Genomic DNA, 55426 nt, shown 5'->3' on the forward strand with positions numbered 1-55426 from the left:
GAAGCCCATCGCCAGCGGCACCAGCATGACGCGCTTGCCCTTGAGCGCCTGTGCGTAGGCAGCAGGACCCGGATCGTCGGCGGCGAAGGTCGGTGCCACGAAGGCGGTAACGGCCAGTGCCGTGGCGGCGGCCATGAGTGTTCTGATCAGTTTCATGTCATATCCTCTGTTTCACTTGTTGCCGGCCGGTCGGCATGACCCGGCCGGGTACCCCTAAATGTCACCCTGCTGCGCGGTCTGTTCGTCGCGCGGATTGATGATGCCATCGACGATGATGGCGCCGAGCAGGATCGCCGCCTTGATCAGGTTCTGGTAGAGCAGCGGAATGTCGATGATGGTCATGGCGTTCGAAAGGATGCCGATCAGCGCGGCTCCGACCAGCACGTTGCGCACCCCGCCGCGCCCGCCGGAAAGACCGATGCCGCCAATCACCGCCACCAGCACGATGTCATAGAGCAGCGTCGAGTTGACGACGCGGGTGTTGATCGAATGCAGGCTGGCCGAGGTCAGCAACCCGGCGACCAGGGCGACGAGCGCCGAGACGACATAGCGCAGCACCAGCATCGGCCGCACCGGAATGCCGATGTTGCGCGCCGCCACCGGATTGTCGCCGGCGAAATAGATGTAGCGGCCCCATTTGGTGTAGCGCAGGAACAGGAAGAACAGGAAAGCCAGCCCGGCGAAGACGAAGACCTCGACCGGAATGTCGAGGAAACGCATGCCACCCAGCAGTTCGACCCAATGTCCCTGCGGCACCGGCACGGCATCCTGCGTGATCAATTGCGAGCGCACATAACCGAAAACGAAGGAGCCGGTGGCGAGCGTGACGAAGATCGCCGGCACGTCGGCATAGGCGACGAGAAAGCCGTTCAGCAGGCCGATGGCGAGCACGCCAGCCAGCACATAGGCGAGGGCCAACCCGTCTGGCGTTCCCGAATTCAGCAGTTGCAGATACCAGGCGACCGACATCGCCATGATCGCCACCGCCGACAGGTCGATACCCCGGCCGATGATGACGACCGCCATGCCGAGCGCCAGAATGCCCAACACCGACACCGAGCGCACGATGGCGACGAGATTGTTCGGGTCGATGAACCCCGGCAAGCCGATCGCGGCGGCAGCGAACAGCACCACCGCGATGGCAAAGACAATGCCTTCCTGATTCAGGCGCCTGAAACTCGGCCAGCCGATCGCGTTCATTGTCTCGCCCCGATGACAGCGCTGCCATCCCGAAAAAACGAAAGCTAATCGGCTCAGCACCAACTCGTCAAATGAATCCGCGTTCAGAACCGCGGCTGGCAGCGATAATTGTCGAGTGGACGCATTGATTGCCGAAACTGGCGCAATGCGCGGAAACTCAAGCATTTTTGGCAATTCGTTGCGCCGACGAAGTTGCCGGCGAAAGCTCCGCTCCAAGAGCAGAGCAAGAGGTGGAATTTCTGTCTGCGGCAGGCAGGAAAGACGCGGTCAATTCTCCGGCGAATGACCCGAAACCTCGCCACCCGCGGTCGGCGGCAGCGCCAGAAAACGAAACGAGGCGACGAGCCCGATCACGCCGATGATCAGGAAGGCGATTCGGAAATCGACGAGGTCGAGCGCCGGCCCGCTCCTGGCGATCTGCGACAGGTTGAGGATGGCTGCCGCCACCGCGACGCCGAACAGCATCGCCACTTGCTGCAGCATCGAGGACAGCGTCGCCGCCGAGCTGCGTTGTTGCGCGCCGATATCGGCGAAGGCCAGCGTGTTGAGCGCGGTGAACTGCATCGAGCGCGACAGGCCGGCGATCAGCATCAGCGCCACGACCAGCACTTGTGGCGTCTGCGGCGAGATCGCCGCGCAGGCCATGATCGCCAATGAGGCGATCACCCCGTTGATGACCAGCACCGAGCGGAAGCCGAAGCGCCGCAGCGTCGGCGTCGTCACCGCCTTCATGCCGAGATTGCCGAGAAAGTAGGCGAGGATCATCATGCCGGCATCGACCGGGCTCAAGCCGAAGCCGAGCTGGAACAGCAGCGGCAGCAGGAACGGCGTGGCGTTGATCGCCACCCGGAAAATGGTGCCGGCCGCAAGCGTCGAGATGGCGAAGGTCAACACCCCAAAGGCCGAGAGGTCGAGCAGCGGGTGCGGCGCGCGACGGAGATGCCGCACCGCCAGCCAGCCGACGAGGATCCCGGCGGCAAGCAGCGCCACAGTCGGCAAGATGCCGTCTTCCGGATGCGCAATGCGCTCGAGGCCGTAGAGCAATGCCGCGAGCCCGATCGACGTCAGCACAAACCCTGGCCAGTCGAGCGGCCTCGTCTCGGCTTCACGATCACCCGGAATGAAGCGGGCGACCAGCGCCAGTCCCGCCACTCCGAGCGGTATGTTGATGAAGAAATTCCAGTGCCAGGACAGATAAGTGGTGATGAAGCCGCCAAGCACCGGCCCGACCACTGGCGCGAACAATGCCGGCCATGTGATCAGCGCGGTGGCGTCGATCAGCTCGGACTTCGACGCGTTGCGCAGCACGAGGATGCGGCCAACCGGCGTCATCAATGCGCTGCCCAGGCCCTGCACGGCGCGTGCGGCAACGAACTCGGTCAGGTTCTGCGACACGCCGCAGACGATCGAAGCCAGCGTGAACAGGGCGATCGCGATGAGAAAAATGTTGCGCGCGCCAAAACGATCGGCGAGCCAGCCCGACAGCGGCACGAACACCGCCATGGTCAGCATGTAGACGGTGATGCCGATGCTCATCGCCACCGCCGGCACGCCGAAGGATTGGCCCATCTGCGGCAGTGAGGTCGAGATGATCGTCGAATCCAGCAGCTGCATGAAGAAGGCAACGGCGACGATCAGCGCCACGCGCCGCGCCTGGCGCGCCGGCGTTGTTACCGATGATTGGGGTGAGGCTTCGTTTTCGGGGATGGCCGTCATGCGCTGACTGTCCAAAGGGGATTTCCACCGGCAACCGCACAATTTGTCCGGCAAATCGATGACGCGCCGGTTTGAACAGCATTTGGGCGGCTTCGTCCAGACAATGCGCCAACAAACTTTCGTGTCGCCTCGCGGCCTGTTATGGGATGAATGGGCTGCCTGGGGACCGCGCACGCATGAAGCCTATCTACATCGATTACCTCAACGCCCTCGATATCGATGCCCTTGCCATGACCGATGCCGAGATCATCGACGCGGTGGAGGCTGGTCTGGTCGCCCAAGGCAACGGCCAGACGGTCATCGAACCGCGCGTCCATCTCGAGCCGGATCCGTCCTTCCATGGCCATTTCAACGTCTTGCGCGGCTACGTCGCGCCGCTCGACACCGCCGGCGTCAAGATCGTCGGCGACTATGTCGACAACTACCTGCATGGCCTTCCATCAGAATTCGGCATTCTCAATCTGTTCGATCCGCGCACCGGCACGCCGCGCGCAATTCTCGACGCTACCGTCATCACCGACATGCGCACCGGCGCCGTCACCGCCATCGGCGCCAGACATCTGGCCAGAAAAACATCCAAGGTCCTCGGCCATATCGGGGCGCGCGGCACCGCCTACTGGAACGTGCGCCTACTCGACCATCTCTTCGATTTCGACGAGATTCGCGTGCATTCGCGCCGGCCGGAAAGCCGCGACGATTTTGCCGCCAAACTGTCCGCCGATCTCGGCAAGAAGGTCATGGCGGTGGCCGACTGGAAGAGCTGCGTCGAAGGCGCCGACATAGTCGTCGAGGCATCGCGGCTGCCGGAACCGCAGCCGTTGCTGAAGACCGAATGGATCAAGCCGGGCGCGCTGGTGGTGCCCTATGGTACGATGAGCGCGGTGGAGCTATCCTTGACCGACATCATGCAGAAAATGGTCGTCGACGATTGGGGTCAGTGCAAGGGCGGCAAGTTCGGCTCGCTGCGCGCGCATGTCGAGACCGGACGGCTGAGCGAAAAGACGCTGCATGCCGAACTCGGCAAGATCGCCGCGGGGCTGAAACCGGGACGACAGAGCGACGACGAAACGATCCTGTTCTGGCATCGCGGCCTGTCGCTCTCCGACATTGCGCTGGGCAAAGCGATGCTGGCCAAGGCGCAGGCGCAAGGCATCGGCCAGAGGCTGCGCTTCGCATGAACGCGCTCGTCCTCTCAGGAGCTGGCATCAGCATCGAGGACGTCGCCAGCGTCGCCCGCGACGGCCGCAAGGTCGAGGTGGCGCCGGCCATCATCGAGAAACTCGACAAAGCGCGCAAAGTGCTCGACCAGGCCGCCGCTGCCGGCCAGCCGGTCTATGGGCTCAACACCGGGCTCGGCGCCAATCTCGAGACCTCGGTCAACGGCGACGCCGGCGCCTTCCAGCGCCAGCTTTTGGACGGGCGCAGCGGCGCGGTTGGCGACTCGCTGCCGCAGGAAATCGTGCGCGCGACGATGCTGGCCCGCGCGGCGATGCTCTCAGTCGGCGGTTCGGGCATTTCGGTCGGGGTTTTTACCGCGCTCGTCGAGGCGCTCAATGCCGGCGTCCATCCGGTGATGCCATCGCTAGGCTCGATCGGCGCCGGCGACCTGGTGCTGATGGCAGCGCTCGGCCGCATGCTGACCGGCGACGGTGAAGCCGACTATCAGGGCCGGCGTATGCCGTCGGCCAAGGCCATGATGTTGGCCCGCCTGACCCCGATCAGCCTGGCGCCCAAGGACGGGCTGTCGCTCATCAACGCTTCCGCCGTGTCCACCGGCAGCGGCGCGCTGGCGGTCGCCGACGCGCTGTCTGCCTTGATGCAACAGCAGCAGGCCGGCGCGCTGACCATGGAAGCCATCGGCGCCAACCAGACGATCCTCGATCCGCGCCTGCACGCGGCACGGCCGGCCGCCTGCCAGCAGGTGGCGGCGAAGGAGTTGCGCGAGTTGCTGGCGCGACACGAGCCGCCTGCGCCGACAACCCTACAGGACCCGCTGTCGATCCGCTGCATGCCCTCGATCCATGGCGCGTTGATCCATGCGATCGATCAGGCGAGACAAGCCGTCGAGATCGAGCTCAACGCCGCCGCCGACAACCCGCTGGTGATGGGCGACGACGAACTTGTTCTATCGACCGGCAATTTCCACACCGCCTCGCTGGCGCTGGCCTTCGAGACGCTCGGCCTGGCGATCGCTCAAACGGCTGCCGCCTGCGCCGCCCGCTTCATCCAGCTCACCGGCTCAGGCCGCAACGGCCTGCCCAAATATCTCTCCCCGGCCGGCGGCGCCTCGGCCGGTTTCGTGCCGCTGCAAAAGACGGTGACGGCGATCCTGGCCGCCATCCGCCACAAGGCCAATCCGGTGATGCTCGATTTCCTGCCCGTCTCCGAAGGCGTCGAGGACCACGCGACGCAAACCCTTCTCGCCATTTCGAAATGCGCCGAGATGATCGGGCTTTGGCGGCGGCTTGTTGCCCTGGAATTGATGGCCGCGGCGCAGGCGGTCGACGTGCGCGAAGGACTGGCGCTGGCGCCGGCTACCGGCGTGATCCATGCAGCGGTACGCGTGCTCGTCCTGCCGCTCAGGGAAGACCGGCCGCTCGGCATCGACGCCGAGACCCTCTACGCCACGCTCGCCAATGGCAGATGGCAGGCGTAGCCGGCCGCGCTTCCTTCAAGCCACGCCATCGACCTTGTTCAGGAACAGGCGAAGCTGCTGCGGGTCCATATGCACGACGTGCCTGTCTTCGGGATAGGCGAGGCTGTTGACGTCTGCGACATATTCCGAGAACGCGGCGATGCGCTCCGCCTGCAAGCGATCATATTCGGCGGCGAAATTGCGATAGACCTTGGAGTGACGAGGCATGTGACCACGGTTCTGGCCAAGAATGTCGTCGGCGAACAGATATTGCGCGTCGCAGCCGGTGCCCGCCCCCATCGACAGCATGATCAGCGACGTCCGCTCCGAGATCGCTTTCGCCACCTCGACCGGAACCACCTCGATCTCGGCGCCGATGGCGCCGGCGGCCTCATACTGCTTCACCGCCTCGAAGATCTGCATAGCGGTATCGGCGGTCTTGCCGACCGCCTTGAAGCCGCCCGTCCAGGTCGCACGGGAAGGAATGAGGCCGACATGGCCGATTACCGGTATGGCGTCATCGGCCAGCCGCTTGACGGTGGCAAAGCCGGCGCTGCAATAGACCGCGTCGGCACTCGCCTTGTAGAGCCGGAACGCCCAGCGGATAAAATCATCGGCGGTGCCGATCTCATAAAAATTCTCGCCCGGCATGGTGAACAGGCTGGGCGCCGCATCGCGATACTGCGGATTAAGCATCAGTTCCGGCGGCACCGAAACGATGTCGACCCCTGCCCGCTCGGCGGCCTCGGCCTCGTCCATCGTCATCACGCGCAGCATGGTCAACTGGCGCTTGCCCTTCATGGCACGCAAATCCGCCACCGTCGGTCTTTTCCGGCTCATCTAGGAAGTTCCCCTTGTTGCCTGCCACGGTAGGATAACCACTATACCGACCTCGACCTATCCCGCTTGTGCTATTCAGCAGCCGCCGACATATCGATCCCGTGGAAGTCGCGCTTTTCTTGCCAGCTGTCGTCATCATCGCCCCGGCAGCAGGCGTGCGGCACGCCGGAGCCGGCGCAGCCGAGAGGCCTCTGCTCAAGGATGTAGCGCATAGGCGCGCACGCCGGCCAAGGGCGATCACATTATTTCCCATCAGTATCGCAGATGGAAAGTGACGTCGCCACGACCTTCGGCACCTATCCGGCGATCAGCACCGTGCTCTCAGGCGACCAGCGCAACACCACGTCCTGCCCCTCAGCCAGCCTTTCAATGCCGGTGTTCTGGACGATGACCTTCAGCGTCTGTCCGGCCCGTTCGACGAAATAGGTGCTGTTGTTGCCGGCAAAGATGCGCTTGGAAACCTGGCCCTTGAGCATGTTGGCATTGACCGCATCCGGCGCCCCCGCATCGGTGGCGATGCGGATGCGTTCGGGCCGCACCGCGCAGCTAGCCTTGGCGCCGGCGGCGAGCCTTGCACCGGCGCCTGCAGCAATCGACGTGCCGTCGGCCAGGCGGATGCCGCTGCCGGTGGTGTCACCGCGAAAGATGTTGGCGTCGCCGAGGAAGGTGGCAGCGAACTCGCTCTTCGGGCTGTCGTAGATATCCTCGGGCGGCCCTTCCTGCACCAGCCTGCCGTCGCGCAAGATGCCGATGCGGTCGCTCATCGTCAGCGCCTCTTCCTGGTCGTGGGTGACGAAGATGGTGGTGATGCCGATCTCGCGCTGGATGCGCTTGAGCTCGATCTGCATGTCGACACGCAGCGCCTTGTCGAGTGCACCGAGCGGCTCGTCAAGCAAAAGCACACGCGGCTTGGTGACGATGGCCCGCGCCAGCGCGACGCGTTGCCGCTGGCCGCCCGACAGCTGGTGCGGCCGGCGGCCGCCGAGCTTGCCGAGCTGCACGAGGTCGAGCGCACGCTGCACTTCGCTGGCAATGACCGCCTTGGCCTCGCCGCGCACCGACAGGCCGAAGGCGACATTGTCGGCGACGCTCATATTGGGAAACAGCGCATAGTTCTGGAACACCATGCCGATCTGTCGCTTTTCGACCGGCACGCGTTCCACACTTTCACCGCCGATGGCGATGCGGCCGGTATCAGGGAAATCGAACCCGGCGATCTGTCTGAGCAGCGTGGTCTTGCCGCTGCCGGAGGGACCAAGCAGCGCATAAAAACCGCCATCGGCGAAATCGATGGAYACATCGTCCAGCGCCTTGTGCGCCCCAAAACTGCGCGAGACATTCGATACCTGGACGCCGGCCATTATTTCTCTCCGCCGAATTTGAAGAACCGCGCCGTGAGCAGCATCAGCGCCATCGACACGGCGATGATGATCGTCGAGACCGCGTTGATCTCGGGCGTAAAGCCTTTGCGGATCGCGGCGTAGATTTCGACCGGCAGCGTCGTCTCGCCCGGCGTCGACAGGAAGTAGGACACGACGAACTGGTCGAACGACACCGCAAAGGCGAACAGCCCGCCGGCGATGACGCCGGGCATGATCCACGGCAAGGTCACACGCCGTGTCACTTGCCACTGGTTGGCGCCGAGTGAGCGCGCCGCCTCTTCCAGCTCCGGCGCAAAGGTCTGCAGCCGGGCCGAGACGACGACGATGACATAGGGCAGCGCCAGCGCCACATGGCCGAGCAGGATCGCATGCGCGCCACGGCCGATGCCGACGCCGAAGAAGAAGATCAGCATCGCCGTGCCGGTGATCAGCCACGGAATGGCGATCGGCGGAAACAGCAGCGCCTGCAGGAGTTTCTTGCCGCGAAATTCATAGCGAAACAGCGCGAGCGACGCCGCCGAGCCGAGCACCGTGGAGATGATGGTGGTGATGACGGCGATCTCGACGCTGTTCCAGGTCGCGGCGATGATCTGGTCGTTCTGCCACAGCGAACTGTACCACTCCGTCGTCCACTCGAACGGCAATTGGTAGAAGGGCGAGACGTTGAACGACATCAGCGCCATGATGATGATCGGCAGATAGAGGAAGGCGAGCAGCAGTCCGATGTAGAGGCGGCCGAGTCCTTCGAGGATGCGGGTCGTCGCCATCACGCAGCCCTCTTCAGCACCGGCGAGGCCACGGCCAGGATGACCAGCACGACGGCCAGCAGGATGAAGGACAGTGCTGCCCCCAGCGGCCAGTTGAAGACGGCGACGAACTGGTCCTCGATGATCGTGCCGTAGAAGGTGCCGGTGCGTCCGCCAAGGATGCGCGGCTCCATGAATGAACCAACCACCGGCACGAAGATCAGTGCCGCGCCGGCGACCAGACCCGGCATCGACAGCGGGATGATGACCCGCTTCAGCACCTGCAGCCGCGAGGCGCCGAGCGAGCGTCCGGCCTCGATCAACGAGTCGTCGATGGCTTGCAGCGTGAGGTAGCAGGTCAGCACCATATAGGGCACATAGGAGTGCACCAGCCCGATGATGACGGCGGGGTAGGAATACATGAGGTCGATGTTGATCTTGAACGGCAGCACCGCGTTGAGCGCGGTGTCGAGAATGCCGCCTTCGCGCAGCACCATCGCCCAGGAGAAGATCCGCACCAGTCCATTCGACCAGAACGGCAGGATGACAAGCAGGAAGATCGCCTCGCGGCTGCGCCCCTTCAGCACCTTGGCCAGCACATAGGCGGCGGGGTAACCGATGACGACACACCACAAAGTCACCTCGAGCCCGAGCCTGAGCGAGGCCAAAAGCAGCGTCAGATACAGCCCTTGCGAGAAGAAGGCGGCGTAGTTGTCAAGCGTGAATGCCCACGCCTTGGCCGATAGCGGCAGCTCGGTCATGAACGAGAAGAAGACCATGGCCGACAGCGGCAGGAAGATCGCCACCGTCAGCCACAGATAGGCTGGGAGGAGCAAAGGCAGAGCCGATCTCAGCCCGCTACGCGATGCGACCGCGCCCTGTACTGCCATGATACCCTCCTCCCCAGGATTGAAGGACCAGCCGGCGCGAACCGCCGGCTGGTCCGGATGTGAGTTTTACTTCACGTCGACCTTCAGCTGCTGCCACAGCGCCAGATAGGCTTCGCGCTGGGCGTCGGTGACCGGCGCCTGGAACTGGATGCGCTTGGCGACCTCGGGATCACCCATGACCTTGCGGTTGAAGGCATCTTCCGGAAGTGCGGCGACCGCCTTGGTGTTGGCCGAGACCGGGGCGCCAACCTTGGTCACCCATTCGACATAGAATTTCGGGTCGATCATGTAATTGATGAAGGCTTCGGCGCCCGCAACGTTCTTGGAGCCGGCAGGAATGGAAAAGGCATCGAGCCAGGCGACGGCGCCTTCCTGTGGCACGACCAGCGAGACCGGCAGCTTGAAATGCGTCTTGGCGCGGTCGGCCGAGCCGCTCCAATAGGTGCCGATGTCGATCTGGTTGGAAGCCACCATCTGGTTCCAGTCGTTCTCCGAACTCCAGAAGGTCTTGATCTGCGGCATCAGCGAGGTCAGCTTCGTCTTGACCGCATCCATGTCCTTGATGTCGTTGATATTCTGACCGGTGGCGATGGCGCCGAACTGCACCGCTTCGACGGCGTCGTCGCGGATGACCACACGCCCCTTGTGGGCGGGGTCCCACATCTCGGCGATGGAGGTCGGCGGCTTGTCGAAGGACTTCTCGTTGATGGCAAGCGCGGTCAGGCCCCACACCCACGGCACGCCATAGACCTTGCCGTCATGGTCGAGCATCGGCGAGCCGGATTTGTCCGAGCTGATGTCGGCATAGTTCGGCAGCTTCGACACGTCGATCGGCTGGATCAGTTTTTCCGCCATCGCCTGGTCGTTGAAGGCAGCGTTGATCATGACGACGTCGTAGAGGCCCGGATTGGTCCGGATCTTGGTCAGCATTTCCTGTTCGGAATTGAAGAAGTCGTTGACGACCTTGTTGCCGGTCGCCTTTTCGAAAGCCGCGACGGCCCATGGCTCGTCGGTGCCGTAACCCTTCCAGTTGAGCACGTGCACTTCGTCGGCCCTGGCGGCAAACGCAAGGGCGGAGGTAAAGACGGCGGTCGCCGTCAAGAGAGCAGTCAGTTCAGGCATGCGCATGGTTTTGTTCCTCTCTTTGTTTGCCCGGTTCCGGGCTTTTTAGGCATTGGCCTCTTGGTTCCGGCCAGGCGCGCGCGCTGTGGCATGGCTCAGGAATGTCTGGATTTCTTGGTCGCTCGGCGCCGAAGAGCCGCCATGGCGGGTGACCGACAGGGCCGCCGCCGCGTTGGCGTAGCGCGCCGCCTCGAAGGGCGGCATGCCGCGCGACAGCGCGCTGACGAAGGCGCCGATATGGCTGTCGCCGGCGCCGTTGGTGTCGATGGCGGCGACCTTGAAGCCGGGAATGATTTGCGCGGTTCCGTTGGCCAGCCGCACAAAGCAGCCCCTGGCGCCGGCGCGGATGACGACGCCCGCTGCCCCAGGGCAATGGTCGGTCAGCAGCCTTGCCGCGAGCACCTCGACATCGCCTGTGCCGGCGATCTCGGCGGCTTCCGTGGTGTTGCAGCTCAGCCATGTCGTGCGGCCAAGCACCCGCGACAGGATGGGACGCGGAATGTCTGAAATGATCGGCGTCGGATCGAAGACGAAAGGAATGTTTCCCGGCAGCGCTTCGATCCAGTCGGTCAGCGCCTCGCGGCTTGCGGGATAGCTCAGCGTGTAGCCGGAGGTGAACACCCAATCATCAGGCACGACCGACACCGGTTGCATCATGTCGAGGCTGAGCACGCTCTCTGCACCTGGCCACGACACGAAGGTGCGTTCGGCATCGCTCGAGATCATGGCGACGCAATTGCCGCTGTCCATCAACGGCGATGGCGGCGTCAGCGTCTCGATGCGCTCGGAGGCGAAGGCGGCGCGCAAAAAGTCGCCGTTAGGCCCGCTGCCGAGTTGGCCACCGAAGACAACCGTCATACCGGTGCGGCTGGCCGCAACCATCATGTTGAAGCCCCCGCCGGCGACCTGGGCAAAGCTCGACGCCGTCTTTTCCATGCCGGGCGCCGGCAGAGCGTCGATACGGTAGACATAGTCGACCACCGCACTGCCGATATGGACGAGACGCCCGCTCATGCCGCAGCGTCCTTGCCGGTCTTCGCCAGCCGCGCCGCGACAAGATCGGCGGCAAGCAGGCGAACCTCCGATAGGTCGATGCCCCTAAGCTTGGCGATATGCTGTTGCGGCAGCTTGGAGAAACCTGTGCAGGCGCCGGCCATACCGGCCGCGATGGCGCCGATCGTGTCGGTGTCGCCGCCGAGATTGGCGCTGATGACCGCCGCTTGCCATGGATCGCCGCCTGATATCTCCAGCACCGCAAAGGCCGCCGGCACCGATTCCTGGCTGGCGACGCCGGTGCCGACGAGATCGACGATCAGCTTGATGCCGTCAGCGACGGATTTGCCGCGGACGAGGTCTCTGGCCCACGCAATGCGCGCGGCGATATCGCCGCCGGTGGTCCAGTGGCCGAGGGCCGCGCCGCGCTGCGCCGCCAGGACGGCTTGATCCGAAGCAGCGCGCCAGTCGCCACCGGCAGCGCCGCAGCTGACGGCGGCAGCAACGGCAGCCGCCGAGGCAATGGCGATCGAGGTGTTGTGCGTGGCACGGCAGGTTTCCGCCACCTTGGCGACCAGCGCGTCGAGCGGCGCCAGTGGCATCATGATGCCGACCGGCGCGATGCGCATGGCCGCACCATTGGTGTCGCCGCTGCGCCCCGCTTCCTCAGGCGGCACCCCGTCATTGATGGCGTCGATGGCGCGCTTGGTCGATGGTCCCAAAAGGTCGTAGCTGCCGCGCGCCTTGACGTCGCGCTCCCAGTCGAGCAGCGCGTTGACCCAGCGCCTGTGGTCGAATTGGTCGCCGGAGTCGACCAGGATGCGGCCGAGCAGCAGCGCCTGTTCGGTATCGTCGGTGATGGTTCCTGATGCCATGCCCTTTGACACCGGATGGTCGGCGTTCGGGGCGACGAAATCCTCGACATGACCGTAGAGTTCGGCGATGCGGGCCGGCGACAAAAGCTGCGTCGGCATGCCGAGCGCATCGCCGATCGCGCCACCGATCAGCGCGCCCATCGCCCGGTCGATCATTGCGGCGGAAGCTTTGTCCGACATCCTCAGAATTCCATATGCAGCGCGAAATGCGCCGGGTTGAGCAGGCTGGTGACATATTCGATCGGCCGCCCGTCGGCGGCACGCGTCAGCCGGCGGCCGCGCAGGAAAGGCGTGCCCAGCGGACAGGACAGGATGGCGGCGTCCTCGGCGTTCAGCATTTCGATCTCGACCCACTCCTCGCCATGGTCGGGCACGAGCCCGGCGTCGCGCAGCGTCTGGTGCAGGGACCCCTCGCGCAGGCCGCGCAGCGGTACATCTTCGAGCTCGGGCGACAGCGGCAGGCGGCTGCGCTCGATGGAGATGGCATGGCCGTCATCGGCGTTGGTGCGCACCCGATCGACGGCGATGAAGAACGGATTTTCAATGCCGAGCCGCGCCGCAAGATCGGCATCCTCGATGACCTCGAGCCGCAAGGTCCGGGTCTGGGCATTGGCGCCGGCATTGGCCAGTGCGCGCGACCAGCCGATGCTGTCGTCGACCGGCATGCCGTCGAAAGTGACGAAGGAGCCGATGCCGACCTTGGTGGTGATCAGCCCACGGCTCGACAGTTCCTCAAGACCTTTGCGGACGGTGTTGCGGCTGACGGAAAAGCGCTGGACGAGTTCATTCTCGCTCTGCAGGCGATCGCCGAAACCGAGCACGCCGGAGCGTATTTCCTGCTCGAGAACGGTCGCGATCTGTTCGGGCTTGCCCGCTCCGGGAGACAACAGAGCCGCACGACGCTTCATATTGATACCTGTTCAATATACCTGTTCAGTCCTGTTCAGTAACTGATGTGAACGGTGACGTCAATTGCGAGTTGCCGCGAAACGATCTGCGGTCTCTTACGCTGCCGTCGGTCGCTTCCCACATCCGGATAGAGCGCATGGACCAGGTCGCGGATCGCATCCTGTGCGAGATGCTTCTTCGATGATCGCGGTGGTCTATAAATTAAAGTTGACTCGAGATATCATGTTTTAATATGTGACCCGTCATGGCGGCATCGAGCCGGTTCGCCAACTTGCGCACCAGGCTCGATTTGGACTGGCAGGCAGGCTCGGAGGTTGAGCATGACGGAAGCATCGGCAAGCGGACTGACCTGCGAGGCGCGGCTGAACCTGCGTCATCTCCCGCACTACATCGACCGCATCAGCGACAGGCTGCAAAGCTTCGAAGCCGATGCGACGCAGGACGGCCAGCGGCTCGACTTCCGCTTCGCCTTTGGCGGCGCCTCCTTCGACATGGAGCGGCTGGTGATGCGCGCCAGTGCCGCCGACCGCGATGGCCTCGCCCGCATCAAGGACCTGCTCGCCACCGCGGTCGAAGTCTATGCCAAGGACGAAAACCCGGAGATCGTCTGGACCGGCGATCTCGCCGGCGAGACGCGCCTCGCGCAGTTTCGTGAGATGGTGGTGACCGATGTCACCGACCTCACCCCACATATGCGCCGCATCCGCCTCGCCGGCGAGGATCTCTCCCGTTTCGCCAAATTCGGCGGCATGCACATCCGCATACTGTTCCCGACCAGGCAGGTGCCAGATCCGCTCTGGCCGGTCCTCGGCGGCAATGGCTTGCCGGTCTGGTCGTCGGACGACAGGCGCCCGGTGGCGCGCGTCTACACCATCCGCAGGCTCGACGTGGACAAGGGTATTGTCGACGTCGATTTCCTCATCCATCCCGGCGACAGCGTCGGCTCGGCCTGGGCCGCGCAAGCTGCACCCGGCATGAAAATCGGCATTATGGGGCCGGTCGGCCGCCCGGTGCGGCAAGCCTCCTGGTATCTGATGGGCGCCGACGAAACCGGCCTGCCGGCGCTTGCCCGATTGCTGGAGACGCTGCCTGCCGAGACCAAAGGCGTTGCCTTCGTCGAGGTCGCCGATGATGGCGAACGACAGGAGATCGAAAACGCCACCGGCATCGAATTGCACTGGCTGGCGAGAAACGGCGTGCCGGCCGGCACCGATGAGAGACTGGCGCGCGCCGTTCAGTCGGTGGCATGGCCGCAGACCGGTTCGGCCTTCGGCTGGTTTGCGGCGGAAGGGGCCGCCGCAAAAATCGTTCGCGAATATTGGCGCGGCACGCTGGCTCTCGGTCGCGACGAAACACTGGCTGCCGCCTATTGGCGGCGCGGCGCCGCGGGATTGATGGCCAACTGATCTCGCTTCGTCAGACGAAGAAAAACTCCTCGATGCGCTGTTTCGCAGCGAGCAGTGCTGGCAATATTTTGCTCTCCATTTCCGCAACCGAGAACAGCGCCGACTGGGTCGAGACATTGATCGCCGCCACGGTTCGCCCGGTACGATCGGTGATCGGCACGGCAATCGAACGCAGGCCAAGTTCCAGCTCTTCATCGACGATGGCGAAACCATCCGCTTTCGCCTTGGCGATGGCTTCGGCAAGCGATCGCCTGTCGGTGATCGTCTTCGATGTGCGTCTGTCGATCTTTGCCTGGGCAAGGAATGCCTGCAGTTCGTCGGGCGCAAGGCCGGCAAGCAGGATCCGCCCCATCGAGGTGCAATGCGCTGGCAGCCTGGTGCCGACATCGAGCGACACGCTGAGGATGCGCCGGCCCGGCACGCGCGCGACATAGACGACATCCTCACCCGACAGCACCGCCGCATTGCAGGCCTCGTCGAATTGCCCGGCCACCTCGCGCAGGATCGGCGCTGCGAAGGTCCACAGCGAAGCGCCGCCGAGCCAGGTGCGCGCGACAGTCAGCAGGCGCGGCGACAATGAAAACAACCGCGCGGACTGCGTCGCATAACCGGTGGCCACCAGCGTCAGCAGGAACCGGCGCGCGCCGGCGCGCGTCAATCCCGCCTCCTCCGCCATTTCGGTCAGCGTCATGCCGGCGGGATGCCTGGCCAGTATCTCCATGACCGCAAGCCCGCGCTCGAGCGAACCGACATGGTCACGCGAAGCGCCTTCATCGTCCATGCCGCCTCCGCAGGATTGACTCGACATCAATGCTCGTCGTAAAAGTATCTCATATAAAACATATGTTCGCAATACGAACTTTTTGGATGCTGGAGTTCCTGCGATGGTCAAATTCCTGCCGCTCAGCCAGGCCGTGGCCGAGAACCTGCATGATGGCGATACGGTCGCATTCGAGGGCTTCACCCATCTGATCCCGACGGCGGCGGCGCATGAAGCGATCCGCCAGGGATTTCGCGACCTGACACTGATCCGCATGACCCCCGACCTGATCTACGACCAGATGATCGGCATGGGCATGGCGAAGAAGATCATCTTCTCCTATGTCGGCAATCCCGGCGTCGGCCTGTTGCGGCGCGCCCGCGATGCCATCGAGAACGGTTTTCCGCGCACCATCGAGATCGAGGAGCACAGCCATGCCGGCATGGCCAATGCCTATGAGGCAGGCGCGGCCGGCCTGCCCTGCGCCGTCTTCCGCGGCTATCGCGGCGCCGGCCTGGCGGCGGTCAACCCGAACATCAAATCAGTTACGTGCCCGTTCACCGGCGAAGAGCTTGCCGCAGTTCCCTCGATCCGTCCCGATGTCACGTTCATCCACGCGCAGAAGGCGGACAAGAAAGGCAATGTGCTGGTCGAGGGTATCATCGGCATCCAGAAGGAAGCCGTGCTGGCGGCCAAGCGCGCGGTGGTGACGGTGGAAGAAGTGGTCGACAATTTCGACGATCTGCACCCCAATTTGACCGTGCTGCCGCGCTGGACGATCGCAGCGATTTCAGTCGTGCCCGGCGGCTCGCACCCGTCCTACGCGCATGGCTACTACGCGCGTGACAATGCCGCCTATCTGGAATGGGACGACATCGCCGCCGACCGTGAAAAATTCCAGGCGTGGATGCAGGCGAACGTCATCGAGAAGGGCGCCGACGAGTTCGCGGCCAGGGTCGAGCATCTGAGGAAAGCGGCATGAGCGACAATCAAAACCCCATGGGCTTCACCTCCAACGAGATGATGACCATCGCCGCCAGCCGCGCACTCGGGAACGACGATGTCTGCTTCGTCGGCATCGGTGCGCCGTCCGCTGCCTGCAACGTCGCGCGGCTGACGCATGCGCCCGACATCACGCTGATCTACGAAAGCGGCACCATCGGCACTGCGCCGGACGTGCTGCCGCTGTCGATCGGCGACGGCGAACTCTGCGAAACCGCCATCACCACCGTCGCGGTGCCGGAGATGTTCCGCTACTGGCTGCAAGGCGGCCGCATCTCGATCGGCTTCCTCGGTGCTGCCCAGCTCGACAAGTTCGGCAACATCAACACCACGGTCATTGGCAATTATCTTCACCCGAAGACCCGGCTTCCCGGTGGCGGCGGTGCGCCGGAGATCGCGACGTCGTCGAAGGAAGTCTACATAACCATGGCGCAGACCAAGCGCGGCATGGTCGAGAAGATCGACTTCTTCACCTCCTTCGGCCATGGCGAGGGCGGCGACCATCGAAAACGTCTCGGCATCGATACCGCTGGGCCGACGCTGCTGATCACCGACCTCGCCATCTGGAAGCCGGATCCGGTGACCAAGGAATTCACCGTGGTGTCGCTGCATCCCGGTGTCTCGCGCCTTGAGGTGCAGGAGACCTGTGGCTGGATCGTAAAGTTCGCCGAGGCGCTTGACGAAACACCGGCGCCAAGCGAACTCGAACTGAAGACATTGCGCGACCTGCAGGCCCGCACCAAGGCGGCGCATGAGGGGACCGGAAAAGCAAAGGCTGCATGACATGGCCGAGGCCTATATCTGCGACTACATCCGCACGCCGATCGGTCGCTTCGGCGGCTCACTGTCATCGGTCCGCGCCGACGACCTCGGCGCGATCCCCCTGAGAGCTTTGGTCGAACGCAATCCCGGCATCGACTGGCAAGCGGTCGACGATGTCGTCTATGGCTGCGCCAACCAGGCCGGCGAGGACAACCGCAATGTGGCGCGCATGTCCCTGCTGCTGGCCGGGCTGCCCCAGGATATCTCCGGCTCGACCGTCAATCGCCTCTGCGGCTCCGGCATGGATGCCATCATCATCGCCGCCCGCGCCATCAAATCAGGCGAAGCCGAGCTGATGATCGCAGGCGGCGTCGAGTCGATGAGCCGCGCCCCCTTCGTCATGCCGAAAGCCGACACGGCGTTTTCGCGCAATGCAGAGATCTACGACACCACCATCGGCTGGCGTTTCGTCAATCCGCTGATGAAGAAGCAGTATGGCGTCGATTCCATGCCGGAGACCGGCGAGAACGTGGCGGAAGACTTCGCCGTCTCCCGTGCGGACCAGGATGCCTTTGCCGTGCGTAGCCAGGACAAGGCGGTCGCGGCACAAGCCAGTGGCCGGCTGGCGAAGGAGATCACCCCGGTGACGATCCCGCAGCGCAAGGGCGACGGGGTTGTTGTCTCGAAAGACGAGCACCCTCGCGCGGGCACGACGGTCGAGTCGCTGGCCAAACTGCCGACACCGTTCCGGCAAGGCGGTACGGTCACCGCCGGCAATGCCTCCGGCGTCAATGACGGCGCCGCGGCGCTGATCGTCGCCTCGGACGCGGCGGTGAAGAAATACAGCCTGACGCCGATCGCCCGCATCCTCGGCGGTGCAGCCGCCGGCGTCGCGCCGCGCATCATGGGCATCGGCCCGGCACCGGCGACGAAAAAACTGTGCGCCCGCCTCGGCCTGACGCCGCAACAGTTCGATATCGTCGAGCTCAACGAAGCCTTTGCCTCCCAGGGCATCGCGGTGCTGCGCCAACTCGGCATCGCCGAGGATGCCGGGCACGTCAACCCGAATGGCGGCGCCATCGCCCTCGGCCACCCGCTCGGCATGTCGGGCGCGCGCATCACCGGAACGGCGGCGCTGGAGCTGCGCGAAAGCAGCGCCAGATACGCGCTCGCCACCATGTGTATTGGCGTCGGCCAGGGCATCGCGATCGCCCTGGAACGGGTTTGACGGCGCTCGGAGGGTGTGTTGAGATTCAGGTCAGGCCGAGCCGAAAATGGCTGATACCGAGAACCGGAGCGGAGCGTACTTTTCGTACGTGAGCACCGGAAGCGCAGGTATCAGCCATTTGCAGGCCGGCATCACCTGAATATCGGCACAGCCTAGTAGGGCAGGCCGACATAGTTCTCCGCCAGCGCGGTCGCCGCCGCTTGCGAGTGCACGAGATAGTCGAGCTCGGCTTCCTGGATGCGCTGGCCGAAGTCGCCGGTGTCAGGGAAGCGGTGCAGCATCGTCGTCATCCACCAGGAAAAGCGCACCGCCTTCCACACCCGCGCCAGCGCCTTGCCAGAGTAGGCATCGAGTCCTGCTCGTGACTTCTCCCGATAGAATTCACCAAGCCCGGCAAAGAGATAGCGCACGTCGCTGGCAGCAAGGTTGAGGCCTTTGGCCCCGGTCGGCGGCACGATATGGGCGGCGTCGCCAACCAGGAACAGCCGGCCAAAACGCAGCGGCTCGGCAACGAAGGAGCGCAGCGGTGCGATCGATTTCTCGAAGGACGGTCCGGTGACCACCGCTGCCGCCGTCTGCGGCGGCAAGCGGCGACGCAGCTCGTCCCAGAAGCGGTCGTCCGACCACGCCTCGATATGGTCGTCGAGCGGACATTGTACATAGTAGCGGCTGCGGTGCGTCGACCGCATCGAGCAGAGCGCAAAGCCCCTGGTATGATTGGCGTAGACCAGTTCGTGATCGGCCGGCGGCACTTCGGCCAATACGCCCAGCCAGCCGAATGGATATTGCCGCTCGAACGTCTTCAGCGCGCCTTCCGGCACCGACTTGCGGCTGACGCCATGATAGCCGTCGCAGCCAGCGATGAAGTCGCAATCGACGCGATGGGTGACGCCGTCTTTTTCGTAGGTGGCGAAAGGTGCGTCGCCATCGAAATCATGGGGCGCGACGTTCGAAGCCTCATAGACTGTGACGAGTCCCGCCGCTTCCCGCTTGTCCATCAGATCATGCGTCACTTCGGTCTGGCCATAGACGGTGACGTGCTTGCCGCCGGTCAGCGCCGTCAGGTCGATGCGGTGCAGGCGGCCATCGAAGGCAAGTGAAATGCCGGCATGCGGGAGCCCTTCGGCGTGCAGCCTGGTTGCCGCGCCAGCCTGCTCAAGCAGCTCGACAGTGCCTTGTTCGAGCACGCCGGCGCGCACGCGGGCCAGCACATGCTCGCGGCTCGAACGTTCGAGGATGACGGTCTCGACGCCGATGCTGGCCAGCAGTTGCCCCAGCAGCAAGCCGGATGGTCCCGAACCGACGATGACAATTTGCGTGCGCATCAGTTTCCGAGGCTTTCGATCTGCGCGGCCAGTTCGGCGGCAAGCCTGAGCGAGGCCGCCGCCGCCACGACCATTTGCGGCAGAAGCAGCCATTCGAGCGTCCAGGCCGCGCCCGACCGCTCCTGCTCATGCACCAGCGCCTGATGCATGCCGGACAGCTGCGTAGCGTTGAAACGAACCAGCGCCACCAGCACCTCGGCCTTCACCGGGTTCTGCTTGTGCGGCATGGCCGACGAGCCGCCGCCGCCGGAAAGCTCGATCTCGGCGCCGCCTTGCGCCATCAGCGCAATGTCTTGCCCGAACTTGCCGAGACTGCCGGTCACCAGCGACAGCCAGCCGGCGAAGTCTGCCAGCGTATCGCGCTGGCTCTGCCATTGCGGCGCATCGCCAAGGCCGAGCCGGGTGGCGAGAACCGCGCGCACGGCTTGCCCCTTGTCACCAAGCTTTTCCAGCGTGCCTGCGGCCCCACCGAACTGCACCACCAGCAGGCGCCCAGACTGGTCTGACAATCTTTTTTGATGTCGCTGCAGCGGCGCCAGCCATGCCCTGACGCGATCCGAAACTCGAATAGGGATCGCCGGCTGCATGCGTGTCATTCCGGTCAGCGCCCTGCCCCCGAAACGCTCATCGAGCGCCGAAAGGCGCACGATGTTTTCGGTCAGAAGGAGACCGAGATGCTCGACCACAGACTTCAGCCGCAGCACCAGCGCCGTATCGATGGCATCCTGGCTGGTCGCGCCGAAATGAACGGAAGCGCCATGCGCTTTGCCGACAGCCATCCGGATCTGGCGCACCAGTTCCGGAACCATGACGCCGTCCTTCGCCACGCCGGCACGCAGCAAGGCCGTGTCGGGCCTGAACGAGGACAGCGCCACACCGATCGCGACCGCCGCGTCCTTGCCGATAACACCGCTTTCGGCTTCCGCTTCCGCCAGTGCCCGCTCGAACGCGAGCATCGCGGCGATTTCCGCTTCGACGGAAAAATGCCTGGAGGTTTCCTCGTCGCCGAGGAGGCTGGAAAGCAGCGGATGGTCGAAAGGCGATACGGTCATGTGGTCAGGTCAACTGTCGAAGAAGACCGTCTCCTTGTCGCCCTGGAGATGGACGTCGAAGACGTAGATGTTGCCCTGGCGCTCGGCGATCAGAGTCGGCACGCGAACGCGGTGCTCGATGCGCGCCAGGATCGGATCTTGCGCATTGGCTTCCGCCTCATCGGAAAAATACAGCCGCGTCTGCAGGCCGATGTTGATGCCGCGGGCGACGATCCACAGGCTGATATGCGGCGCCATCAGGCGCCCGTCCTGGTACGGCACGCGACCGGGCTTGATCGTTTCGAACTCGCACAGGCCCGTTTCCATGTCGGTCGGGCAGCGGCCCCAGCCGAAAAAGTTCGGATCGGCGGCACCGCGCAATTCGGCCGGCGAATTGTAGAGCCCGTCGGCATCGGCTTGCCAGATTTCGATCAGCGCGTCCCTGAGCGGCGTGCCGGTGCCGTCGAGCACCCGGATGCGCAGGCCGATCCGCTCGCCTCTGGTCTTCTCGTTGGCCATCGCACCACCGAGATCGCTGGCATAGACGCCGCCAATGCCGCAGAAATTCGGCGTCAGCCCGATATGCACATAAGGTCCGGCGGTCTGCGAAGGGCTTTCCTTCATCCGTCCGAGCGACTGCGTCATCAATTGCCCTCCGGCCGGTTTTCGAACAGCGAGGAGCGCCGCCCGCGCAGCACGATGTCGAACTTGTAGGCGCGTGCGTCCATCGGGATCGTCGCTTGCATGTCGAGCATGGCGATCAGCGCCTCGACAGCCGCTCTGTCGGCGATGCCGCGCACGATCGGGCATCTCCAGATCAGCGGGTCGCCCTCGAAATACATCTGGGTGATCAGCCGCTGCGCGAAGCCATGGCCGAACACCGAAAAATGGATGTGCGCCGGGCGCCAATCATTGGGGCCATTCGGCCAGGGATAGGGACCGGGCTTGACCGTGCGAAAGGCGTAGCTGCCGTCCTCGCCGGTAATGGTGCGGCCGCAGCCGCCGAAATTCGGATCGAGCGCCGCCAGATAGCCGTCCTTCTTGTGGCGGTAGCGACCGCCGGCATTGGCTTGCCAAAATTCGAGCAGCACGCCAGGAACGCCGATGCCGCGCTCGTCGAGCACGCGTCCGTAGACGATGATGCGCTCGCCGATGGCGCTTTCACCCGGCTTGGCGAAATTGTGGATCAGGTCGGCGTCCAGTTCGCCGAGCATGGCGTGGCCGAAGACTGGCCCAGCGATCTCCGACAGCGTGTTGTCGAACGACAGCAGCGCCTTCTGCGGCGAGCGAAGCACGGAACTTTTGTAGCCCGGCGTCAGCGCCGGCGGATGCCATGTCCGGTCGCGCTGGAAGAAGGCGCCAGTCTCCGGCGTCCGGTTCGAACCGGACTTAGCGGGCATGGACATTCTGGCTTTCGTCCATCTCCGAAAATACCTCCTTGGCAATCTTGAAGGCCCGGTTTGCCGCCGGCACGCCGGCATAGATCGCGACATGCAGGAACGCTTCGCATATATCGTCGCGTGACGCCCCGGTGTTGGCGGTGGCGCGCACATGCATGGCGACCTCTTCATCATGACCGAGCGCCGCCAGCAGCGCCAGCGTCACGATCGAGCGCTCGCGCTTGCTCAAGCCAGGTCGCGCCCACACAGTTCCCCAGGCCGCTTCTGTGATCAGGTTCTGGAACGGCCGGTCGAAATCGGTGGCGGCATCCTCGGCCCGGTCGACATGCGGATCGCCAAGCACGGAGCGCCTGACCGCCAGTCCGGTCTGGTATGTGGTTGTGGTCTCTGACATGTCATCCATGAGTTTGCTTTCGATCGGGAAGCGATGCGACGAAATCGCGGATCAAGGCAGTCAGCGCCTCCGGCTGCTCGACGCAGGGAATGTGTCCGGCATCGCGAATGATTTCGAAGCGCGCGCCGGGGATAAGGTCGGCCAACCAGCGGACGAGATCGGGACCGGTCGAGCCATCCTGATCGCCGACGATGCAAAGCGTCGGCACTCTGATGCGCTGCGCAACTTCGGTGAAATCCGCGTCGCGAACCGCGGCACATGTCCCGACATAACCGACGAGCGCCTGCCTGGTCAGCATGTTCCAATAGCCGTCAAGCTCGGCCACGCGCGCTGAGTGGAAGGCTGGAGTGAACCACGTCTTCAGCACGGCATCGGCGATGGCCTGGATGCCTTTGCTTTCGATCGTTGCGATGCGTGTGTTCCAGCTGTCGGCCGTGCCGATCTTGTGGGCCGTGTCGCACAGGATAAGGCCATCGACGATCTCTGGGCGCCTGGCACAGAAACCTTGCGCGACCAGACCGCCGACCGACAGGCCGCAAAGCACCACATTCGTCAGCCCGAAATGATCGATGAGGCCGGAGAGATCGTCGACATGATCGTCGATCGAGCGGATGCCGCCGATATCGGAGAGCCCATGGCCACGCTTGTCGTAGACCAGCATGGGCATTTCCCCGCTCAATTCGGAGGACACCGCATCCCAGATTCTGAAGTCGGTGCCGAGCGAATTGATGAACACGATCGGGCGCGCACTGCGGATCGCCTTGATATGGCGATGGTGCAGCGTGATGCCGCCAATGTTGACGAATGGCACGATTTCGATCCTCCATCTTCACATTGCACTAGGTGTTTGGTTCGGTAAAATGATATTTTGCGCCGTTTCATTAACTCAGGGGTTATGAAAAACCATGGTCGAAAGCCGCATCCGGTTCCGCCATCTGCAGGCCTTCCTCGAAGTAGCGCGGCAGAGGAGCGTTGCCAGGGCAGCAGATTTTCTACATGTCAGCGCGCCAGCGGTGACCAAGACATTGCGGGAACTGGAAGAGGCGCTCGGTGTCGCCGTCGTCGAACGCGACGGTCGCGGCATAAGGGTGACGCGGCTCGGCGAAATCTTCCTTGGTCATGCCGGCACGGCAATCACCGCGCTGAAGCGCGGCGTCGATTCCGTGCGGCAGGATGGGGCAATCAACCGCCACCCGATCCGCATCGGCGCGCTGCCGACGGTGTCGGCGCGGGTGATGCCGCTCGCCATGAGCCTGTTCCTCAAGGAGAATACCGGGGCCGCGATCAAGATCGTCACCGGCGAGAACGCCGTGCTGCTCGAACAGTTGCGGATCGGCGCGCTCGACCTCGTCGTCGGGCGGCTGGCGGCGCCGGAAAAAATGACCGGCTTCTTCTTCGAGCATCTCTATTCCGAACAGGTGCTGTTCGTGGTGCGCGCCGGCCATCCGCTGCTGCAGCCGGGTGTGGACGTGTTCGCCAGGCTCGACGAGTTCCCGGTGCTGATGCCGACACGGGAATCGGTCATCCGTCCCTTTGTCGACCGCTTGTTCATCACCAATGGCATGACGGCGCCGGCAACAGAGATCGAAACCGTCTCGGATTCCTTTGGGCGTGCCTTCATGCGCCAGAGCAACGCCGTCTGGATCATTTCGGCCGGCGTCGTCGCCAATGAAATCAGCAGCGGCGCCTTCGTCGCCTTGCGCGTCAACACGGAGGAAACCAAGGGGCCGGTCGGCCTGACGATGCGTACCGACACCGCCCCCTCGCCGCCCTTCTCCATCATGCTGCAGACTATCCGCGAAGCGGCCAGCCAAAACGCCTGAGACACTCAGGCCCCGACGGAAACTGGGTGCCGTGCCTCGAAGATTTCATAACCCCTGGGTTAGTGAAACAGCGCAAAATATCATTTTACCGAACCAAACGCCTAGTGCACTGTGATTTCGGAGGATCGAAATCGTGCCATTCGTCAGCATCGGCGGCATACCGCTGCACCGTCGCCGGATCCAGGCGAACGGCAATGCTGCGATCGACGAATTCAATAGGCAGCAGACGCTTTGAACGAACCGGCGGTTCGCCTCAGGGCGCCGCCAGAAAAAGGGAGGACCAACCACATGACTCCAGGCAAATCCATCATTCGCGGCGTCTCGCGGCGCCAGTTCATCGCCACATCGATCGCCGGCGGCGCGGCACTCGCTTTCGGTGGCAGCAAGGCCTTCGCCGCGGGCGACTCGCTCAAGGTCGGCTTCGTCAGCCCGCGCACCGGCCCGCTCGCCGGCTTCGGCCAGACCGACGGCTACGTGCTCGACCTTGCCCGCAAGGCGCTGGCCGGCGGCATCGAACTCGGCGGCAAGAAATACAGCGTCGAGATCCTCGACCAGGATACGCAGTCCGATCCGTCTCGTGCCGGTCAATTGGCCAAGGACCTGATCAACAACCAGGCCATCGACCTAATGCTGGCCGTGTCCACCCCGGAAGTCATCAATCCGGTGGCCGACGCTTGCGAAGCCGCCGGTGTGCCTTGCCTGTCCACCGTCATGCCTTGGGAAGCCTGGTATTTCGGTCGCGGCGCCAAGCCCGGCGAACCGTCGCCGTTCAAGTGGACCTATCATTTCGGTTTCGGCGTCGGCGAGTTCTTCAAGACCTACATCTCGCAATGGAACCTGATCGAGACCAACAAGAAGGTCGGCGTCATGTATCCGAACGACGCCGACGGCAACGCCATCCGCGCCCATCTGGCGCCGCTGCTGGCCAAGGAAGGTTTTACCATCGTCGATCCCGGCGCCTACGAAACCGGCACCACCGACTATTCGTCGCAGATCGCCATGTTCAAGCAGGAAGGCGTCGAGATCTTCAATTCTTTCCCGATCCCGCCGGATTTCGCAGCCTTCTGGCGCCAGGCGGCACAGCAGGGCCTGACGAAGCAGATCAAGATCTGCCAGGTCGCCAAGACCGGCCTGTTCCCGTCCGACATCGAGGCGCTCGGCGATCTCGGCATGAAGATTTCGAGCGCCGCCTACTGGCACAAGGCCTTCCCCTACAAGTCGCCGCTGACCGGCGTCTCCGGAACCGAGCTTGCCGACGGCTACGAGGCGGCGAGCGGCAAGCAGTGGACGCAACAGCTTGGCGCTTCGATGTCGTTGCTCGACGCCGGCTTCGAGGCGCTGAAGGCAAGCACCGACGCCAAGGACAAGGCAGCGGTGGCCAAGGCGCTGAGCACGCTGAAGACCGAGACCATGATCGGCAAGGTCGACTTCACCAGCGGCCCGGTGGCCAATGTGTCGCCCGGCCCGATCATCGGCACTCAATGGGTGGCCGCCAAGGAAGGCAGCAAGTTCCCGCTCGACTATGTTGTGACCGACAACGCCACCGACCCGAAAGTGCCGGTCGAGGCCAAGCTTCTGCCTTACAACGGCTGATGGACCGCTGACGAGGATCGACTGGTGACCCATTCGCAACAACAGGCGATCCTCAATGCCGCCGGCATCCACAAGCGCTTCGGCGCGCTTGTGGTGCTGGACAACATCGATTTTGCCATGGCCGCCAATGAGGCGGTCGGCATTGTCGGCCCGAACGGCGCCGGCAAGACCACTTTGCTCAGCGTGCTCTCAGGCGCTTTTCCGCCAAGTTCGGGCTCGGTCAGCTTCAAGGGCGGCGATGTGACGCCGCTGTCGGCGACCCAGCGTTGCCGGCTCGGGCTGGTGCGCACGCATCAGGTGCCAAAGCCGTTCGGCGGCATGACCACCTTCGAGAATGTCTTCGTCGCGGCGTCGCATGGCGCCGGCCTGGGCCGTGACGAGGCCTATGCGGAAGCGCTGGGCTCGCTGCAGCTGTGCGGCATGCTCGGTGTTGCCAACCGGCGCGCCGAAACGCTCGGCCTGCTCGACCGCAAGCGCCTGGAATTGGCGCGGGCTTTGGCGGCAAAACCGACGCTGCTTTTGCTGGACGAGATCGGTGGCGGACTGACCGACGGCGAAGCCAGCGAACTCGTCGACACCATCAAGGAATTGCGTCGCCGCAAGATCGGCATCATCTGGATCGAACACATCGTGCATATTCTTCTGCAAGTGGCTGAGCGCCTGATCTGCATGGATGCCGGCAAGATCATCGCCGACGGCAACCCGCAAGCGGTGATGGCCGATCCCCAGGTGATCAGCGCCTATCTCGGCGGAGGCCCGAAATGAGCCTGCTGACGGTCGAGAATCTGGTTGTGCGGCACGGCCTGCTGCAGGCGGTGCGCGGCGTCAGCTTCATCGTCGAGCGTGGCCAGACGCTGGCCCTGGTTGGCGCCAACGGCGCCGGCAAGACGACGCTGCTGAGAGCCATCGCTGGCGCGCATCCGGCATCGGGAGGCCGGGTTCTGTTCGACGGCGCCGACCTGTCCGGCGTGCCGTCGCACGGCCGCGTTGGCAAAGGCATTGCGCTGGTGCCGGAGGGGCGAAAACTGTTCGTGCAGATGACGGTCGAGGAGAACCTTCTGCTCGGCAAAACCACTGGGCGGCCTGGCGACTGGAGCGTCGACAAGGTGCTCGACATTTTTCCCAATCTGAAAGCCCGCCGCCATGCCAAAACAGGTCATCTGTCGGGTGGCGAACAGCAAGCAACGGCAATCGGCCGGGCGCTGATGAGCAACCCCGAGCTGCTGCTGCTCGACGAGGTCTCGCTCGGCCTGTCGCCGCTGATCGTCGATCGTGTCTATGCCTCGCTGCAAGGGCTGATCAGTTCCGGCACCACGATCATTCTGGTCGAACAGGACCTCAACCGGGCGCTCTCTGTGTCGGACAAGGTTATCTGCATGCTTGAGGGGCGGGTCGCGCTCGAAGGATCGAGCAAGAGCGTTTCGCGCGACGACGTGACCAAGGCGTATTTCGGCCTGCACAAGGCGAGCGCCGGGAGCGTGCCGGCATGAGCAACCAGATCATCCAGGGCATCCTGCTCGGCGGCTATTACGCGATCATCGCCTGCGGCCTGTCCTTCATGTTTTCGGTGATGCGCATCATCAACCTCGCGCATGGCAGCCTGGCCGTGTTTTCGGCATACGCGCTGTGGCTGCTCGCCTCGCAGTTCCACATCGCGCCGTTGCTCGGCCTGCTCATCGTCCTGCCTGCGATGGCGGCGATCGGCTGGGCACTGCAGCGCTTCCTGCTCGAGCGCAGCGCGCGCGGCGGCGCGCTGTTGCCGATCCTCACCACTTTCGGCCTGGCGATCGTCATCGACAATCTTTTGTTCGAACAGTTCGGCGCCGACACACGCTCGCTGGCGCCCTACATCGGCAGCCTGTCCTACGATTCCTGGGAATGGCCAGGCAGCATCTATGTCGGCAAGCTCGCCGTCATCACCTTCGCCGCCGCCGTGGTGCTGCTGGGCGGGCTGCAACTGTTCCTGACCCGCACCGGGCTCGGCCGCTCGATCCGCGCGACGTCCGAAGATCCTGATACCGCCGGCCTGGTCGGCGTCGACGCGCACCGCGCCAACGCCATTGCCGCATCGATCGCGATGGTCACGGTCGGCCTTGCCGGCGCGTTCCTCGGCATGCGCGCCACTTTCGACCCCTATGCCGGCGCGCCGCAACTGCTGTTCGCCTTCGAGGCGGCGGTCATTGGCGGCGCCGGCTCACTGTGGGGAACCTTGATCGGCGGCATCGTGCTGGCGCTCGCCCAGACGCTCGGCGCGCAGGTGCACCCGCAAGGGTTTCTGATCGGCGGCCATGTCGCATTCCTGATCGTGTTGTTCATTCGGCTCTCCACTTCGGGCCTTGGCCTGCGTGGCCTGTTGCGCCTGCGGAGCGCAGCATGAGCGCTCCGGCCACCATGCCAGTCATCGAGCGTGGCACCGCGACCTCGCGCATCGCCGCGATTGCCGTCGCCATCATCATCGCCCTGCTAGCGATCGCACCGCAATTCCTGTCGGCAGGCGCGGTCGACAGGCTGACCGCGCTTTTCATCTATGTGATCCTGGCCGCGATGTGGAACGCGCTGGCCGGTTTTGGCGGCCTGGTCTCTGTAGGACAGCAGGTCTTCTTCGGGCTCGGCGCCTATTTCGCCATCCGCCTGGCCGATGCCGGCCTCAACCCTTTCCTGGCGCTTTTCGCATCGGGGATTGTCGTCGGTGCAGTATCCATCCCGCTCTCGCTGTTCATGCTGCGGCTGAAGAACGGCGAATTCGCCATCGGCATGTGGGTGATCGCCGCGCTGACGCATCTGCTGGTCAATCTCGACCGGCTGGTGCAGGGCGAAACCGGGACATCGCTGATTTCGCTCAACGTCTATGATTCCGGCACAAGGCGGGCGACAATCTACTGGCTGGCGCTGGCCTCGATGACAGCGCTGCTCACCACTCTGTTTGGCCTGCTGCGCGGCAGCACGGGTGCGGCGATCCGCGCCATTCGCGACAATGAGGATGCCGCCGCATCGGTCGGCGTGCGGGTCACCGGCACCAAGCGGCTGCTGTTCGTGCTGGCCGCCTTCGGCATCGGCATTGCCGGCGCACTGTGGCTGGCAACCTCCATCACCTTCCAGCCAAAAACCTATTTCAGCGTCCAGTGGACCGCCTACATGATCTTCATGGTGCTGGTCGGCGGCATCGGCACATTCGAGGGCGCCATATTAGGCGCGCTGGTGTTCTTCCTCATCGAGACATGGTTCGGCGGCACCGGCGTCTGGTACCTGGTCGGGCTCGGCGCCACGGCGGTGCTTTTTTCGCTGCTTCTGCCGCGCGGCCTGTGGGGAACGATCGAGGAGCGTTTTGGCCTGCGCCTGCTGCCGGTCGGCTATCGCGTCAGGCTGCCCGCAATCGAGACGGGTCTGTCGGGCGACGACTCGCAAGCGTCGCGACAAACCACATCACAGCGGGAGAAGGCGTGAGCATGCTTTTCGGCAAGACCATTCTCATCACCGGTGTCGCCTCAGGCATCGGCGCCCGCACGGCGGAACTGGCGGGACAGCTCGGCGCCGAGGTGATTGGCGTCGATGTTCGTGAACCCGCGGGACAGGTCGGCACTTTCGTCAAGGCCGACATTTCATCGAAGGCCGGCGTCGATGATCTGGTTGCGCAGCTGCCGTCGCGCATCGATGCGCTCTGCAATGTCGCAGGTCTCTCCGGCAACACCGGCGCCGCGGCGACGCTCGCAGTCAACTTCTTTGGCCTGCGGGCGCTTTCGGAAAGCCTCGCGCCAAAAATCCGCGAAGGCGGCGCCATCGTCAACGTCGCTTCGATCGCCGGTTTCGGCTGGCGCGCTAATCTCAACCGCGCCGCCTCGATGGTCGGCATCGAGGGCTTTCCCGATGTCGCCAAGGTGGTCGCCGACCACGCCGTCAAGAACGAGGAAGGCTATCCCGTTTCCAAGGAACTTCTGCTCTTGTGGACATTTCGCGCCGCGCACCAGGATCTATTCGGGAGCCGCGGCATCCGCGTCAACGCGGTCAGCCCCGGCCCGGTCGAAACGCCGATCCTGAAGCAGTTCCGCAGCGTGCTCGGCGACGCCCGCGTCGACAGCGACATTGCAAGGGTCGGCCGCGCCGGCACATCCGGCGACATCGCACCGGTGGTGCTGTTCCTGTGCTCGGACGCTGCGCGCTGGGTCAACGGCGCCAACGTGCCGGTCGACGGCGGCCTCGAAGCTTCAATCAATGCCGAAGTGCTCGGCTTCTGAGAAAACGCTCCAGCGGAGCGAGGGAGAAAAATCATGGATATCGGACTTCTGATCGACGGCGACAAAAGGGATGCGTCCGGCTCGGCCGCCTACGAGCGCATGGACCCGTTCACCGGCAAACTGGCGACGCGTGCCGCCGCGGCGAGCGTGGCCGACGCCAACGCCGCTGTCGAAGCGGCCGCTGCTGCCCTTCCCGCTTGGTCGAAGACCGGGCCCGGCGAGCGCCGCGCGCTGCTGAGCAAGGCAGCTGACGTGATGGCTTCGAAGGTCGGCGAATTTACCAGGCTGATGATGGAAGAGACCGGCGCCACCGGCCCCTGGGCCGGCTTCAACGTCATGCTGGCTGCCAACATGCTGCGCGAAGCGGCGGCGATGACGACGCAGATCTCCGGCGAGATCATCCCGTCCGACAAGCCGGGCACGCTGGCGATGGCGATCCGCCAGCCGGCCGGTGTATGCCTCGGCATCGCGCCATGGAACGCGCAGGTCATCCTCGGCACCCGCGCCGTGGCGATGCCACTCGCCTGCGGCAACACCGTGGTGCTGAAGGCCTCGGAAATGTGTCCCGGCACGCACCGGCTGATCGGCCAGGTTCTGGTCGAAGCCGGCCTGCCCAAGGGCGTCATCAATGTCGTCACCAATGATCCCAAGGATGCGGCTGGTATCGTCGAGGCGCTGGTTGCGCACCCTTCGGTGAAGCGCGTCAACTTCACCGGCTCGACCAAGGTCGGCAGGATCATCGCCGAACTCGCCGGACGGCATCTGAAACCGGCGCTGCTCGAACTCGGCGGCAAGGCGCCGCTGCTGGTGCTCGACGATGCCGATATCGATGCAGCGGTCAACGCCGCCACATTCGGCGCCTTCATGCATCAGGGCCAGATCTGCATGTCGACCGAGCGCCTCATCGTCGACGAAAAGGTCGCCGACGAGTTCGTGACAAAACTCGCGGCCCGCGCCTCAAAGCTGCCGGCCGGCGACCCGCGCGGCCATGTCGTGCTGGGATCGCTGATCAGCAGCCAGGCCGCCGACAAGATGGAGGAACTCGTCGCCGACGCGATTGCCAAAGGCGCCAAGCTCGTCGCCGGCGGCAAGCGCACGGGCACTGTGGTCGAGGCGACCTTGCTCGACCATGTCACGCCGTCGATGCGCGTCTATGCCGAAGAATCCTTCGGACCGGTCAAGCCGGTGATCCGGGTCAAGGGCGAGGACGAGGCCGTGCGTGTCGCCAACGACACCGAATACGGCCTGTCGTCAGCGGTGTTCAGCCGCGACATCAAACGCGCCATGGCCGTCGCCGCCCGCATCGAAGCCGGCATTTGCCACATCAATGGCCCGACCGTCGGCGACGAAGCGCAGATGCCGTTCGGCGGCGTCAAGGGCTCCGGCTACGGTCGCTTCGGCGGCAAGGCCTCGATCGCCGAATTCACCGACTTGCGCTGGGTGACGATCGAGGATCCGAACCAGCACTATCCGTTCTGAACGGCGTGGAAGGGCCGATGGCTATCTGCCCAACGTCAGCCCAGCCCTCCTCGCTTCCCCACGCAGGAACGGCAGCCCGACCTCGATGACGTCGCTCGGATTGTCGGCCACCGGCCGCCACACGGCGAGCCCGCCGGCGATGTCGACATCGACGTGGTTCATGCTTTCGAGCGTAATCGGGCCGGTGTAGCCGATGGCGGCGATCGCCTGCATGCAGGCCGCCCAGTTGAGCATGCCGCGCCCCGGCACGCCGCGATTGGCCTCCGAGACATGGACATAGCCGAGATAAGGTGCCGCCGCCGCGAAGCCGGCGGCAAAGCTCTCCTCCTCGATATGCATGTGGTAGGTGTCGAGATGGATGAAGATGTTGTCGGCGCCGACGCGCTCGATGATCCTGACAGCATCGATGCCGCGGTTGATCAGATGCGTCTCGTAGCGGTTGCAGGGTTCAATGCCGAGCTCCAGCCCATGCGCTTTTGCCGCCTTGGCGGCGCGCCGCAGGAAGCGGCACATGCCGTCGATTTCACCGGCCGTCGGCGCGCGGCCTGACGTCTTGCCGATCGTGCCATAGGTGACGCCGCCGAGTGCAGCACTACCCACCGCTTCGCACACCTCGAAGGCCGGTTCGAGGAAAGCCAGCGCCTCGTCCGGCCGCTCGACAACATCGAGCGCGCGCGGCAGGCCGAGCGACGGGATGAGCTCGACGCCCTGGCGTTCGGCGAAGGCGCGCGTGCGCTTGGTGTCGATCTCCTCGGGTCGCAGCAGTGGGATTTCCAGCAGGCCGATGCCGAGTGCCTTCAACCGCTCCATCTGCGGTTCGATCAGGTCAAGGTCCCAGACCGGCGCGATGGCGAAAGTGTGCAGTCCAAATGTATTCATCGGTCAGCCTCGTTGTTCATGCGCCGCGGCGGCACTGATGTCGCCGCCGCCGACGATGCGGCTGACGACTTCGTTCATGTTGGTCCTGGCGGTGGTCAGGTCTGCCTCGGCCCGGCCGTGGCGCAGCACGACAATGCGGTCGGTGACCGACAGCACGTCGTTCAACCGGTGCGAGATGAGGATGACGGCGATGCCTTCCGACTTCAACCGGCGGATCAGGTCGAGCACGCTCTGCACCTCGCGCACCGCAAGCGCCGCCGTCGGCTCGTCCATGATCACCAGCTTGGGGTTGAAGGTCAGCGCGCGCGCGATCGCCACCGTCTGCTGCTGGCCGCCGGAGAACGAACCGACCGACCGGTTTATCGATGGCAGATGCGCCCCCAGCCGCTCGATCATCTTCGCCGCCTGGCGGTCCATCTCGGCCTTGTCGACAAAGCCGGGAATCAGCCCGAACAATTTCTTCGTCGGCTCGCGGCCGAGGAAGATGTTGGCGGCGACGTCCTGCTGCTTGGCCAGCGACAGATCCTGGTAGATCATCTCGATGCCAAGCTCGCGCCGCTGGCCGGGATCGAGCGGCAAAATATCCTTGCCGTCGAGCTCGATCGATCCAGCATCGGCCCGGTAGATGCCGGTGATGGTCTTCATCAGCGTCGATTTGCCGGCGCCATTGTCGCCGACGAGGCCGACCACTTCGCCCGCCTCAATCGAAAGGTCGACGCCATGCAGCACGTCGACGGCGCCAAAGCTCTTGCGAATGCCGTGCAGGGTGAGAAGGGTCATACGCGTGACTCCTTGCGCACCTGGTACTGGTCGATGAACACCGCCAGGATCAGCACGGCGCCGATCGCCATCTGCTGGTAGTAGGATTGCACGGCAAGTAGCGTCAGCCCGTTCTGCAGCACGCCCATGATCAGCGCACCGATCATGGTGCCGAGGATCGAGGCGCGGCCACCGAACAGATTGGTGCCACCGATGATCGCCGCCGTGATGGCGGTCAATTCGTAGTTGATGCCGGCGGTCGGATCGCCGGCGTTGACCCGGGCGGTGAACAGCAGACCGGCAAGGCCGGCGAGCGCCCCTGACAGCGTGTAGATGATGCGGCGATGGCGTTCGACGCGGATGCCGGCGGCGCGCGCAGCACCTTCGCTGTCGCCAAGCGCCAGCGTATGGCGGCCGAAGCGCGTGTAGGCGAGTACGCAATGTGCCAGGAGAGCTGTTAGCACCAGCAGGATGACCGGCATGGGAATGCCGAACGGCCGGCCCTGCCCGATATAGACGATCGCCGCCGGCAATCCGTAGATCGCCCTGCCCTGCGAAATGATCAAAGCGAGGCCACGCGCCATGCCGAGCATGCCGAGGGTGACAATGAAGGCGGGCACGAAGGCGCGGGTGACCAATTGCCCGTTGATGTACCCTGCAAGCCCGCCGGCAAGGATGCAGGCAACGACCGCGAACACCGAGGGCCAGCCGAGATTGACGGCGACGAAGGCGCCGGCGACGCCGGCCAGCCCCATGACCGAGCCGAGCGACAGGTCGAGCCCGCCGGAGCCGATGACGAAGGTGGCGGCAATGGCCAGCACGCCGATCGTCGACGTCGCCAGCAGAATGTTGAGAAAATTGCTGAGCGACAGGAAATACGGCGACAGCACTGCCATCGCCGCGCTCAGCGCCAGCAGCACCACCAGCGACTCCAGCCGAATATGAAGTCGTTCGACGGACGCGCGCTGCACCCGAGCCCAGAAACCGGGCCGCGCCATTTCAGAAGCCATCTTGCCTCACCTTCAAAAAAAGTGGCTGGCGCAGGCTAAACCCGCGCCAGCCCAGTCCGGGAGGACTATTTCACGTATTCGAGCATCGGCTCCTTGCCGGCGTCGATCACTTCCTTGGTCAGCACCAGCGTCGGCACGGCGATGCTCTCCTCGACCTTGTCACCGGCGAGCGCCTTCTTGACGTTCTCGACCGCCTGCTTGCCGACGAGATAGGGAAGCTGCGCAACGGAAGCGTTGAGCCGGCCTTCCTTGATCGACTTGACCGCGTCCGAATTGCCGTCGACCCCGATGATCGTAACCTGCTCGCCCTTGCCGGCCGCATAGATCGATTCCACCGCGCCCAGCGCCATGCCGTCATTGGCGCAGAAAATGGCGACGAGGTCGGGATGCGCGGTCAGTGTGTCGGTGGCGATCGAGGCCGCCTTGTTGCGATCCCAGTCACCCGGCAGTGAGGCGACGATCTCCAGCCCGGGCGCCAGTTCCTTGAGCTTGTCGGCAAAGCCCTTGGCGCGCTTCTCGCCGGTGATATTGCCCGATAGGCCTTCGATCACCAGCACCGGACCCTTGGCATCCTTGCCGAGTTTCGACACCAGATACTCGGCGCCTTGGCCGCCGGCCGCGACATTATCAGAGCCGATGCGGAAGGCGATCTTGATTCCTTCCTTGTCGAGCACCGCCGGATCGAGATTGCCGTCGAGATCGACGACCTTGACACCGGCGTCCTGTGCCGCCTTCAGGCACGGCAACAGGTTGGTCGAGTTGATCGCCGCGGTGATCATCGCCACCGGCTTGCGCTCGAGCATGGTGTTGCAAAGGTTGAGCTGCGGCTCGGCCGCCTGGTCACTGTCGGCCGCCTGCTGGAAATATTTCACACCGGCCTCCTTGGCGCCGTCCTCGACGCCCTGGCCCATCGCACCCCAGAACGGGTTGGCCAGCGTCTTCATCAGCACGCCATATTCGCCGTCCTCGGCCTTGGCCACACTGACGGCGGAAAGCGCCATCGCGACGCCAAAAGCCAAAGTAAATCGATTTATCTTCAATGCGAGTGATGTCATTTCGTTTCTCCTCCGGTTGATGTCACGCGCCGCGAGCCAAAGCCAGGTCCGGCGCTTCTGGTCCGTCTTCGACAATGGGGGCTATTGTCGGTTTCCTCCCCCGGAATGCGGGCCGTTGCCTGGCGAGCCAACGGATTCCCGCATCAAAACCTGACAAGGCTCGAGCCGCGCCTTGGGCGGCCCCTCCTCGCCTTCGATCCTGGCAAACAACACGTCCATCGCGTGGACGGCGATCTGGCGGACCGGCTGCACCACGGCGGCGATGGCCGGCCATGTCACCTGCATCCATTCGGCATCGTCGAAGCCGACCAGCGAAATGTCGTTGGGGCAATGCCAGCCGCGCCGCCGGAATTCGGACAGCGCCACCAGCGTGCCCTTCAGGAACAGCGAATAGACCGCCGTCGGGCGCTCGCCTGCATTGGCGCCCCCACCCTCAACTTCACATTTGTCAAAATAATCGCGCAGCTGCGCTCGGAGCGGTTCGACATCGGTTTCGGCAAGCACGACATCGATGCGGACATCCGGTGCCAGTTTGAGCGCGGTCGAGCGAAACCCGTCGAGACGGGCGCGCACCGTGGCCGCCTGTTCACCAAGACCGACGACCAGGATGTGGCGATGGCCCTTGCCGATCAGCTCGCGCGCCACCTCGGCACTTGCCGCCGCACTGTCGGCCGACACGGTGTCGAAAGCGTCGTCCGACAGCACGCGGTCGATCAGCACGCCGGTCATGCCGTTCAGCTTCATGAAGGCGGCTGCCGGGCCATGCTCGTTGCGCACCGGCGCCAGCACCACACCGGCCACTCGCCAGTCATGCATGCGCTCCAGTATCTCCTCTTCGCGCGCTTCCGATTCACGGCACGATGCCGCCACCAGCGTGTAGCCGCGCTGCTCGGCCAGGCTCTCGAGCTGGGTCACCATCTGGCCGAAGAATTCGCTTTCGAATTCCGGCATGATGGCGCCGATGATACGGCGTTTGGCGCGCCGCATGTCCGAGGCCAGCGGATCGACCCGGTAACCCAGGAGTTCGACGGCATCGAAGACGCGTTGTGCATTTTCGGGCTTGACCGTGGTGACGCCCGCCATGACCTTGGAGACGGTGGCGGCGGACACGCCGGCACGGCTTGCCACGTCGTGGATCGACGGACGCCGCTGCTGGGCTTGCCGATGCGCCATTGGTCCTCCTCCCGAGGTCGGGACCTTGCACCTTGTCCCGTGTGTGAATGGATAAATCGATTTTTCGCAGTTGTAAATCGTTTAATCCAAGGTAAGAGTTTGTTTCGAGTGGCGCGGTGCGGATCGCGCCGGGAGGAATTGCCATGTCCAACAGCGCCTTGCCGCTGGTCATCAGTGCGCCCGAACCACGCACGCTCGACCTGATCTTCACGCCACCGCAGCTGGCGCGCTTTCGGGCGAAATACCGCATTGTCGAGACGACGCCCGACGGCGTGGCGACGCTGCCGGCCGATGTGTTGGCTGAAGCCCGCTACATCGTTGGCCAACCGCCGATCACGCCGCAGACGCTGGAGACAATGAAGGCGCTGCGCTGCGTCTTCAATGTCGAGACCAATCTCCTCAACAACATGCCCTACGAGACGCTGTTTGCACGCGGCATCCATGTCGTCACCACGGGCCTAGTCTTCGCCGAGCCGGTCGCCGAGCTTGGCCTTGCCATGGCGCTCAACCTCGCCCGCAACATCGTCGACGCCGACCTCGCCTTCCGGCAGGGCAAGGAGCTTTGGGGCGGCGACGGCAACCAGACGGCACGGCTGCTTTCGGGCGCCGATGTCGGCATCGTCGGTTTCGGCGATCTCGGCCGCGCGCTGAACCGGCTGCTCACAGGCTTCCGCACCCGCACAAAAGTCTTCGACCCATGGCTGCCGCCGTCGATCCTGATCGACAATGGCGTCGAGCCGGCCTCGCTCGACGACGTCCTGTCGACCAGCGATTTCATCTTCGTCGTCGCTTCCGTGACCTCAGAAAATCAGGGCTTTCTCGGCGCAGACGCCTTCGCCAGCATGCGCAAGGGTGCTGCCTTCATCCTGCTCAGCCGCGCCGGCGTCGTCGATTTTCCCGCATTGATGGACGCGGTGAAGAGCGGCCATATCGTCGCGGCCAGCGATGTCTTTCCGGAAGAACCGCTGGGGCAAGACCACCCTGTGCGTACCCTGCCCGGCTTCCTGCGCTCCGCGCACCGCGCCGGCGCACTCGACATCGCCTTCAAGCGCATGGGCGACATGGTGCTGGAGGACATGGACCTGATCGACCGCGGCCTCCCGCCGCTGCGCTCCAAGCGCGCCGAACGCGAGACGGTTTCACGCATGCGCTCGAAACCGGTCGACAAGAACTAGCCAGCGGCAAGAGTACCCGGCCCAAGCGTGTTGCGGGCGATCTGCCAGGCGGATTCGACATGCCGCCGTGCCGCCGCTTCCGCCTCCTCCGGCTTGCGCGACCGGATGGCGTCCATGATTTCGGTCATTTCGGCGATCGCCGGCTCGCGGCGGTTCTCTGAGGCGATCGTCATCGAACGCAGCTGGTTGATGCGGACATTCAGCCCGGTGACGATTTCCCAGGCAATGCGCTTGTCGGCCGCTTCGAACAGCGCCTCGTAGAATCTGGTTGTCGCCCGCATCACCGCGACCGGCACGGCTGATGCCCACGCTTCGAAAAGAATGGTCAAGGCGCCATCGAGCAAGGCGATCTGCTCATCTGTTGCCGACATGGCACAAGCCCGCGCCGCGATGCCCTCCAGCAGCGCCCGCAATTCATAGATTTCGTCGGTGCGGCCGAGATCCGGCTTGGCCACGGCGGGGCCGTGGCCCGGTATCATCTGCACCAGGCCTTCCGCCTCCAATTGCCGCAGAACTTCGCGCACGACCGAACGGCTTACGCCGAGCTGGTCGCAAAGCGGCCGTTCGACCAGCCTTTCGCCGGGCTGGAAATGAAAGTCCATGATCGCCTCGCGCATGCGCTCCACCGCCAGCGTCCGCAGCGTCTTGGCAGAGCGGTCGATCCGCAGCGTGTCGTCTGACATTTTTTTCTCCGCCTCCTCGCATCGCCACAAAACAGATTCCATGACCGGTTGACAAGGTTCTTGGCGCTCCATAGCATGGTATACCATAAGACGCGATAGAGATGACGGCGCTGAACCGCGCCATCCGACCGAGGATTTTGATGAAACCGGCCATTCGAAAGATCGTCACCTATGTCGAAAACACGCTGATTGAAGGCGGCAAGGCGGCGCCACAGCCGCTGCGACTGATCGGTGTAGCGGCTGTGCTGACGAACCCCTGGGCGGGGCGCGGGTTCATCGAGGATCTTTCACCCGAGATCCGCGCCATCGCTCCCATCCTTGGCGAAATGCTGACCCACGAGATCATCGCTGTCGCCGGTTCGGGTGAGGCCATCGAAGGCTACGGCAAGGCGGCCATCTGTGGCACCTCAGGCGAAATCGAGCACGCGTCAGCGCTGATCCATACGCTGCATTTCGGCAATCACTACCGCCGCGCGGTCGGCGCCAAGACTTATCTCGCCTTCACCAATCTGCGTGGCGGGCCGAACACGCCGATCATGATCCCACTGATGGACAAGAATGACGAAGGCCGCCGCTCGCATTATTTGACCGTGCATTTCCAGATCGGCGATGCGCCGGCGCCGGACGAACTGGTGGTGGCGCTCGGCGCCTCCATTGGCGGGCGCCCACATCATCGCATCGGCGACCGCTATCAGGACCTCAAGGAGGTCGGGGATCTGCATGGCTGACGCCGCCGCCCCTCTATGGGTCCGGGACACGGCTCCGGACGGAACCGGCTTCATCCGTGCCGGCTCCGGCACGCCGGTTCTGCTCATTCATGGCGTCGGCATGAATGCCGCGATCTGGCAGGCGCAGATCGATCTGATGAAGGATCGCCACGATCTGATCGCCATCGACATGCTCGGCCATGGCAATTCGCCTTTGCCGCCGGAAAACGCCGCGCTGTCTGACTTTGCCGATCAGGCGATCCGCCTGCTCGATCATCTCGGTCTCGCCTCGGTATCGATCGTCGGTCATTCCATGGGGGCGCTGGTCGCTCTCGAAGTCGCCCTGCGCGCACCGTCGCGTGTCGGCTCCGTGGTCTGTCTCAACGGCGTGTTCCGTCGCCCTGAGGCACTGGCGCAGGCCGTGCGCGAACGCGCCGCCGCGCTCGGCTCTCACGGCGTCCCTTCCGCCATAGCCGCAACGCTTGCCCGCTGGTTCGGCGACCCGCTGCCGGCCAGTCTGGCTGGCGCGGCCAACATGGCGCGCACGGCCTTGGAAAGCGTTGACGCCGAGGGCTACGCGCGCACCTACCGCCTGTTTGCTCACGCCGATACCCAGCATGTCGATCGGCTGGCCGAGCTCGCAGCGCCGGCACTATTCATGACCGGATCGGAAGACAGGAATTCCACTCCCGCCATGTCGGCGGCGATGGCTCGGCTTGCACCACGCGGCCAATGCCTCGTGCTGAGCGGCGAAAGGCACATGATGACAATCGCTTCGCCAGAAAAAGTGACTCAACACATCATGGCGTTTCTCGATGCGGAGAAAGACGCTGCCGCCAGGCTGGAGACGGCTCCTGCATTTGACGCCGGCGAATTCAGGCGGGCGCTGGGCTCGTTCCTGACCGGTGTCACCATCGTCACCACGATCGGTGCGGAAGGCGAGCCGCGCGGCTTCACCGCCAACTCCTTCACCTCGGTTTCGCTCGAGCCGCCGCTGGTGCTTGTCTGCATCGCCAAGAAGGCGTTGGGGCACAGCGCGTTTTCGACCTCAAGAGGTTTCGCGATCAACATCCTGTCGGAGAGCCAGAAGGCTGAATCCGGCATCTTCGCCTCCAAGGCCGCCGACAAATTCGCTTCCGTTGCCTGGCAATCCGGGCAAACCGGCAACCCGCTGATCGACGGTTCCGTTGCCGTGTTCGATTGCGGCATGGAGCAACTGGTCGACGCCGGCGACCATTCGATCCTGATCGGCCGCGTCCGGGATTTCACCCACAATGGCGCGCAGCCTCTCGGCTATTGCCGCGGCACCTATGTCACGCCGGGCCTCAGCCAGGAGGCGCTGTCGGCAGCACCGCATGGGACCGAAGTCGGCGCCATCCTCGAAAATGAAGGTCGCGTGCTGTTCTTCGAAACACCGGACGGTTTCCACGAATTGCCGGCGGGTCGCGGGCTGGGCTCGCCCAGGGATGCCCGCAGCCTCAAGGGATGCCTCGCCGCCAAGGCCGTCGACGCACAGCTCGGCTTCCTGTTTGCGGTGTGGGACGACGCAGCCGATCCGTCGCGCTCGCACGTCTACTACCGGGGAACGGTCACCGCACCCAGTCCCGGTGATCGCCAGACCCGGCTTGTCGACATCGACCATATCGCCGATCTCAGGATCGCCGATCCCGCGGTTCGTTCCATGCTGACCCGCTATGTCCGCGAACGCACGGAAGATGCTTTTGGCGTCTATGTCGGCAACGAGGTCGAAGGCGAAGTCCGGCCGCTCGCCAGGGCTGCGTCTTCCCAAGCTCTTACTGGTCGCAGGTGACGCCGATGAAATTTTCGCTGTTCGTCCATATGGAGCGCTCGGATTTGGCCAAGCCGCATTCCGAGCTTGTTGCCGAGCTGGAGGATCTGGTCCTGCAGGCCGAGGCGGCAGGCTTCGAAACCGCCTGGATCGGCGAGCATCACGGGATGGAGTTCACCATCTCGCCGAACCCGTTCATCAACATCGCCTATCTCGGCGCAAAGACCAGCACCATCCGGCTCGGCACCGGCACCATCGTCGCGCCGTTCTGGCACCCGATCAAGCTTGCCGGCGAAGCGGCGATGGCCGACGTCATCACCGGCGGCCGGCTCGATATCGGCATTGCGCGCGGCGCCTACAGCTACGAGTACCAGCGGCTTTTCCCCGGGCTCGAGGCATGGGGCGCGGGCCAGCGCATGCGCGAGATGGTGCCGGCGATCCGTGGCCTGTGGGACGGCGATTTCGAACTCTCCGGCGAGTTCTGGTCATTCCCGTCGACCACCTCGTCGCCCAAGCCGTTGCAAAAACCTTATCCTCCGATCTGGGTGGCGGCGCGTGACCCCAACTCGCATGACTTCGCGGTGGCCAACAAATGCAATGTGCAGGTGACGCCGCTCGCCTCCGGCGATGGCGAAGTGGTGAGCCTGATGGAGCGCTTCAACACGGCTTGTGACGCTCATCCCGAAATCGCAAGGCCCGAGATCATGCTCCTGATGCACACTTTCGTCGCTGAGGACGCCGCCGACGCCGATCGCCTGACGCAGGACCTGTCGAAATTCTACTGCCAGTTCGGCGCCTGGTTCCAGAACAAGAAGCCGGTGCGCCAGGGCGTGCTGGAAGCGCTGACCGAGGCCGAGATTGCGGCCATGCCGCAATATGCGCCAGACAAGATCAGGCAGAATCTGGTGATCGGCGAAGCCGACGAGGTGATCGCCCGGCTCAAGGCCTACGAAGCGCTCGGCTACGACCAGTATTCGATCTGGATCGACAGCGGCCTTTCGCATGAGCGCAAGAAGAGATCGCTGCAGCTGTTCATCGACAGGGTGATGCCGGCCTTCCAGGGACCGCGCGCGTGACGAGCACCGGCGAATTCAGGAACTACATAGACGGCCAGTTCGTGGAGGCCGCCGCAACCTTCGACAGCATCGACCCGTCGACTGGCGCCCCTTGGGCAAAGATGTCCGCCGCTTCAGCCGCCGACGTCGACCGCGCCGTCGAGGCCGCCCACCGGGCGCTGCGCTCCGGCCCATGGGCTGCGATGACGGCAACGGCGCGCGGCAAGCTTCTGGTGCGGCTCGGCGACCTCGTCGTCGCCAATGCCGACCGGCTGGCGCAGCTGGAGACACGTGACACCGGCAAGATCATCCGCGAGACCCGCGCCCAGATCGCCTATGTCGGCGACTACTACCGCTACTATGGCGGGCTGGCCGACAAACACGAAGGCTCGTTCGTCCCCATCGACAAGGCGGATATGGAGGTGACGATACGGCCCGAGCCGATAGGCGTCGTTGCCGCGGTCGTGCCGTGGAATTCGCAGCTCTTCCTGTCGGCCGTCAAGCTCGGGCCGGCACTGGCCGCCGGCTGCACCGTCGTCCTCAAGGCGTCGGAGGACGGCCCCGCCCCGCTGCTTGCCTTCGCCGAACTCGTCCACGAAGCCGGATTTCCCGCCGGCAGCGTCAACATCCTGACCGGCTTCGGCCATGATTGCGGACACCGCCTGACCGGCCATCCGCTGGTCGCTCGCGTTGCCTTTACCGGCGGCCCGGCGACGGCCCGGCAGATCGTCAGGAACACGGCGGAAAACCTCGCCTACACCACGCTGGAACTCGGCGGCAAAAGCCCGGTGGTGGTGTTTGCCGATGCCGATCTGGCAAGTGCGGCTAACGCCGTCGTCGCCGGCATTTTTGCCGCCACCGGCCAGAGCTGCGTCGCCGGCTCGCGGCTCTTGGTCGAGCGCTCGGTTAAGGACGAGTTTCTCGCCCGGCTCAAGCAAAAAGCAGAAGCCATCAGAATTGGCGACCCGCAGGATTCCTCCACCGAAATGGGGCCGCTTGCCACATCGCGCCAGCGCGAATGGATCGAAAAGACCGTCGCCGAAAGCCTCGCCGCCGGCGGCCGGCTGGTCACAGGCGGCAAACGCCCTGAAGGCAAGGCGGATGGCTTCTACTATGCCCCGACGATCATCGAGGTACCCGATCAGACCCTGGCTTGCGTGCGCGAAGAGCTTTTCGGCCCGGTGCTGAGCGCGCTGGCCTTCGACACCGAGGCCGAAGCGTTGGCACTGGCCAACGATACGAAGTTCGGCCTGGCGTCCGGCGTCTTCACCACCAATCTCGCCAAGGCGCACCGCATGGCGCGCGGCATCCACGCCGGCGTGGTCTGGATCAACACCTACCGCGCCGTCTCGCCGCTAGTGCCGTTTGGCGGCTACGGCCAGTCCGGTCTCGGCCGCGAAGGCGGCATGGACGCGATCCGCGACTACACCCGTTCGAAATCGGTCTGGATACGCACCTCGGACGACCCAATTCCCGATCCTTTTGTCATGCGGTAGCCGCCGCAGGCCGGGGATTCGCGATCAAGGCGAAAACGCCGATCGCGAACAGCCAACAACGAAAACAAACAGAGGAGAACGACATGAAACTGATCTTCACCGGCATCCTTGCCGGACTTCTGGCAACAACAGTTCTGGCAACGACGGCCGCCAAGGCCGAGGAAATGGTGTTCACCAGCTGGGGTGGGACGACGCAGGAAGCGCAGACCAAATCCTGGGCGGAACCGTTCTCGGCCGCATCCGGCATCAAGGTCCTGCAGGACGGTCCGACCGACTACGGCAAGCTGAAGGCCATGGTCGACGCCGGCAGCGTCAATTGGGATGTCGTCGACGTCGAGATGGATTTCGCCATCAAGGCGGCCAAGGACGGCCTGCTGGAGCCGATCGATTTCACTGCTGTGCCGAAGGCCGACCTCGATCCGCGCTTCACCACCGACCATGCCGTCGGCAGCTTCTACTATTCCTTCGTGCTCGCCTGGAACAAGGGCGCCGTTTCGGGCGAGCCTGCCGGCTGGGCAGACATGTTCGACGTCAAGAAATTCCCGGGCAAGCGCACCTTCTACAAATGGTCGGCGCCCGGCGTCATCGAGATCGCACTGCTGGCCGACGGCGTTCCCGCCGACAAGCTCTATCCGCTCGATCTCGACCGCGCTTTCAAGAAACTCGACACCATCAAGTCGGACATTGTTTGGTGGGGCGGCGGCGCGGAGTCGCAGCAGTTGATCGCTTCCGGCGAGGCGGCCTTCGGCCAGCTCTGGAACGGCCGCGTCTTTGCGCTTCAGCATGACGAAGCCGATGTCGGCGTGTCCTGGACCCAGAACCTGACGGCGGCCGACGTTCTGGTGGTGCCGAAGGGCGCCAAGAACAAGGATGCGGCGATGAAGTTCCTGGCTGCGGCGAGCAGCCCGGCCGGCCAGGCAAAGTTTGCCGAAGCCAGCGGCTATGCGCCGATCAACACCAAGGCCAAGGCGGAGATGGCGGCGGACGTCGTGAAGTCGCTGCCGGACGCCCATGTCGACGGACAGATCAACCTCGACATGAACTATTGGGCCGAAAATCGCGACGCCATCGCCACGCGCTGGTACGCCTGGCAGGCGAAGTAACGGCTGCTGCCGCAACAGAACGGGACGAGACAGCGCAGGCTGTCTCGTCCCACAAACAGGTTCCCGCCATGTCGGTCGAAACGCGTCAGAGCTTTGGAGCTTTCAGGATGCCGGCAGGCTTCGGTGGCCTGCTGCCGGCGCTCATCCTGATTGCGCTGTTCTTCGCCGTCCCGGTGCTGGCCCTGCTGTTGCGCAGCGTCACCGAGCCAGCGCCCGGCCTGCAGAACTACGCGACATTGCTGGGCGACGGCACCTATGCGCGGGTGTTCTTCAACACCTTCCTGGTTGCGGCGGTCGTCACCGTCGTTACCGTGCTAGTCGCCTTTCCAGTCGCCTGGATGCTGGCGATCATGCCGGCGGCCCTCGCCTCGATCGTCTTCGGCATCATCATCCTGTCGATGTGGACCAATTTGCTCACCCGCACCTATGCCTGGATGGTGCTGCTGCAGCGCACCGGCGTTATCAACCGGACGCTGATCGCCATTGGCGTCATCGACCAGCCGCTGCCGCTCATCAACAATCTCATCGGCGTCACCATCGGCATGGTCTACATCATGCTGCCCTTCATGATCCTGCCGCTGGTCGGCACCTTGCGGGCGATCGATCCGATGACGCTGCGTGCCGCGGCCCTCTGCGGTGCCAGCCCGTTCCAGGCATTCCGCCGCATCCTCCTGCCGCTGTCGCTGCCCGGCATCGCCGCTGGTGGCCTGATGGTGTTCGTCATGTCTCTCGGCTATTTCGTCACCCCCGCGCTGCTCGGCGGCACGTCGAACATGATGCTGGCCGAAATGATCGCGCAGATGATCCAGTCGCTGCTCAATTGGGGGCTCGGCAGCGCCGCCGCCTTCATCCTGCTGGTCGTCACCATGGCGCTCTACGCATTGCAGCTGCGCCTTGTCGGCGCCCGGCGCGTGACGGGAGGCATCTGAGATGCTGCTCGATTACGACCGTATGGGATGGCTGAAAATTGCCCTGCTCGGCTTCACCGCGCTGGTCGCCGCCTTCCTCCTCTTGCCAGTGGTTTTCATCGTTCTGCTGTCGTTCGGATCGTCGCGCTGGCTGGCCTTTCCACCGCCCGGTTGGACACTGAAATGGTACCAGGAGCTGTTTGCCGACCCGTCCTGGCTGGAGGCGGCGCTGACCAGCGCCCGCATCGCCACCATGACGGCGATCCTTGCCGTGGTGATCGGCCTTCTCGCCTCGTTCGCGTTGGTTCGCGGACAGTTCCGCGGCCGCGAAATCCTGCGCGGCCTGCTGCTGACGCCGATGGTCCTGCCGGTCGTGGTCTTCGCCATCGCCATTTACGCCTTCTTCCTCCGCCTTGGCCTCGGCGGCACAACGATCGGCTTCGTCATCGCCCACACCGTGCTGGCGCTGCCATTCGCGATCATCCCGATCGCTACGGCGCTTGAAGGCTTCGACAAGTCGATCGAGGATGCGGCGATCGTCTGCGGCGCCAGCCCGCTCGAGGCCAAGCTCAGGATCACCTTGCCGTCGATCAGGATCGGCATCTTTTCCGCGGCGATCTTTTCCTTCCTTGCCTCCTGGGATGAGGTCGTCGTCGCCATCTTCATGGCCAGCCCCACCTTGCAGACCTTGCCGGTCAAGATCTGGGGCAGCTTGCGCTCGGATCTGAGCCCGGTGATCGCCGCCGCCTCCAGCCTGCTCGTCGGCCTCACCCTTGCCCTGATGGTGGTGACGGCACTGCTGCGCCGAAAGTTCCAGACATGACCCAGTCCTTCCTCTCCATCCGCAAATTGCACAAGGCGTTCGGCGCGTTCACTGCCGTGCATGACGTCACGCTTGAAATACCCAGGGGTGAATTCCTGACCTTTCTCGGACCGTCGGGCTCGGGAAAATCGACGACGCTCTATGCCATCGCCGGCTTCCAAGATCTAAGCTCGGGGGATGTGCAGCTGGAAGGCAAGTCGCTGCTCGCCGTGCCATCGCATAAGCGCAACATCGGCATGGTGTTCCAGCGCTACACGCTGTTTCCGCATCTGACCGTGGCGGAAAACATCGCCTTTCCGCTGCGGGTTCGCCGCCGGCCTGATGCCGAGGTGAAGAGGAAGGTCGCCGACATGCTGGCCCTGGTGCGGCTTGAGAGCTTCGCGGCCAGGCTGCCCGGTGCGCTGTCGGGCGGCCAGCAGCAGCGCGTCGCGCTGGCCCGGGCGCTGGCCTACGACCCGCCTATCCTGCTGATGGATGAGCCGCTTTCGGCGCTCGACAAGAAGCTGCGCGAGGAAATCCAGGCCGAGATCCGCCGCATCCACCGCGAGACCGGCGTCACCATCCTCTACGTCACACACGACCAGGAAGAAGCGCTGCATCTATCGGACCGCATCGCCCTGTTCAAGGACGGCCGCATCGAGCAGACCGGCACCGGTGAGGACCTCTATCTCAGGCCGGCAACCGACTTCGTCGCCGGCTTCATCGGCAATTCCAATTTCCTCGCCGCCGAACATCTCGAAACTGTCGACGGGGCGGCAACGATCCGGCTGGCGGACGGTTCGGTCGTCTCCGGCGTGAGCGTCAACGGTGCTTTCGAGAAGGGGCAAAAAACCAGGTTGATGATCCGGCCGGAAGCGTTTGGCATGGAGCGAAAGCCGGCGAGCGCGGAACTCGCTGTCGAGATCGTCGATGTCGCCTTCTATGGCGAACGCCGGCGCATCGTCGCGCGCACCGCCGCCGGACAGGAGATCGACATCAGGCCGACATCTGCCGCCATGCAATCGCATGATGGAGCGCAGTCCCGCCGGCAGGTGTTTTTCGATCCGGCCGCCGCGTTCCTGTTCCCGGCCTGACTGTTGGACCAGACAGGCCTTTGCGGAAATCTATTCGGCGGCAACCCTGGCGCCAGAGCGATGGGCGAGCACAAGCCCGACCTCGTCCACGGCTTGCGCGACGCGCTTCAGGATCGGCTCCGACCGAAGCACTCCGTCGGTGAAATCCTTGTCGGTGGCGTAGACCGCCGTCGGCAAGGCAAGCGCTTCAAAGAAGCCGAACAGCGGCCGCAATTGATGCTCGACGATCAGCGCATGCCGCTCGCCGCCGCCGGTCGCCAGCAGCACCACTGGCTTGCCCTTCAAGGAGACCGGATCGAAGAGATCGAAGAAGTGCTTGAACAGGCCGGTGTAGCTGCCCTTGTAGGTCGGCGAGCCCACCACCAGCACATCGGCATTGACGATGCTGTCGAGGATGGCCCGCGCCTGCACGTCGAGGTCACGTGCCCATTTGGCGCCACCGAGCGAAGGGCCGAGATCTTCCACGTCGTAGCTGCTCGCCGACAGGCCATGCTGGCGCGCAATGTCCTTCACCACCTGTTCGACGAAGCCGCGCGTCTTGGACGGCCGGGTGAAATTGCCGGAAAAGCCGACGACGGTTGGATTGGGCATGCTGTGGCACCTTCTTGCTACGGGCAAGCCCGCCTTCAGTGTCTACAAGTTTGATAGACTTCCGAATGCGGCAAAAGGAATGATAGGCCTTTCGGCACCGCCACGACGAACTATTTTTCCATTCGTTAGCGCAAACGGATGATGGCGGCGATCAATTTTCGGCGAGCGACACGAACCGTCCAACCGGCACGAAACCCTTATCCGATGCGGCTGCCGCCTGCCGGATCGAACAGATGCAGCGCCGCTGGATCGGCGGACAGCCGCACCACGTCTCCCGGCCGAACATTGCTGCGCCCCATGACAAAGACGCAGACCTGCTGTCCCGCCATCTTGACGTAGAACTGGGTCGACAGCCCGAGCGGCTCCACCACCTCAACCTTCGCCGTGAGCGCACCGTCTTCGACGAGCTGGATATGTTCCGGCCGCAGCCCGACAGTGAGCGCGTCGCCATTCTTCAGCGGCAAGCCATCCGGCAATCTGAGCTTCTGGCCATCGGCCAGCACCGCCTCCACCTTGCCGCCCTTGTCGACCGTCGCCGGCAGGAAATTCATGCCTGGCGAGCCGATGAAACCGGCGACGAACATGTTGATCGGCCGGTCGTAGAGTTCCAGCGGATGGCCGACCTGCTGCACGAAGCCGTCATGCATGACGACGATGCGGTCGGCCATGGTCATGGCTTCGATCTGGTCGTGTGTGACATAGACCGAGGTGGTCTTGAGTTGCTGGTGCAGCGCCTTGATCTCGGCGCGCATGTGGACACGCAATTTGGCATCGAGATTGCTGAGCGGCTCGTCGAACAGAAACACCTTGGGATCGCGCACAATGGCACGGCCCATGGCGACGCGCTGGCGCTGGCCGCCCGACAGCTGGCGCGGCAGGCGCTGCAGGAAACTGTCGAGGCCGAGCCGCTTGGCGGCGGCACCGACCCTGGTGTCGATCGTCGACTTCTCGGCCTTCTTCAGGAGCAGGCTGAAGCCCATGTTGGACGACACGTCCATATGCGGATAGAGCGCGTAGGACTGGAACACCATGGCGATGTCGCGGTCCTTGGGCGCGACATCGTTGACCAGCCGGTCGCCGATGCGGATCTCGCCGCCCGAGACCTCTTCCAGCCCGGCGATCATGCGCAAAAGGGTCGACTTGCCGCAGCCGGACGGTCCGACCAGCACGACGAATTCGCCGTCGGCGATTTCGAGATCGACGCCGTGCAGGATGCGCAGCGAACCGTAGTCCTTCTCGACATGTTGCAGCGTGACGGAAGCCATCGATTATCCTTTGACCGCACCGGCGGTGAGGCCGGTGACGAGATAGCGTTGCAGGAAGGCGAAGAAGATGCAGACCGGGATCAGCGCGAGGATCGACGCCGCCATCATCTGTCCCCAGTCGACGGCGAATTTGCCGATATAGGTGAGCAGGCCGACGGCAAACGTCTTCTGGTCGTCGCTGGAGATCAGCATCAGCGCGAACAAAAGCTCGCTCCAGGCAGCGGTAAAGACGAAGCCGAGCGTCGCGCCCATGCCGGGCAATGTCAGCGGCACGATCACCTTGCGCATCGCCTGGGCGCGCGTGCAGCCGTCGATCATCGCCGCCTCTTCGAGATCCCTGGGGATGCCATCGAAGAAGGACTGCATCAGGAAGGTGGCAAAGGCGGTGTTGAAGGCGGTGTAGATGATGATCAGTCCGACCAGGCTGTTGGTGAGGCCGAGTTCTCCCATGACCCGGTAGATCGGCGGAATGACCATCACCAGCGGAAAGGTCTGCGTGAGCAGCAGCATGATTGCCAGCGTCGCCTTGCCGCGAAAGGTGAAGCGCGACATGGCGTAGCCGGCCAGCGTGGCGATGACGGTGACGAAGGCTGCCGTCGACACCGAAACGATGACACTGTTCATGAAATAGCGCGGAAAATCAGAGGCTTCCAGCACAGTGATGAAGTTGTGGAAGGTCGTCTGCGACGGCCACAGCGTGATGCCTTCGGAATAAAGCAGCCGCTCCGGCGTGACCGATATCTTGAGCGTCCAGAAGATCGGGAACAGTGCGAAGATCATGTAGGCGGCAATGGCGCTGTAGAGGCCGATGCCGCTGACAATGCGCGAGGAGGTCGAGCGTCCGGCAATCATCAGACGTGCCTCACCAGCGAGCGGCGGATGGCGATCAGCGCGATCGCGTAGACGATCAGCAGCACCAGCAGCAGCACCGCCACCGCCGAGGCATAGCCCTTGTCCAGCGACTTGAAGGCGCTGACATAGATGTAGACCGGCACCGTGCTGGTCGAGCCGGCAGGTCCGCCCTCGGTCATGACGAAGATCAGGTCGGCGAAGGTGGCGATCCAGATCGTGCGCAGCATGACGGTGATGACGATGGTCGGCGCCAGGAACGGCAGCGTCACCTTGCTGAAGCGCTGCCATGGCGAAGCGCCGTCGATGGCCGCGGCTTCATGCAGTTCCGACGGGATCGACTTCAGCGCCGCCAGCAGCGTGATGGCGAAGAACGGGATGCCGAACCAGATGTTGGCGATGATCGGCCCCCACATGGCGGTGGCCGGATCGGACAAGACGTTGGTCGGCTCGGCCTTCAGCCCCAGCGCAAACAGCCAGTGCGGCAGCGGCCCGATGATCGGGTTGAACAGCCATGCCCAGGTCAGGCCCGACAGGAAGGACGGCACCGCCCAGGGCAGGAACACCACAGCCTGGACGAACTTGCGGCCGATGAACGGTTTGTCGAGCAGCAGCGCCAGGCCGAGACCGAGGAAGAACTGGAAGAACAGGCTGGCAACCGTCCACCACAGCGTATTGACCAGCGCCTGCCCCAGCACCTGGTCGGACAGCATCGCCTGATACTGGCCAAGGCCGACATATTCCGATTTGAAGGCGGAGAATTTGCGGAACGAATAGCTGATGCCGACGATCAGCGGCACCACAAGCACCACGACCAGAAGCACGATCGCCGGGCTGAGATAGAGCCAGGGCTCGATGGCGGCATGGGTCAGCCGCTTCGCTCGCGGCTTGCCTGCGGGTCGTATTGTGGACACGGCATAGGTCATACGGACAGCTTCGTTCGGTTGAAAGGGATGAGCCAGCGTCGATGACAGCGTCCTTCTCCCCGTCACTATACGGGGAGAAGATGCCGGCAGGCAGATGAGGGGCAGCGCTAGCCAGACAAAGTATGGTACCGCCCCTCATCCGTCACTTCGTGACACCTTCTCCCCGTGAACGGGGAGAAGGGAAAAGCTACACGCCTACTTCTTGTTCTTGGCCAGCCAGTCCTGCTGCTCCTTGGTCAGGAACGCGGCCCATGCGTCGGCCGCCTCCTTGGCCGTCTTCTGGCCGAGCAGCACTTCCTGGAAGTTCTTGATCGCCACCTGGTCGACGAAGTTGCCGAGGTTTTCCAGATGCGTCGGCGGCGTCACCATTTCATATTTGGACGTGTCGCTGAGCTCGGTGAACCAGCCCTTGAACTGCTCGGTCTTGAAGTGGGCATCCTGGTCGGCGCCATTGTGGATCGGCACGACGCCGACCTCCTTGGCCCATTCCAGATTGTCCTTGGGCGACAACAGCGTCGCCATCAGCTTCCAGGCATCGTCCTTGTGCTGCGAATTGGCGAACATCGCCCAGCCGGCATAACCCAGCGTCGGATAGGATTTGCCGCTCGGCCCGACTGGCAGCGGCGCCACGGCGAAATCGTCGGCGCTCATCTTGTCGGCGATGCCGAGCAGCGCGTCCGGATCCTGGTTGAGCATGGCGCAGGTGCCGGAATAGAAACCGGTGACTGTTTCATTGAAACCCCAGCTCACCGCATCCTTTGGCGCCAGTCCGTCCTTGTACATGTCGGCCAGCATTTGCAGGCCCTTGACCGAGCCTTCATCGTTGATGGTCGAGGTGCCGTCTTCGTTGAAATAGCCACCCTTGCCCTGAGCGATATTCATGAACATGTGCATGCCGTTGAAGGCGCCGGGGCCACCGCGCAGGCAGTAGCCATATTTGCCTGGAAGCGCCGAGATCTTCTTGGAGTCGGCAACGAATTCATCGAGCGTCGCCGGCGGGCCGTCGAGACCGGCCTCCTTGAACAGTTTCTTGTTCCAGAACAGCGCGTTCACATAGTAGCCGTAAGGGATCATGAACTGCGTGTTGTTGACCGTCGAGCCGAACTGCTTGGCGCGGTCGCCGAGCGTCTTGGCGTCGTCCCATTTGGCCATGTAGGGGCCAAGGTCCTCGAGCTGGCCGTTGGTGGCATAGAGACCCATCCAGCGTTCCGGCATCTCGACGATGTCGGGCGTATCGCCGGCCTGCACCATGGTGAGGAATTTCTCGAACGCCTGGCCCCAAGGCAGCGAGACCAGCTCGACCTTGACGCCGGGATTGGCCGCCTCGAACTCGGCGATCTGCTTCTTCAAGAATTCGGTGCGCGGCGGGCTGGTGATGACCTCGACCATCTTCAGCGTGGACTCGGCCAGCGCACCGCTGGCGGAAATTGCCAGGCCGGCGGCAGTGGCAAGCATGATGCTCAGTCTTTTCATGTCAGGTACTCCCATTTTGAACTGCCTCGTTTATTTTTTTGCTTTGTCGAAGGCCTGGGCGATGTCGGCCCAAAGATCCTCGACACTTTCCAATCCGACGTTGAAGCGGATGGTTCGGGGGCTGACGCCGAAGCGCGCCATCGAATTCAGGCCCGGCGTCTGCTCGAGCGAGGCCTTTGCCGGGACCACCAGGCTCTCATGGCCGCCCCAGCTGACGCCGATGCGGAAGAACTTCAGCGCGTCGACGAAGGCCGGAATGTCGACATCCTCGGTCACTTCGAAGGAAAACAGCCCGGCATAGCCGGCCAGTGTCGCCTTGCCCGGATGGTTGGAATAGGCCGGGTGGTTGACGCGCTCGACCTGGCCATGCGCCTTCAGCCGTTCGGCGATGGTGAGCCCGCTCTTCATGTGATGCGGCAGCCTGAGCGGCAGCGTGCGCAGGCCGCGCAGCAGCAGCCACGCCTCGAACGGCGACAGCTTGCCGCCGAGCGAGGAATAGGTCTGCTCATTGATGCGGGCGATATGGGCGGCCGAGCCGGCAACCACGCCGGCGACGGTATCGCTGTGGCCGCCGAGATATTTCGAGGCCGAATGCAGCACGAGGTCGACGCCATGCGAGATCGGCTTCTGGAACACCGGCGAGGCCCAGGAATTGTCGATGCTGGTGATGATGCCTTGCTCCTTGGCCAGCCGCGCCAGATGCGCGATGTCCTGCAGTTCGAACATCATCGAGGTCGGGCTTTCCAGATAAAGCAGCTTGGCGCCGGGCAGTGCCGCCGCGACCGCATCGGGGTCGGAGCCATCGACATAGTCGACCTTGATGTTGAGGCGCGGGAACAGCCGCTCGAACAGCCGGTAGGCGTCGCCATAGCAGTTGCGAACGGCAACGATGCGCTCGCCGGCGCCGACGAAGGCAAGCACCGTGGCGCTGATCGCCGCCATGCCGCTGGAAAAACCGCGCGCCGCTTCCGCGCCTTCAAGCGCTGCGACGCGCGCCTCGAACTCCATCACCGTCGGGTTGTCGCCACGCGAATAGATCGGCTGCCGCCGCCGGCCGGCAAAAGTGTCGGCCATCTCGGCGTAGTTGGCGAAGGTGAACAGCGAGGTCTGGTAGATCGGCGGCACCACCGCGCCACCGGGGAACGGATCGTCATGCGCCAAAAGCGTCGCCGCTTCAGCGAGATAGTCCATTTGAAAACCGGTCGGATGCTCGTTCATTTTCGGTCCGAAAGTTTGAGTTTGGCGGCGCCGCGCTTCAAATCGTCCTCGACGGTGGCGATCAGCTTCAGCGCCTCGGCCCGGGCTCCCTCCGGGTCATGCGCGGCGATGCAGTTGTACATGGTGCGATGGTAGGGAAAGCTGGCGTGGCCGAAATCGCGCACGCCGAGCGGATGCTCCCAGAAGCGGTGGAACAGTTCGTGCATGGCGGCGATGATCTGCTCGAATAGCGGATTGCCGCAGGCGCGGTAGATCGACTGGTGGAACTCCCAGTCTTCCTCGGAAGACATGCCGGCGCGGGTGTGAAAGGCCTCTTCCATGATGTCGAGCTTGCGCTCGATCTCGGCGAGGTCTTCCTCGTCAGCGCGGATGGCGCAAAGCGCCGCGGCTTCCGCTTCCAGCGCGCGGCGGATTTCCAATGTCCGCATCAGGCCGGTGAAATCATTGCCGCCGGCGAGCGTCAGCGGCATGTGCAGCATGTCGAGCGAGACGGCCGCCTTGAGATAAGTGCCGCTGCCTTGCCGCCGCTCGACGAGGCCAAGCCCCTCCCAGCGCGTCAGCGCTTCGCGCACCGTGTTGCGGCTGACCTTGAGGCGCTCGGCGAGGATGCGTTCGGTCGGCAGTTTCTCGCCAGGCTCCAGCTGCTCCTGCATGACGAAGCCGGCCAACGCCTTCAGCACCGCATCGTCGCGGGCCGTCGTCTGGATGGGCGGAAGGAAATCGGTCACGCCGGCTGAGCCTAAAGTGGTTCAATGGTCCAACCAATTTCTGCACGGGGTGAGGAGCGAGTCAACCGCCAAAATGAAGCAAGGTCGAATAGCGCGGAGATACGCCATTCGACCGTGCTGTTCAGCCGTGAGCGCGCGACGGCGCAGGATCCGCACTGGCGCTGCGCCAGCGCGCGAACATTTCTTCGCGAACCCGCCTCGAACCAGAGAGGCGCTCCTTTGCCTGCGCCAGCACAGCGGGCGAAGCCTCGGCAGGCGTGCCAGACTGGAAGGGAGGAGCCGGTGCATATTCGAGCGAGAGCTGCACAGTCTCGGCCTCGGCCTGTCCGAGCAGCCTTGCAACCAGCACCAGCCCGAAATCGATTCCCGAGGTGACACCGCCGGCGGTGATCAGATTTCCGTCCTCGACAATGCGCTCGTCGACAGGAATGGCGCCGAACTCGGCAAGGAAGTCATGCGCATACCAATGCGTCGTCGCCCTCTTGCCCCTCAGCAGCCCGGCCGCGCCGAGCACCAGGGCGCCGCTGCACACCGAAGTGACGTAGCGTGCATGTGCTGCACGCCCACGCACGAAATCAAGCACGGCCTGATCCTCCAGCAGCGCGTTGACGCCTCCTCCGCCTGGAATGCACAGCACGTCGAGAGGCGGGCAATCGTCGAAGGTCGTCGTCGGGTTGAGGGACAGTCGCGTCGACGACATCACCGGATTGCGATCCTTCCAGATCAACTCCACCTCGGCGCCCTTTGCCGAGGCCAGGACTTCATAAGGGCCGGTGAGGTCGAGCTGCTGGACATTGGGGAAGACAAGGACGCCGAAACGAAGGGTCATGGAAATCTCCACAGGTTGACTCCAGCCAATCTAAGGCATCATGCTTTGGCACGATCGCCAATCACCCCTCGTTTCAAGCCAAACCGCCATGCGCCATATCGAAATCCTTGCCTATC

The 55426-nt window shown here is 64.0% G+C and carries 56 protein-coding genes (2 of these 56 only partly in view); 24 read left to right on the forward strand and 32 right to left on the reverse strand.

Annotated elements, in window-relative coordinates:
- The 3 genes from AC1DVW_RS13430 to AC1DVW_RS13440 form a co-directional block, all read right to left on the reverse strand.
- Positions 1 to 156 carry the beginning of a sugar ABC transporter substrate-binding protein gene (locus AC1DVW_RS13430; protein ID WP_477275165.1) on the reverse strand. The gene continues 870 nt to the left of window position 1, outside the view, so only the first 156 of its 1026 coding nucleotides appear in the window; its start codon is at positions 154 to 156; the stop codon falls past the left edge of the window.
- A 57-nt stretch (positions 157 to 213) separates the two neighbouring features.
- A complete protein-coding gene (locus AC1DVW_RS13435; protein WP_477323645.1) occupies positions 214 to 1200 on the reverse strand; it encodes an ABC transporter permease in 987 nt (328 codons plus the stop codon).
- Positions 1201 to 1467: 267 nt separating this feature from the next.
- Complete coding sequence (locus AC1DVW_RS13440; RefSeq protein WP_477323647.1) at positions 1468 to 2916, reverse strand: DHA2 family efflux MFS transporter permease subunit; 1449 nt, start codon at positions 2914 to 2916, stop codon at positions 1468 to 1470.
- 176 nt (positions 2917 to 3092) lie between these two features.
- Here AC1DVW_RS13440 and AC1DVW_RS13445 point away from each other — a divergent pair, with 176 nt between their 5' ends.
- Together AC1DVW_RS13445 and AC1DVW_RS13450 are read left to right on the forward strand one after the other, a co-directional pair.
- A complete protein-coding gene (locus tag AC1DVW_RS13445) occupies positions 3093 to 4094 on the forward strand; it encodes an ornithine cyclodeaminase family protein (protein ID WP_477323649.1) in 1002 nt (333 codons plus the stop codon).
- A complete protein-coding gene (locus tag AC1DVW_RS13450; RefSeq protein WP_477323651.1) occupies positions 4091 to 5572 on the forward strand; it encodes an HAL/PAL/TAL family ammonia-lyase in 1482 nt (493 codons plus the stop codon). Before AC1DVW_RS13445 ends, AC1DVW_RS13450 begins: the two co-directional genes overlap by 4 nt.
- Positions 5573 to 5587: 15 nt before the next feature.
- Here AC1DVW_RS13450 and AC1DVW_RS13455 read toward each other — a convergent pair whose 3' ends face one another.
- The 8 genes from AC1DVW_RS13455 to AC1DVW_RS13490 form a co-directional block, all read right to left on the reverse strand.
- Positions 5588 to 6391 carry a 3-methyl-2-oxobutanoate hydroxymethyltransferase gene (locus AC1DVW_RS13455; protein ID WP_477323652.1) on the reverse strand — a complete coding sequence of 268 codons (804 nt, stop codon included), beginning with the start codon at positions 6389 to 6391 and terminating at the stop codon, positions 5588 to 5590.
- 296 nt (positions 6392 to 6687) lie between these two features.
- Positions 6688 to 7752: an ABC transporter ATP-binding protein gene (locus AC1DVW_RS13460; RefSeq protein ID WP_477244366.1), complete on the reverse strand. Its 1065-nt coding sequence runs from the start codon at positions 7750 to 7752 to the stop codon at positions 6688 to 6690.
- The gene (locus AC1DVW_RS13465) at positions 7752 to 8540 is read right to left on the reverse strand and encodes an ABC transporter permease (RefSeq protein ID WP_477275176.1); all 789 of its coding nucleotides are present in this window, start codon (positions 8538 to 8540) and stop codon (positions 7752 to 7754) included. The genes AC1DVW_RS13460 and AC1DVW_RS13465 overlap by 1 nt, the downstream gene beginning before the upstream one ends.
- Positions 8540 to 9409, reverse strand: coding sequence for an ABC transporter permease (locus AC1DVW_RS13470; RefSeq protein WP_477275178.1), 870 nt, complete (start codon positions 9407 to 9409; stop codon positions 8540 to 8542). Before AC1DVW_RS13470 ends, AC1DVW_RS13465 begins: the two co-directional genes overlap by 1 nt.
- A gap of 66 nt (positions 9410 to 9475) precedes the next feature.
- On the reverse strand, positions 9476 to 10537 hold the full coding sequence (locus AC1DVW_RS13475; RefSeq protein WP_477244362.1) for an ABC transporter substrate-binding protein: 1062 nt from the start codon (positions 10535 to 10537) through the stop codon (positions 9476 to 9478).
- Between the two features lie 39 nt (positions 10538 to 10576).
- Positions 10577 to 11545, reverse strand: coding sequence for a PfkB family carbohydrate kinase (locus AC1DVW_RS13480; RefSeq protein ID WP_477275180.1), 969 nt, complete (start codon positions 11543 to 11545; stop codon positions 10577 to 10579).
- On the reverse strand, positions 11542 to 12579 hold the full coding sequence (locus AC1DVW_RS13485) for an ADP-ribosylglycohydrolase family protein (RefSeq protein WP_477275181.1): 1038 nt from the start codon (positions 12577 to 12579) through the stop codon (positions 11542 to 11544). Before AC1DVW_RS13485 ends, AC1DVW_RS13480 begins: the two co-directional genes overlap by 4 nt.
- A 2-nt stretch (positions 12580 to 12581) precedes the next feature.
- A complete protein-coding gene (locus AC1DVW_RS13490; RefSeq protein WP_477323653.1) occupies positions 12582 to 13307 on the reverse strand; it encodes a GntR family transcriptional regulator in 726 nt (241 codons plus the stop codon).
- A 321-nt stretch (positions 13308 to 13628) separates the two neighbouring features.
- Here AC1DVW_RS13490 and AC1DVW_RS13495 point away from each other — a divergent pair, with 321 nt between their 5' ends.
- Positions 13629 to 14714 carry an SIP domain-containing protein gene (locus AC1DVW_RS13495; RefSeq protein ID WP_477323655.1) on the forward strand — a complete coding sequence of 362 codons (1086 nt, stop codon included), beginning with the start codon at positions 13629 to 13631 and terminating at the stop codon, positions 14712 to 14714.
- A 10-nt stretch (positions 14715 to 14724) separates the two neighbouring features.
- On the opposite strand, the gene AC1DVW_RS13500 is transcribed toward AC1DVW_RS13495, so the two are convergent.
- Positions 14725 to 15495: an IclR family transcriptional regulator domain-containing protein gene (locus AC1DVW_RS13500; RefSeq protein WP_477323657.1), complete on the reverse strand. Its 771-nt coding sequence runs from the start codon at positions 15493 to 15495 to the stop codon at positions 14725 to 14727.
- A 103-nt stretch (positions 15496 to 15598) separates the two neighbouring features.
- Between AC1DVW_RS13500 and AC1DVW_RS13505 the strand changes: the two genes are divergently transcribed.
- The 3 genes from AC1DVW_RS13505 to pcaF are packed head-to-tail and all read left to right on the forward strand — an operon-like array spanning position 15599 to position 18466.
- Complete coding sequence (locus AC1DVW_RS13505; protein ID WP_477323658.1) at positions 15599 to 16456, forward strand: CoA transferase subunit A; 858 nt, start codon at positions 15599 to 15601, stop codon at positions 16454 to 16456.
- Entirely contained in the window at positions 16453 to 17259 is an 807-nt protein-coding gene (locus tag AC1DVW_RS13510; RefSeq protein WP_477323660.1) for a CoA-transferase subunit beta, read from the forward strand. Before AC1DVW_RS13505 ends, AC1DVW_RS13510 begins: the two co-directional genes overlap by 4 nt.
- 1 nt (position 17260) lies before the next feature.
- On the forward strand, positions 17261 to 18466 hold the full coding sequence (gene pcaF, locus AC1DVW_RS13515) for a 3-oxoadipyl-CoA thiolase (protein WP_477323662.1): 1206 nt from the start codon (positions 17261 to 17263) through the stop codon (positions 18464 to 18466).
- 152 nt (positions 18467 to 18618) lie between these two features.
- Here pcaF and pobA read toward each other — a convergent pair whose 3' ends face one another.
- Genes pobA through pcaD form a run of 6 tightly spaced genes read right to left on the reverse strand, consistent with a single transcriptional unit; the run spans position 18619 to position 23427 of the window.
- A complete protein-coding gene (gene pobA, locus AC1DVW_RS13520) occupies positions 18619 to 19791 on the reverse strand; it encodes a 4-hydroxybenzoate 3-monooxygenase (RefSeq protein ID WP_477323664.1) in 1173 nt (390 codons plus the stop codon).
- Positions 19791 to 20843, reverse strand: coding sequence for a 3-carboxy-cis,cis-muconate cycloisomerase (locus AC1DVW_RS13525; RefSeq protein WP_477323666.1), 1053 nt, complete (start codon positions 20841 to 20843; stop codon positions 19791 to 19793). The genes pobA and AC1DVW_RS13525 overlap by 1 nt, the downstream gene beginning before the upstream one ends.
- A 9-nt stretch (positions 20844 to 20852) precedes the next feature.
- A complete protein-coding gene (gene pcaG / locus AC1DVW_RS13530; RefSeq protein WP_477323668.1) occupies positions 20853 to 21467 on the reverse strand; it encodes a protocatechuate 3,4-dioxygenase subunit alpha in 615 nt (204 codons plus the stop codon).
- Complete coding sequence (pcaH, locus tag AC1DVW_RS13535) at positions 21467 to 22222, reverse strand: protocatechuate 3,4-dioxygenase subunit beta (protein ID WP_477323799.1); 756 nt, start codon at positions 22220 to 22222, stop codon at positions 21467 to 21469. The genes pcaG and pcaH overlap by 1 nt, the downstream gene beginning before the upstream one ends.
- Complete coding sequence (gene pcaC / locus AC1DVW_RS13540; protein ID WP_477244341.1) at positions 22212 to 22616, reverse strand: 4-carboxymuconolactone decarboxylase; 405 nt, start codon at positions 22614 to 22616, stop codon at positions 22212 to 22214. The genes pcaH and pcaC overlap by 11 nt, the downstream gene beginning before the upstream one ends.
- A gap of 1 nt (position 22617) precedes the next feature.
- Positions 22618 to 23427: a 3-oxoadipate enol-lactonase gene (gene pcaD / locus AC1DVW_RS13545; RefSeq protein ID WP_477323669.1), complete on the reverse strand. Its 810-nt coding sequence runs from the start codon at positions 23425 to 23427 to the stop codon at positions 22618 to 22620.
- Between the two features lie 94 nt (positions 23428 to 23521).
- Between pcaD and pcaQ the strand changes: the two genes are divergently transcribed.
- The 8 genes from pcaQ (at position 23522) to AC1DVW_RS13585 (ending at position 31743) form a co-directional block, all read left to right on the forward strand.
- Entirely contained in the window at positions 23522 to 24439 is a 918-nt protein-coding gene (pcaQ, locus tag AC1DVW_RS13550; protein WP_477323670.1) for a pca operon transcription factor PcaQ, read from the forward strand.
- Positions 24440 to 24727: 288 nt separating this feature from the next.
- On the forward strand, positions 24728 to 26032 hold the full coding sequence (locus AC1DVW_RS13555; protein WP_477244335.1) for an ABC transporter substrate-binding protein: 1305 nt from the start codon (positions 24728 to 24730) through the stop codon (positions 26030 to 26032).
- Between the two features lie 21 nt (positions 26033 to 26053).
- Entirely contained in the window at positions 26054 to 26797 is a 744-nt protein-coding gene (locus AC1DVW_RS13560) for an ABC transporter ATP-binding protein (RefSeq protein WP_477245006.1), read from the forward strand.
- Positions 26794 to 27522: an ABC transporter ATP-binding protein gene (locus AC1DVW_RS13565; RefSeq protein ID WP_477244333.1), complete on the forward strand. Its 729-nt coding sequence runs from the start codon at positions 26794 to 26796 to the stop codon at positions 27520 to 27522. The genes AC1DVW_RS13560 and AC1DVW_RS13565 overlap by 4 nt, the downstream gene beginning before the upstream one ends.
- The gene (locus AC1DVW_RS13570; protein WP_477244331.1) at positions 27519 to 28409 is read left to right on the forward strand and encodes a branched-chain amino acid ABC transporter permease; all 891 of its coding nucleotides are present in this window, start codon (positions 27519 to 27521) and stop codon (positions 28407 to 28409) included. The genes AC1DVW_RS13565 and AC1DVW_RS13570 overlap by 4 nt, the downstream gene beginning before the upstream one ends.
- Complete coding sequence (locus tag AC1DVW_RS13575) at positions 28406 to 29476, forward strand: branched-chain amino acid ABC transporter permease (RefSeq protein ID WP_477323672.1); 1071 nt, start codon at positions 28406 to 28408, stop codon at positions 29474 to 29476. Before AC1DVW_RS13570 ends, AC1DVW_RS13575 begins: the two co-directional genes overlap by 4 nt.
- A gap of 2 nt (positions 29477 to 29478) precedes the next feature.
- The gene (locus AC1DVW_RS13580) at positions 29479 to 30264 is read left to right on the forward strand and encodes a coniferyl-alcohol dehydrogenase (protein ID WP_477323801.1); all 786 of its coding nucleotides are present in this window, start codon (positions 29479 to 29481) and stop codon (positions 30262 to 30264) included.
- 33 nt (positions 30265 to 30297) lie between these two features.
- A complete protein-coding gene (locus tag AC1DVW_RS13585) occupies positions 30298 to 31743 on the forward strand; it encodes an aldehyde dehydrogenase (protein ID WP_477323673.1) in 1446 nt (481 codons plus the stop codon).
- 21 nt (positions 31744 to 31764) lie between these two features.
- On the opposite strand, the gene AC1DVW_RS13590 is transcribed toward AC1DVW_RS13585, so the two are convergent.
- The 5 genes from AC1DVW_RS13590 to AC1DVW_RS13610 all read right to left on the reverse strand — a co-directional run bounded on the left by AC1DVW_RS13590 (position 31765) and on the right by AC1DVW_RS13610 (position 36619).
- The gene (locus AC1DVW_RS13590) at positions 31765 to 32622 is read right to left on the reverse strand and encodes a sugar phosphate isomerase/epimerase family protein (protein WP_477244326.1); all 858 of its coding nucleotides are present in this window, start codon (positions 32620 to 32622) and stop codon (positions 31765 to 31767) included.
- Between the two features lie 3 nt (positions 32623 to 32625).
- The gene (locus tag AC1DVW_RS13595) at positions 32626 to 33402 is read right to left on the reverse strand and encodes an ATP-binding cassette domain-containing protein (RefSeq protein WP_477244324.1); all 777 of its coding nucleotides are present in this window, start codon (positions 33400 to 33402) and stop codon (positions 32626 to 32628) included.
- Positions 33399 to 34391, reverse strand: coding sequence for an ABC transporter permease (locus tag AC1DVW_RS13600; RefSeq protein ID WP_477244322.1), 993 nt, complete (start codon positions 34389 to 34391; stop codon positions 33399 to 33401). Before AC1DVW_RS13600 ends, AC1DVW_RS13595 begins: the two co-directional genes overlap by 4 nt.
- Before the next feature lie 65 nt (positions 34392 to 34456).
- Positions 34457 to 35446, reverse strand: coding sequence for a sugar ABC transporter substrate-binding protein (locus AC1DVW_RS13605; protein WP_477244320.1), 990 nt, complete (start codon positions 35444 to 35446; stop codon positions 34457 to 34459).
- A gap of 81 nt (positions 35447 to 35527) precedes the next feature.
- Entirely contained in the window at positions 35528 to 36619 is a 1092-nt protein-coding gene (locus AC1DVW_RS13610; protein WP_477244318.1) for a LacI family DNA-binding transcriptional regulator, read from the reverse strand.
- A gap of 143 nt (positions 36620 to 36762) precedes the next feature.
- On the opposite strand from AC1DVW_RS13610, the gene AC1DVW_RS13615 reads away from it, so the two are divergent.
- The gene (locus tag AC1DVW_RS13615; protein ID WP_477244316.1) at positions 36763 to 37794 is read left to right on the forward strand and encodes a hydroxyacid dehydrogenase; all 1032 of its coding nucleotides are present in this window, start codon (positions 36763 to 36765) and stop codon (positions 37792 to 37794) included.
- Here the strand turns inward: AC1DVW_RS13615 and AC1DVW_RS13620 are convergent.
- Positions 37791 to 38477 (reverse strand): GntR family transcriptional regulator, encoded by a 687-nt coding sequence (locus AC1DVW_RS13620; protein WP_477323674.1) that lies wholly within the window; start codon positions 38475 to 38477, stop codon positions 37791 to 37793. The two genes, AC1DVW_RS13615 and AC1DVW_RS13620, sit on opposite strands and share 4 nt — an antisense overlap.
- Positions 38478 to 38617: 140 nt before the next feature.
- Between AC1DVW_RS13620 and AC1DVW_RS13625 the strand changes: the two genes are divergently transcribed.
- The 8 genes from AC1DVW_RS13625 to AC1DVW_RS13660 all read left to right on the forward strand — a co-directional run bounded on the left by AC1DVW_RS13625 (position 38618) and on the right by AC1DVW_RS13660 (position 47431).
- Positions 38618 to 39205 carry an amino acid synthesis family protein gene (locus AC1DVW_RS13625; protein ID WP_477323675.1) on the forward strand — a complete coding sequence of 196 codons (588 nt, stop codon included), beginning with the start codon at positions 38618 to 38620 and terminating at the stop codon, positions 39203 to 39205.
- Entirely contained in the window at positions 39198 to 40994 is a 1797-nt protein-coding gene (locus AC1DVW_RS13630) for an alpha/beta fold hydrolase (protein WP_477323676.1), read from the forward strand. The genes AC1DVW_RS13625 and AC1DVW_RS13630 overlap by 8 nt, the downstream gene beginning before the upstream one ends.
- Positions 40995 to 40999: 5 nt before the next feature.
- The gene (locus tag AC1DVW_RS13635; protein WP_477323678.1) at positions 41000 to 42049 is read left to right on the forward strand and encodes an LLM class flavin-dependent oxidoreductase; all 1050 of its coding nucleotides are present in this window, start codon (positions 41000 to 41002) and stop codon (positions 42047 to 42049) included.
- On the forward strand, positions 42046 to 43524 hold the full coding sequence (locus tag AC1DVW_RS13640) for an aldehyde dehydrogenase (protein ID WP_477323680.1): 1479 nt from the start codon (positions 42046 to 42048) through the stop codon (positions 43522 to 43524). Before AC1DVW_RS13635 ends, AC1DVW_RS13640 begins: the two co-directional genes overlap by 4 nt.
- 83 nt (positions 43525 to 43607) lie before the next feature.
- Positions 43608 to 44627 (forward strand): ABC transporter substrate-binding protein, encoded by a 1020-nt coding sequence (locus AC1DVW_RS13645; RefSeq protein WP_477244304.1) that lies wholly within the window; start codon positions 43608 to 43610, stop codon positions 44625 to 44627.
- Between the two features lie 68 nt (positions 44628 to 44695).
- Positions 44696 to 45556: an ABC transporter permease gene (locus AC1DVW_RS13650; protein ID WP_477244302.1), complete on the forward strand. Its 861-nt coding sequence runs from the start codon at positions 44696 to 44698 to the stop codon at positions 45554 to 45556.
- Between the two features lies 1 nt (position 45557).
- Entirely contained in the window at positions 45558 to 46358 is an 801-nt protein-coding gene (locus tag AC1DVW_RS13655) for an ABC transporter permease (RefSeq protein WP_477275234.1), read from the forward strand.
- Positions 46355 to 47431 (forward strand): ABC transporter ATP-binding protein, encoded by a 1077-nt coding sequence (locus tag AC1DVW_RS13660; RefSeq protein ID WP_477323682.1) that lies wholly within the window; start codon positions 46355 to 46357, stop codon positions 47429 to 47431. The genes AC1DVW_RS13655 and AC1DVW_RS13660 overlap by 4 nt, the downstream gene beginning before the upstream one ends.
- Positions 47432 to 47461: 30 nt before the next feature.
- Here the strand turns inward: AC1DVW_RS13660 and msuE are convergent, their stop codons facing one another.
- The 8 genes from msuE to AC1DVW_RS13700 form a co-directional block, all read right to left on the reverse strand.
- On the reverse strand, positions 47462 to 48022 hold the full coding sequence (msuE, locus tag AC1DVW_RS13665; RefSeq protein WP_477323684.1) for an FMN reductase: 561 nt from the start codon (positions 48020 to 48022) through the stop codon (positions 47462 to 47464).
- Between the two features lie 197 nt (positions 48023 to 48219).
- A complete protein-coding gene (locus AC1DVW_RS13670) occupies positions 48220 to 49287 on the reverse strand; it encodes an ABC transporter ATP-binding protein (protein WP_477323686.1) in 1068 nt (355 codons plus the stop codon).
- Between the two features lie 3 nt (positions 49288 to 49290).
- Positions 49291 to 50139 (reverse strand): carbohydrate ABC transporter permease, encoded by an 849-nt coding sequence (locus AC1DVW_RS13675; protein ID WP_477323688.1) that lies wholly within the window; start codon positions 50137 to 50139, stop codon positions 49291 to 49293.
- Positions 50139 to 51062, reverse strand: a complete 924-nt coding sequence (locus AC1DVW_RS13680; RefSeq protein WP_477244292.1) for a carbohydrate ABC transporter permease — start codon at positions 51060 to 51062, stop codon at positions 50139 to 50141. Before AC1DVW_RS13680 ends, AC1DVW_RS13675 begins: the two co-directional genes overlap by 1 nt.
- Before the next feature lie 195 nt (positions 51063 to 51257).
- On the reverse strand, positions 51258 to 52535 hold the full coding sequence (locus AC1DVW_RS13685; protein ID WP_477244290.1) for an ABC transporter substrate-binding protein: 1278 nt from the start codon (positions 52533 to 52535) through the stop codon (positions 51258 to 51260).
- A 30-nt stretch (positions 52536 to 52565) separates the two neighbouring features.
- On the reverse strand, positions 52566 to 53753 hold the full coding sequence (locus AC1DVW_RS13690) for a PLP-dependent transferase (RefSeq protein WP_477323690.1): 1188 nt from the start codon (positions 53751 to 53753) through the stop codon (positions 52566 to 52568).
- Positions 53750 to 54481, reverse strand: coding sequence for a FadR/GntR family transcriptional regulator (locus tag AC1DVW_RS13695; RefSeq protein ID WP_477244286.1), 732 nt, complete (start codon positions 54479 to 54481; stop codon positions 53750 to 53752). The genes AC1DVW_RS13690 and AC1DVW_RS13695 overlap by 4 nt, the downstream gene beginning before the upstream one ends.
- A gap of 121 nt (positions 54482 to 54602) precedes the next feature.
- Positions 54603 to 55310 (reverse strand): DJ-1/PfpI family protein, encoded by a 708-nt coding sequence (locus tag AC1DVW_RS13700; RefSeq protein ID WP_477323692.1) that lies wholly within the window; start codon positions 55308 to 55310, stop codon positions 54603 to 54605.
- Between the two features lie 88 nt (positions 55311 to 55398).
- Between AC1DVW_RS13700 and AC1DVW_RS13705 the strand changes: the two genes are divergently transcribed.
- A protein-coding gene (locus tag AC1DVW_RS13705) for a GlxA family transcriptional regulator (protein ID WP_477323694.1) crosses the window boundary here: on the forward strand, positions 55399 to 55426 show its 5' end (the start). Its footprint extends 920 nt past the window's final position; the window shows 28 of its 948 coding nt (coding positions 1–28); the start codon lies at positions 55399 to 55401; its stop codon lies off the right edge, out of view.

The organism is Mesorhizobium sp. P3_B5 (assembly GCF_056402815.1).

Bases quoted from the DNA above. Each gene is read 5' to 3' on its own strand.
- AC1DVW_RS13450 (WP_477323651.1), top strand. From the start codon at position 4,091: ATGAACGCGCTCGTCCTCTCAGGAGCTGGCATCAGCATCGAGGACGTC.
- AC1DVW_RS13500 (WP_477323657.1), bottom strand. From the start codon at position 15,495: ATGGACGATGAAGGCGCTTCGCGTGACCATGTCGGTTCGCTCGAGCGC.
- AC1DVW_RS13490 (WP_477323653.1), bottom strand. From the start codon at position 13,307: ATGAAGCGTCGTGCGGCTCTGTTGTCTCCCGGAGCGGGCAAGCCCGAA.
- AC1DVW_RS13565 (WP_477244333.1), top strand. From the start codon at position 26,794: ATGAGCCTGCTGACGGTCGAGAATCTGGTTGTGCGGCACGGCCTGCTG.
- AC1DVW_RS13440 (WP_477323647.1), bottom strand. From the start codon at position 2,916: ATGACGGCCATCCCCGAAAACGAAGCCTCACCCCAATCATCGGTAACA.
- AC1DVW_RS13455 (WP_477323652.1), bottom strand. From the start codon at position 6,391: ATGAGCCGGAAAAGACCGACGGTGGCGGATTTGCGTGCCATGAAGGGC.
- pcaQ (WP_477323670.1), top strand. From the start codon at position 23,522: ATGGTCGAAAGCCGCATCCGGTTCCGCCATCTGCAGGCCTTCCTCGAA.
- AC1DVW_RS13505 (WP_477323658.1), top strand. From the start codon at position 15,599: ATGGTCAAATTCCTGCCGCTCAGCCAGGCCGTGGCCGAGAACCTGCAT.
- AC1DVW_RS13615 (WP_477244316.1), top strand. From the start codon at position 36,763: ATGTCCAACAGCGCCTTGCCGCTGGTCATCAGTGCGCCCGAACCACGC.
- AC1DVW_RS13645 (WP_477244304.1), top strand. From the start codon at position 43,608: ATGAAACTGATCTTCACCGGCATCCTTGCCGGACTTCTGGCAACAACA.
- msuE (WP_477323684.1), bottom strand. From the start codon at position 48,022: ATGCCCAATCCAACCGTCGTCGGCTTTTCCGGCAATTTCACCCGGCCG.
- AC1DVW_RS13465 (WP_477275176.1), bottom strand. From the start codon at position 8,540: ATGGCGACGACCCGCATCCTCGAAGGACTCGGCCGCCTCTACATCGGA.
- AC1DVW_RS13620 (WP_477323674.1), bottom strand. From the start codon at position 38,477: ATGTCAGACGACACGCTGCGGATCGACCGCTCTGCCAAGACGCTGCGG.
- AC1DVW_RS13495 (WP_477323655.1), top strand. From the start codon at position 13,629: ATGACGGAAGCATCGGCAAGCGGACTGACCTGCGAGGCGCGGCTGAAC.
- AC1DVW_RS13555 (WP_477244335.1), top strand. From the start codon at position 24,728: ATGACTCCAGGCAAATCCATCATTCGCGGCGTCTCGCGGCGCCAGTTC.
- pobA (WP_477323664.1), bottom strand. From the start codon at position 19,791: ATGCGCACGCAAATTGTCATCGTCGGTTCGGGACCATCCGGCTTGCTG.
- AC1DVW_RS13635 (WP_477323678.1), top strand. From the start codon at position 41,000: ATGAAATTTTCGCTGTTCGTCCATATGGAGCGCTCGGATTTGGCCAAG.
- AC1DVW_RS13485 (WP_477275181.1), bottom strand. From the start codon at position 12,579: ATGTCGGACAAAGCTTCCGCCGCAATGATCGACCGGGCGATGGGCGCG.
- AC1DVW_RS13630 (WP_477323676.1), top strand. From the start codon at position 39,198: ATGGCTGACGCCGCCGCCCCTCTATGGGTCCGGGACACGGCTCCGGAC.
- AC1DVW_RS13575 (WP_477323672.1), top strand. From the start codon at position 28,406: ATGAGCGCTCCGGCCACCATGCCAGTCATCGAGCGTGGCACCGCGACC.
- AC1DVW_RS13600 (WP_477244322.1), bottom strand. From the start codon at position 34,391: ATGGCTTCTGAAATGGCGCGGCCCGGTTTCTGGGCTCGGGTGCAGCGC.
- AC1DVW_RS13585 (WP_477323673.1), top strand. From the start codon at position 30,298: ATGGATATCGGACTTCTGATCGACGGCGACAAAAGGGATGCGTCCGGC.
- AC1DVW_RS13685 (WP_477244290.1), bottom strand. From the start codon at position 52,535: ATGAAAAGACTGAGCATCATGCTTGCCACTGCCGCCGGCCTGGCAATT.
- AC1DVW_RS13435 (WP_477323645.1), bottom strand. From the start codon at position 1,200: ATGAACGCGATCGGCTGGCCGAGTTTCAGGCGCCTGAATCAGGAAGGC.
- pcaF (WP_477323662.1), top strand. From the start codon at position 17,261: ATGGCCGAGGCCTATATCTGCGACTACATCCGCACGCCGATCGGTCGC.
- AC1DVW_RS13680 (WP_477244292.1), bottom strand. From the start codon at position 51,062: ATGACCTATGCCGTGTCCACAATACGACCCGCAGGCAAGCCGCGAGCG.
- AC1DVW_RS13670 (WP_477323686.1), bottom strand. From the start codon at position 49,287: ATGGCTTCCGTCACGCTGCAACATGTCGAGAAGGACTACGGTTCGCTG.
- AC1DVW_RS13445 (WP_477323649.1), top strand. From the start codon at position 3,093: ATGAAGCCTATCTACATCGATTACCTCAACGCCCTCGATATCGATGCC.
- AC1DVW_RS13655 (WP_477275234.1), top strand. From the start codon at position 45,558: ATGCTGCTCGATTACGACCGTATGGGATGGCTGAAAATTGCCCTGCTC.
- AC1DVW_RS13475 (WP_477244362.1), bottom strand. From the start codon at position 10,537: ATGCGCATGCCTGAACTGACTGCTCTCTTGACGGCGACCGCCGTCTTT.
- AC1DVW_RS13700 (WP_477323692.1), bottom strand. From the start codon at position 55,310: ATGACCCTTCGTTTCGGCGTCCTTGTCTTCCCCAATGTCCAGCAGCTC.
- AC1DVW_RS13690 (WP_477323690.1), bottom strand. From the start codon at position 53,753: ATGAACGAGCATCCGACCGGTTTTCAAATGGACTATCTCGCTGAAGCG.
- AC1DVW_RS13625 (WP_477323675.1), top strand. From the start codon at position 38,618: ATGAAACCGGCCATTCGAAAGATCGTCACCTATGTCGAAAACACGCTG.
- pcaG (WP_477323668.1), bottom strand. From the start codon at position 21,467: ATGACGCAGTCGCTCGGACGGATGAAGGAAAGCCCTTCGCAGACCGCC.
- pcaH (WP_477323799.1), bottom strand. From the start codon at position 22,222: ATGCCCGCTAAGTCCGGTTCGAACCGGACGCCGGAGACTGGCGCCTTC.
- AC1DVW_RS13570 (WP_477244331.1), top strand. From the start codon at position 27,519: ATGAGCAACCAGATCATCCAGGGCATCCTGCTCGGCGGCTATTACGCG.
- AC1DVW_RS13510 (WP_477323660.1), top strand. From the start codon at position 16,453: ATGAGCGACAATCAAAACCCCATGGGCTTCACCTCCAACGAGATGATG.
- AC1DVW_RS13610 (WP_477244318.1), bottom strand. From the start codon at position 36,619: ATGGCGCATCGGCAAGCCCAGCAGCGGCGTCCGTCGATCCACGACGTG.
- AC1DVW_RS13675 (WP_477323688.1), bottom strand. From the start codon at position 50,139: ATGATTGCCGGACGCTCGACCTCCTCGCGCATTGTCAGCGGCATCGGC.
- AC1DVW_RS13650 (WP_477244302.1), top strand. From the start codon at position 44,696: ATGTCGGTCGAAACGCGTCAGAGCTTTGGAGCTTTCAGGATGCCGGCA.
- AC1DVW_RS13525 (WP_477323666.1), bottom strand. From the start codon at position 20,843: ATGACCGTATCGCCTTTCGACCATCCGCTGCTTTCCAGCCTCCTCGGC.
- AC1DVW_RS13470 (WP_477275178.1), bottom strand. From the start codon at position 9,409: ATGGCAGTACAGGGCGCGGTCGCATCGCGTAGCGGGCTGAGATCGGCT.
- AC1DVW_RS13480 (WP_477275180.1), bottom strand. From the start codon at position 11,545: ATGAGCGGGCGTCTCGTCCATATCGGCAGTGCGGTGGTCGACTATGTC.
- AC1DVW_RS13595 (WP_477244324.1), bottom strand. From the start codon at position 33,402: ATGACCCTTCTCACCCTGCACGGCATTCGCAAGAGCTTTGGCGCCGTC.
- AC1DVW_RS13660 (WP_477323682.1), top strand. From the start codon at position 46,355: ATGACCCAGTCCTTCCTCTCCATCCGCAAATTGCACAAGGCGTTCGGC.
- AC1DVW_RS13590 (WP_477244326.1), bottom strand. From the start codon at position 32,622: ATGAATACATTTGGACTGCACACTTTCGCCATCGCGCCGGTCTGGGAC.
- pcaC (WP_477244341.1), bottom strand. From the start codon at position 22,616: ATGTCAGAGACCACAACCACATACCAGACCGGACTGGCGGTCAGGCGC.
- AC1DVW_RS13580 (WP_477323801.1), top strand. From the start codon at position 29,479: ATGCTTTTCGGCAAGACCATTCTCATCACCGGTGTCGCCTCAGGCATC.
- AC1DVW_RS13605 (WP_477244320.1), bottom strand. From the start codon at position 35,446: ATGACATCACTCGCATTGAAGATAAATCGATTTACTTTGGCTTTTGGC.